The sequence below is a fragment of the Klebsiella sp. PL-2018 genome, assembly GCF_019048985.1.
GTDB lineage: Bacteria > Pseudomonadota > Gammaproteobacteria > Enterobacterales > Enterobacteriaceae > Klebsiella > Klebsiella michiganensis.
Map to the genome: position 1 here is coordinate 3,388,252 of NZ_CP077673.1, position 56,858 is coordinate 3,445,109.

The window sequence follows — 56,858 nt, forward strand, 5'->3', positions numbered from 1 at the left end:
AAATCTGCAGGCGCTGGTGCTGCCGCAGGGGCTGATTGGCGTTATGTCTTCAGGACAAGGCAGTTTGAGCAATAATACCGGCGGGCAGCGCGAGCTGTATCGCGGGAGCAAAGCCGCGCTGAATATTTTTATGCGCAGCTTTGCCGCCCGCCCTGCCAGCGTATCGCATCCGATGGTGGTCATGGCGCCGGGATGGATCCGCACGGCCCTTGGCGGCGAGAACGCCCCGCTCACCATGGCGGAGACCATCCCCTCGCTGGTGAACGTGCTGCTGAAAAAACAAAATCGTCCCGGATTAGAGTATCTGGATTATCGCGGATATCACGTGCCGTGGTGATAAGTCTATGCGTATTAATGGCCTGCAGACGGGTTCATGGCAGTCAATTTTCGCTTTTTACTGGGCAAAGCTGCCATCATCTAAATATAACCGACCGGGACATAATAATGCAGGGTATAAATGGGCCGGTCGTTTCCTAAAGCAATATTTTCCTGAGGGACAAAACGTTCGATATCATAACCTTCACGTCGATACAGCCCCAGTTCAGGAAGGTATTTCAGATACACATGATTCGAAAGAAAAATAAATTCTTCCCATGAGCCACTAAATTCAAGACCAAGGTATAGCCCACGTTTAGCGACCCGTATCTCACGAAAAGAAGCCACCCGCGAATTAAACGGTGTGCCGATGAATCCATTGATCGCTGTTTTATATATATTGTGCGCAGCGGGAGAACATGCAGAGAGAATGTAGATATCGCGGTCTGCGCCTGTCGCGCCGCCGGCAATTTTTCTCCGGGTGACCTCTTTTCGCGTAGCGATATCATCAGTCAGAGATAGCGTATAGTTGAATCCATATCCAGCAAACGACTGCTCTTCAAGAAAACAAAGGTAAGGTGCCGGTACGCCGCCGCCCTGCGGTGCCACTTTCTGATAAAGTAACGACATATCCCAACAGGTCGAATCCCGGTACGCTCCGGGACTAAGCCCAAAGGTTTTTTTAAACTCACGGGAAAAGGTTTGATGAGAATCAAAGTGCAGTAAACAGGCAATCGATGAAATTGATTGCTGAGTCAGCTTTAGCTTACCGGCGGCAAGCGTCATTCTGCGCATGCGAATATATTTCCCGACGGGAAGGCCGGCCTGCTCATGGAACAGGTTATAAACAAAACGCCGGGAATACCCAACCCCACAGGCGATATCATCAACGGACGGATTGATTGTCAGGCGGGATTCAATCCACTCCACCACCTCATTAAAAATTGCCCGTTTCATTGCTTTTAAGAATACCCTGATCAATTCATCCTCAGCCAAAATCTTACCAGTAAAGCAATACGGACACTAAGCTTTTCGTGCACGACAAAAATAAATAAAAACGATCTCAGTTAAAAAAACCAAAAAGGCTTATTATCTATTTGAAAGATAAGATTTTTCCTATGAAAAATATCTGAATTCTCATTTTCTATAGAAATATTGCTTTTTAAAAAACTCTACAATATCTTATTTGCAGTTTGTTAAACCACTCATTACCGTTAGACCTCTTAGTTTTACGTATGGCCATCATCAGGCCCTGACACTATTTTAATTCTGATTTATTTATTCATAAGCATGTGAATCTTTATTTATGATAACCATTTTAATCAATACCAAAAATATCTACACCCGATATGCCATCAAGCAGCTGATGCAGGAAAGCGTAGCCCACGAGGAAAACCTCATTTTTGTAGATAGCTACACCCCCGGTAACATCGCAGAGGCTCACATCATATTCACCGAAATGGCACCCGGAGAAATATTTTTATGTCATGATGAGTTGAAATATAAAACCACGAAAAGCTTACTATTTATTATTCAGGAAAGGGAAAATCAATGTTCGGAAAGTGAACTCCCCAACTGTACTAAAGATTGTTTGTTTTTATATAAAGGTGATTCGCTTCCGGCGATAAGAAATAAAATAAAACTTCATGTTTATGCATTCACCTGGACGGACAATGAAACAGGATATCGCCCGCAGACTAGCCGCTGCATTAACTTTCCCTGTAAATCGCTTACCCAGGCGCAGTCAAAGGTCGTCTATGCCCTGAGTCTTGGGCTTAACCAGCTGGAAATCGCAAATAAATTGAACATTAACTATAAAACAGTGTATTCTCACAAGAAAAATGTCATGCATGACTTTAAGATTGAAAGCAATACCGATCTTAATAAGTTTCTAAACGTGCTAGAGAAAAGAAAACAGTTTATGACCTAGCGTCACGATCGTCAGAAGTATAAAAGCAACGAAACACATTACGTCGTCTTCTGATCTCATTAAAATAAGCCACGCCATTGTATACGGAAATAACCAATAGCAAGATGGAGATAAATAAAAGAAGTAAATTACTCATAAAACACCCTGGATATAAAAGAAAAGACATTTACAGGCAGAGGCATCATAGAGCACGGCGTATTATTCCAACAAGCCATTTGCTTTTATTTCAGAATCGATGGTGTCGCGGCAAGAGTTTTCTCATTAAACGTGCAGCTCAAATAACATAGCATTAGAAACCAGATGTTTAATAACTCTCCAAACGGAACAACCGTACCAATAGCCTTAATAAAGGCCAGCGCATGTCGCACGAACATCCTTACTCCCCGATGGCGGGGCGTTACCCTCCCGTTGCGCATAGTGTGGGCTAGTCATACGTTTTTCCGGGCGTTCCTGAGCTAAAGCCAGGCAGGGGTGATATTATTCAAGCCAGAAAATACAGGCACAACGTCAACCGGGAGCGATTTATGCACGAGGAAGTACCACTGAAATATTACGACATTGCGGATGAGTATTCGACGGAGTCCGCCGAGCCCGTCAGCGAGTCAGAACGTGAGCCCCTGGCGCGCTATTTTCAACTGCTGATTACGCGGCTGATGAATAACGAAGAAATCAGCGAGGAGGCGCAGGGAGAGATGGCCATACAAGCGGGCATCGATCGGCAGCGCATCGATGATATCGCGGTATTCCTGAATAAATGGGGTAATGAGTAGCGGTTGACGCGGACGTTCCGCGGAGTGCTTACGGCAAATGACGCATCGGCAATCGCAGCTGCGGACTTCGCGTCGGGACGTGCAATAAAGCTGGTCATTGCGACCAGCTTTACCTGAGACTTTAGAACCGGTATCCGGCAGAGAACATAAACACCCACGGATCCAGACGGATGCTGTCGTGCTGCTGCGCGCCCGCCAGCTTATAGTTGGCGGTGGTGTCGATATCCATGTACCACACCGACATGTTAATCAGCCAGTCGCGGTTAATCAGATAGTCCATCCCCACCTGTCCCGCCGCCCCCCAGGAGTCTTTCAGGCTCAGATCGGATATGCCGGTCTTTTTACCCGTATCGTTCACGCTCTCATCGAAGAAGGTCGTGTAGTTGATACCCGCGCCAATGTATGGACGCAGCTTGCTGCTGGAGTCGCCAAAATACCACTGCGCCATTAGCGTCGGCGGTAAATGGTGAACGGTCGCAATATTGCCGGTTGCCGCGGTCCCGACTTTATGGCGGAACGGCGTGGCGGCTAGCAGTTCAACGCCGATGTTATCCGTTGCCATATAGGTGAACGTCAAACCCAGTTGCGTATTATTGCTGACGTTAAAGCCCCCCAGGCTGCCTAACGTGCCGCCCGCGCCTTCGGTCGGTCTGACCGTTGCCGAACCCGCGCGAATAAAAAATTCACCGGCTTCATGCGCCCAGACGCTGCTGCCGGAAAGACTGCTCAGAATAACAACCGCCGCTGCTAACTTTTTCATACCCACTTCCTCATTATGGTTATTCAGCGCCAGAATATACCTACATTGAAGTATGTTTGATCCAACATAGATCACATTAAGTGGGCAAATTTAACATTTATTGATCCAGATTAATTTTCACTTTCTCAATACAATCAGTGAGAAGCGTGTCGTATCAAATTTCTTGCTTTATGACACTCAAGGCAGCGCGTCGCTGATTTCCTCTTCTATTTACAAAGATATACTTAGCGTGCAGGAGCAGAGACTGCTACCCAGCCGCGATTTGCGGTACAATCGCCGGCTAGTTAACACCTGCAATACTCAAGGAGAATGCATGTCTATCACGGCGAAGTCCGTCTACCGTGACACCGGGAACTTTTTTCGCAATCAGTTCGTTACTATCCTGCTGATTGCGCTGCTATGCGCGTTCATTACGGTAGTACTTGGCCATGCCTTTTCACCCAGTGAAGAGCAGCTGTCAATACTGAGCCAGGGCGATAGCCTGGCGGGTAGCGGCGGGCTGTTTGAACTGGTCCAGAGCATGACGCCGGAGCAGCAGCAAATCCTGCTGCGCGCATCTGCGGCCTCTACCTTCTCAGGGCTGGTAGGTAACGCCATTCTTGCCGGCGGCGTTCTGCTCATGATTCAGATGGTCTCCGCCGGCCAGCGAGTCAGCGCCCTGCGCGCGATTGGCGCTTCTGCGCCGGTGCTGCCAAAGCTGCTGCTGCTGATCCTGCTGACGACGTTTATCGTGCAGATGGGAATGATGCTGGTGGTGGTGCCGGGCGTCCTGCTGGCTATCGTGCTCTCTTTCGCACCAGTTATGCTGGTGCAGGATAAAATGGGGATTTTCAGCGCCATGCGTAGCAGTATGCGTCTGGCCTGGGCCAACGTACGTCTGGTGGCGCCGGCCATTATCGGCTGGCTGCTGGCGAAAACGCTGCTGCTGCTGTTTGCCTCCAGCTTCGCGGTCCTGACGCCAAACGTTGGCGCGGTGGTAATAAATACCCTCAGCAATCTTATCTCCGCATTGTTGCTGATCTATTTATTTCGCTTGTATATGCTCATTCGTAACTAACCTAATCCGGGGCGGGTGCTCCCTGCCCCAACCTGAACGACGGAATCGATGTATGAAGCAGTTTCTGGATTTTTTACCGCTGGTAGTCTTCTTCGCATTCTACAAGCTTTATGATATCTACGCCGCGACGACCGCGCTGATTATCGCTACCGCCATCGTGCTGATTTACAGCTGGGTGCGCTATCGTAAAGTCGAGAAAATGGCGCTGATTACCTTTGTGCTGGTGGCCGTATTTGGCGGCTTAACCATCTTCTTCCATAACGATGAGTTTATTAAATGGAAGGTGACGGTTATCTACGTGCTGTTTGCCAGCGCGCTGCTGTTTAGCCAGTGGGTGATGAAGAAGCCGCTGATCCAGCGCATGCTGGGTAAAGAGCTGACGCTGCCGCAGCAGGTGTGGTCGCGTCTGAATCTGGCCTGGGCGGTGTTTTTCATCCTTTGCGGACTGGCGAATATCTATATCGCTTTCTGGCTGCCGCAGAATATCTGGGTCAACTTCAAGGTCTTTGGTTTAACCGCCCTGACGCTGGTATTCACCCTGCTGAGTGGCGTGTATATCTATCGCCATATGCCGCAGGACGACAACCACTAAGCTGGCTTTCCCACGGCACGCCGGACGGCGTGCCGCGTTCTTCGCTTTTCCCCTCTCCGCATAAATCGCTTCAGCTGAAACGATTCGTAATGTAAGCTATTTCTCACAGGAGATGGCATTCCTCCTTGAACCGCCATGTGGCTAATGATGCCTGCTTTTTATTCCCGGACCGGGAATGGGCAGGCATATCTGAATTGCAGGCACCGCGTCCGGGAAGGTTAATCTTCTAAGGAACTGACGATGCGTGCAAACCGCTTTTCATCACTCTCTCTGCTTTTCTTCCTCGGAAAATGGCTGCTCCTCGCCTTTATCATCGCGGTGCTGGCGGGTACGGCATCGGCGTTTTTTCTTTTCTCACTGCAGTGGGCCACGGCAACGCGTGAAGCTCACCTCTGGCTTATCGGGCTCCTGCCGTTGGCAGGTTTTGCCGTCAGCTGGATCTACCTGCGCTACGGCACCCGCGTGGAGGCCGGCAATAACCTGATTCTGGAAGAGATTCACGACCCTCAGCGCATCATTCCCTTGCGCATGGCGCCGCTGGTTTTTTTCGGCACCGTTGTTTCTCATCTGTTTGGCGCCTCCGTCGGGCGTGAAGGCACGGCGGTGCAGATGGGTGCCTCGATTGCCGACCGTTTTACGGCCCTTTTCCGCCTTAACGACGATGCCCGGCGAATGATACTGATGGCCGGGATCAGCGCCGGTTTCTCTTCGGTTTTCGGTACCCCGCTCGCCGGAGCGCTATTCGGGCTCGAGGTCCTGGCTATCGGACGGATGGACTACAGCGCCATTCTTCCCTGCCTGTTTGCCGCGATTATCGCCGATCGGGTCGGCATCATGTGGGGCGTGCAGCATACGCACTACTTTATTACCGGCTTTCCCACGCTGACGCTCTGGACGCTGCTGGCCGTCATTATCGCCGGCTGCTGCTTTGGCCTCGCGGCGCGCATTTTCGCCGACAGCGCGCATGCGGTCGGCGCCTTCATGAAAAAACGGATTCACTACGCGCCGCTGCGGCCGTTTATTGGCGGACTGGCGATTGCCGGCGCCGTCTGGCTGCTGCACGGAGAGCGCTATATTGGCCTGGGCATACCGGTGATAGTAGACGCTTTCCAGCATCCGCTGGCGCCGTGGGACTGCTTCGGCAAACTGATCTTCACCGTTGTCTCTTTAGGAAGCGGATTTAAAGGTGGCGAAGTCACCCCGCTGTTTTACGTCGGCGCGACGCTGGGCAATGCGCTGGCGCCGCTGCTGCATATGCCGCCAGGTTTTCTGGCCGGGATAGGTTTTGTCGCCGTCTTTGCCGGCGCGGCGAATACCCCCATCGCCTCGACGCTGATGGCGATTGAGCTATTTGGCGCGGAAATCGGTGTTTACGCGGCGCTGGCCTGCGTGGTGGCATGGCTGGTCTCGGGCTATACCGGTATTTATCGTTCCCAGCGCATAGCCTGCCTGAAACAAAGCTATGTCCCGACCGGCATCAGACTGGCTGAGCTCCCGGCGTGGTACCAATCGCAAACACGCCGTCAAAAAACCGACAACGAAACCCCCACCTCCTGACGAACGTGCCCGGAAACCGGAGGGTTCAGGCTCGCCGGTTTCTTCATGATATCTACCACATGCCGGAAAGTTGCGGCAATTGTGAGGATTTAATGGAGATTAGCGTCTCTTTATTGAAACGATAATGATTATCATTGATATTCTCGATCTCAATTTTTTCATGATTTGATATGGATATTTATAATGAGAACGCAGAAAAATCACATAGCAACGCCCCTGGCCCTGGCCATTGCAGGCTTACTCAGCCCAGGGGTCTTCGCCGAAGAGGTGGAACAGGATACGGAGACCATGGTGGTTCATGGCACCGCCGAAGAGGCGCTGAAGCAGCAGCCGGGCGTCTCGATCATCACTGCGGAAGATATTGCTAAAGATCCCCCGGTTAACGATCTCTCAGAAATCATCCGTAAAATGCCCGGCGTCAACCTGACCGGCAACAGCGCCAGCGGCAGCCGCGGCAACAACCGTCAGATCGACATTCGCGGAATGGGACCGGAAAACACGCTGATTCTTATCGACGGCGTGCCCGTCACCTCCCGCAATTCAGTGCGCTATAGCTGGCGCGGCGAGCGCGATACCCGCGGCGACAGCAACTGGGTACCGCCGGAAATGGTGGAACGCATTGAAGTTCTGCGCGGCCCTGCCGCAGCGCGCTACGGCTCAGGCGCCGCGGGCGGCGTTGTCAATATCATCACCAAACGCCCCACCAACGACTGGCACGGCTCGCTTTCGCTGTATACCAATCAGCCGGAAAATAATAAAGAAGGCGCCACCAACCGGGCTAACTTCAGCCTCAACGGACCGCTGGCGGGAGATGCCCTGACCATGCGTTTGTACGGCAACATCAACAAAACGGAGCCCGATGCCTGGGATATTAACCGCGCGCAAAATGGCTCTTACGCGGCGGGCCGCGAAGGGGTACGCAACAAAGATATTAACGCCCTGCTGTCGTGGAAAGTTACGCCGCAGCAGATCCTGGATTTTAGCTACGCCTATAGCCGCCAGGGCAATATTTATGCCGGCGATACGCAGTACAGCAACAGCAACATGAGCCCAAATGGCCTGGTGGATACGCTGTACGGTCAGGAAACCAACCGGCTATATCGGCAGACCTGGGGCCTGACCTACAACGGGATCTGGGACTGGGGCCAGTCGAAGGCGGGCGTCTACTACGAAAAAACCAACAATACCCGCCTGCAGGAGGGCACCACCGGCCGCGTTGAAGGGATGATCAATAGCGATGTCTATGACACCAGCCGCCTGGAGTCGTGGCGCTCAACCGCTGAGGTTAATATCCCCTTCAACTGGCTCGCTGAACAGACCCTGACTTTGGGCATGGAATGGAATCGCGATGAGCTAAACGATCCGGCATCCATGCAGGCCACCACCACCACGGATGCTCTCCCCGGGATTTCTGGCGATCCTTCACAACGCAGCCCTAAAAACAGCGCCACCCTGACCGGTATCTATCTGGAAGACAATATTGAAGCGATGCCGGGCACCAATATTATCCCGGGTCTACGCTTCGACTATCATAACGACTTCGGCAGCAACTGGAGCCCGAGCCTGAACCTGGCGCAGGATCTGGGGGATATGTTTAAGGTCAAAGCGGGCATCGCCCGGGTATTTAAAGCGCCGAACCTGTATCAGTCGAGCGAAGGCTATCTGCTTTCTACGCGGGGTAACGGCTGCCCGATAAGTATTGCCGATGGCAACTGCTATCTGTTGGGTAACCCGGACCTCGATCCGGAAATCAGCATCAACAAGGAGATCGGCCTTGAGTTTAACCTGAACGGTTACAACGCCGGCGTCACCTGGTTCCGCAACGACTACAAAAACAAGATCGTCTCCGGCACCGAGATTCTGGGTAATACCGCGACCGGAGCGAATATCCTGCAGTGGGAGAACGGCGGGAAAGCGGTCGTCGAAGGCCTTGAAGGCACGCTGCTGGTTCCGGTCATTGCCGATACGCTCAGCTGGCGCACCAACGCCACTTATATGATCAAATCGGAAAACAAAGATACCGGAAACCCGCTGTCCGTTATTCCGAAATACACCATCAATACCCTGCTCGACTGGCAGGTGACCAGCAAGTTTTCGGCGAACGTCAACTGGACTTTGTACGGTCGGCAGAAACCGCGGGAATATGCGGAAATTCGTACTGAAAACGGCGTACTGGCCACCAATGAAGTGGGCTCCTATTCCGTGGTTGGTATCGGCGGCAACTATCAGCTAATGAAAGACCTGCGCCTGAACGCCGGGATCAGTAACCTGTTCGATAAGCAAATTTATCGTGAAAACGAAGGGGCTTCGACCTATAACGAACCGGGTCGCGCCTATTACGCTGGCGTCACGATCTCCTTCTAACCCCTCACGCCCGCTATCGCGGGCGTATTCCCTATTCTCTCAGCGTCATTTTCATAGTAGCATCCGCCTGATCATCTTTGACTAGTACAGAGTATAGAATGACAACAACAGATCTTACGCCGAAGGGCGAATTGGTATTACGCACCCTGGCGATGCCGGCGGACACCAACGCTAACGGCGATATTTTCGGCGGCTGGCTGATGTCGCAGATGGATATTGGCGGGGCGATTATGGCCAAAGAGATTGCCCACGGTCGCGTCGTGACCGTGCGCGTCGACGGCATGACTTTTTTACGCCCGGTCGCGGTCGGCGACGTGGTGTGCTGCTACGCCAGCTGCGTGAAGCGCGGCAATACGTCGATAACCATCAATATGGAAGTGTGGGTCAAGAAGGTGTCGTCTGAACCCATCGGCCAGCGCTACAAAGCAACCGAAGCGCTGTTTATCTACGTTGCGGTAGATAATGAGGGTAAACCGCGCGCCCTTCCCACCCAGTGATTCTGCCGGCCCGGCGCTTCCGGGCCGGTATTTTACAGAAAGCCGAGTAAAGAGAAGAAGAAGTAGCCCAGCACAATAATAATTACCGGCAGGACGTATAGCGGAAAATACTGCACCAGGATGGTATGGCGCGGCACCACAACGCGTTCAGAGATTTGTTCGCGCGTCAGCCCTTCGGCCCCTTTCGCCTGCTCCAGAATCAGCTGATCCTCAACGCCCTCGCGCAGAAACTTCGCCTGGCGCCCCATCCGCGCTCCGGAGGCCTGTAGCGCCATGCCGACGAACACCAGAATATAGATAACCCAGAAGCCGATATTCATACCGTGCTTAAAGTCCGGCAGCGGCGAGTTGTACCAGAAGAAATTCAGGAACGGCGTATTGAAACGCATCATCTCAATCATCACATGAGCAAAGTCCATCATCACCGCGTCAATGCCCGGTTTTTTCTCACTGTGCTCGTACATAAACTTCAGCACGGAGATCAGCGTCGAGATAACCGCCGGGATAAATACCACCCACCCCAAAATACGTTTAAGTACTGCAACGCGTCCAGCTTGTTGATACGTCATGGGTTCCCCTTGTTAAGACGCCTGTCTACCCTAAGTCTACCTTCGTCGGCGAATTTCGCCCAATAATGCGCGGTATGATATACCATGAGTGCCGATTCGTTATCTACTTACGCTACAGGAGAGGGACTTATGTCAGCCAGGCGCCAGATTCACGCCGCGATTTTTGATATGGATGGTTTACTGATTGATTCTGAGCCGCTGTGGGATAAAGCGGAGCTGGAGGTGATGGCAAGCCTCGGGGTGGATATCAGCCGCCGCCATGAAATGCCCGATATCCTGGGGCTGCGCATCGATTTAGTCGTCGATCTGTGGTTTGCCCAGCAGCCGTGGAAAGGCCCGGATCGTGCCGAAGTCACCGCGCGGATCATCAACCGCGCCATCCAGCTGGTGGAAGAAGCGCGTCCGCTCCTCCCCGGTGCGCGGGAAGCGGTGGCGATGTGCAAAGCCCAGGGGTTGAAAATCGGCCTGGCGTCGGCTTCGCCGCTGCGGATGCTGGAAAAAGTCCTCACCATGTTTGAACTGCGCGATCAATTTGACGCCCTCGCTTCCGCCGAAGGGCTGCCGTTCAGCAAACCGCACCCGCAGGTCTATCTGGACTGCGCCGCCAGACTCGGCGTCAGCCCGATGCACTGCGTGGCGCTGGAAGACTCGGTTAACGGCATGATTGCCAGCAAAGCGGCCCGAATGCGATCTATCGTCGTACCGGAAGCGGAAAACAGCCGCGATCCGCGCTTCGTGCTGGCGGACGTGAAGCTTGCCACCCTTGAATCCCTCACCCTGAGCGACCTGCTCGGTTAATCCTGCCGCTGATGATGAGATAGCGGCACCGTCTCATCATCACAAAATTAAAACAGTGTTTCATTTTTATTTGTTTTTTCTTCTCCCGCCCTCTATGCTTGTCTCAACGGCGTTATTTAACGCGTGAAATCAGCATACAGAGGTGCATATGGTACTGAACGCCTTTGACCTTACGGGCAAGGTCGCTATCGTGACGGGTTGTGATACCGGGCTGGGCCAGGGAATGACGCTGGGCCTTGCGCAGGCCGGGTGCGATATCGTCGGCGTGAATCGCCGGATCCCCCATGAAACCGCAGAGAAGGTTCAGGCGCTGGGCCGACGCTTTACCGCTATTCAGGCCGATCTGAGCCGGCAGGATGAGATTGAAACCATTGTCGATCGGGCCGTGGCCGCCATGGGCCGGGTAGATATTCTGGTCAACAATGCGGGAACCATCCGCCGCGCCGATGCGCTCTCCTTTAGCGAAAAAGACTGGGACGAGGTGATTAACCTGAATCTGAAGTCGGTGTTCTTTCTTTCACAGGCGGTCGCCAGGCAGTTTATTCAGCAGGGTGACGGCGGGAAAATCGTTAACATTGCCTCAATGCTCTCCTTTCAGGGGGGGATTCGGGTACCCTCCTACACCGCGTCAAAAAGCGGCGTACTGGGCATTACCCGCCTGATGGCCAACGAATGGGCGGGGCATCGCATCAACGTTAACGCCATTGCCCCGGGATACATGGCTACCAACAATACTCAGCAGCTGCGTGAAGACGCCGAGCGCAGCAAAGCGATTCTCGATCGTATTCCGGCCGGGCGCTGGGGCGTGCCGGATGACCTGCAGGGGCCGGTCGTTTTTCTCGCCTCCCGGGCGGCGGATTACATTAGCGGCTTTACGCTGGCGGTAGATGGCGGCTGGCTGGCACGCTGATGTTTTTGTGACAAAGAGTTACACCGTCACCTCTTCCGCACACTGTATAAAAACCCTATACTGTATGAATTGACAGTTTAGGGTGTTTATCATGACGGCGGAAGGCCACCTCCTTTTCTCTATCGCCTGTGCGGTATTTGCGAAAAACGCGGAATTGACTCCCGTGCTGGCTCAGGGCGACTGGTGGCACATCGTTCCTTCCGCCATCCTGACCTGTCTGCTGCCGGATATCGATCACCCTAAGTCGTTTCTCGGTCAGCGATTAAGCTGGATATCAAAACCGATAGCGCGCGCCTTTGGCCATCGCGGCTTCACCCATAGCCTGCTGGTAGTCTTTGGCGCGGTCGCGATTTTCTCATTGAAAGTACCGGAAAGCTGGATAGTGCCGGCAGATGCGGTTCAGGGCCTGGTTCTTGGCTACCTTAGCCATATTCTCGCCGACATGCTCACCCCGGCAGGCGTTCCGCTGCTCTGGCCCTGCCGCTGGCGTTTTCGCCTGCCCCTCCTCGCACCGCGCAAGGGTAACCAGCTGGAGCGCGCGCTGTGTATGGCGCTGTTTATCTATGCCGTATGGATGCCGCAAAACGTTGCCGAAAACAGCGCCATTCGCTGGTCATCGGACATGATTAATTCTTTGCAAACCACCTTTAATCGCTTAATTAGCCACCAGGCTGGACGATAAACCAGCGAATTATTCAATTGGTTATAATCAATTCCATTTGAATATAAGTAACGAATAACGCCTTCTGCTACCCTTGCCGTCATAAGAGCTGGTTATTGACCAGCCCGGTAATAAAAGATATCAGGAGAACGGGGATGAACTTTCCATTAATAGCGAACGTAGTCGTGTTCGCGGTTTTACTGTTGGCGCTGGCCCAAACCCGCCATAAACAGTGGAGCCTCGCTAAAAAAGTGCTGGTCGGTCTGGCGATCGGCGTTGTCTTCGGCCTGGCGCTACAGCTTATCTATGGTTCCGACAGCCCGGTGCTGAAGGATTCTATCCAGTGGTTCAATATCGTCGGTAACGGCTATGTTCAACTGCTGCAAATGATCGTCATGCCGCTGGTTTTCGCCTCCATTCTGAGCGCGGTCGCCCGTCTGCATAATGCCTCGCAGCTGGGTAAAATCAGCTTCCTCAGTATTGGAACCCTGCTGTTCACCACGCTGATTGCGGCGCTGGTCGGGGTGCTGGTCACTAATATGTTTGGCCTGACCGCCGAAGGGCTGGTTCAGGGCAGCGCGGAGACCGCCCGCCTCAACGCCATTCAGAGCAATTACGCCGGTAAAGTCGCGGACCTGAGCGTCCCGCAGCTGATCCTCTCTTTCGTACCGAAAAACCCGTTTGCCGATCTGACCGGCGCGAACCCAACGTCGATTATCAGCGTGGTTATCTTCGCCGCGTTCCTCGGCGTCGCGGCGCTGAAGCTGCTGAAAGATGACGTCGCCAAAGGCCAGCGCGTACTCACCGCCATCGACACGCTGCAGAGCTGGGTAATGAAGCTGGTGCGCCTGGTGATGCAGTTAACGCCGTACGGCGTGCTGGCGCTGATGACCAAGGTGGTCGCGGGCTCTAACCTGCAGGACATCATCAAGCTCGGCAGCTTCGTTATCGCCTCCTATATTGGTCTGGGCATCATGTTCGTGGTGCACGGTCTGCTGCTGGCGGTCAACGGCGTGAGTCCTCTGAAGTACTTCCGTAAAGTCTGGCCGGTATTGACCTTCGCCTTTACCAGCCGCTCCAGCGCGGCGTCTATTCCGCTGAACGTGGAAGCGCAAACGCGTCGCCTGGGCGTGCCGGAGTCTATCGCCAGCTTCTCCGCATCGTTCGGCGCCACGATCGGGCAGAACGGCTGCGCGGGCCTCTATCCGGCGATGCTCGCCGTGATGGTCGCCCCTACCGTCGGTATTAACCCGCTCGATCCGCTGTGGATTGCGACGCTGGTGGGCATCGTGACCGTCAGTTCCGCCGGGGTCGCAGGCGTGGGCGGCGGCGCGACCTTTGCCGCCCTGATCGTCCTGCCGGCGATGGGCCTGCCGGTCACGCTGGTGGCGCTGCTGATCTCGGTTGAGCCGCTGATTGATATGGGCCGTACCGCGCTGAACGTAAGCGGTTCCATGACCGCCGGTACCCTGACCAGCCAGTGGCTGCGTCAAACCGATAAAGCTATTCTCGATAGCGAAGAGGACGCGGAGCTCGCGCACCGCTAAGCGGGCCCGCACTTCAGGTTATTAAAAACAAAAAGCCGCTGATTTTCAGCGGTTTTTTTATTGTGCCCGGCACATTCAGGCGTCGATTTCACCTTCCTGCCTCATTTGCGTCGCCCAGCGCTGCGCCGCTTCCGGCACGTTAAAGGGCGGGGAGCGACGAAAATGTTCGTCTATTAGCACAAAAGCAACGTATTTACCCCGCAAAACCCAAACGTCGCGAAAACCATCCATTTTGACGGCGTGTTCCGGCGGCGCAGGCTCGACTCGCGGCACGTAGCTAATGACCTGACGATTTTGTTGGCGAAGTGGTTTCATCACAAATAGATTCACTAAACACAGCGGGAAACAGAAACCCCTATCATAGCCGAAAAAGCCCCCTTTCGTCGCCCCCAGCTTGCGGCCCTTTAGTAGTAAAACTCTTATAAAAATATATTCTTGAAATGATGTTCTACAATTAGAAGGGTTTTGGTTTAGCAACGACCATTTTCAGCAATGAAAGCAGGAGCGAGCAATGTCTGATAAACACCATAACCCGCAACCCCATCAATCACCGGTTCACGACGACCGGGAAGCAAAACCAGGTCTGGATGCCTTAGCCCCCGAAGATCAGAACTGGCGGCCCACGCCGCATCCCACCGCCCCAGGTGAAGAGCCGACCGCCCCGGGCAGTATGAAAGCCCCGGATACGCACAGCGAAAAGCTCGATGCCCTTGAAAAACAGCGTAAAGGCGGCGAGGATTTTGCGCTCACCACCAATCAGGGCGTACGCATCGCAGACGACCAGAACTCGCTGCGCGCTGGCAAACGCGGCCCCACGCTGCTGGAAGATTTTATCCTGCGCGAAAAAATCACCCATTTTGACCACGAGCGCATTCCTGAGAGGATCGTCCATGCCCGCGGCTCCGCTGCGCACGGCTATTTCCAGGCGTACAGCGATTTAAGCGATATCACCAAAGCGGCTTTCCTCTGCGATCCGCAGAAAAAAACGCCGGTCTTCGTCCGGTTTTCCACCGTTCAGGGCGGCGCAGGCTCCGCCGATACGGTGCGCGACATCCGCGGCTTTGCCACCAAGTTTTATACCGACGAGGGCATCTTTGACCTGGTCGGCAACAACACGCCGATCTTTTTTATTCAGGACGCGATCAAGTTCCCTGATTTCGTCCACGCGGTCAAACCCGAGCCGCACTGGGCCGTCCCGCAGGGGCAAAGCGCGCACGACACGTTCTGGGATTACGTCTCACTGCAGCCCGAAACGCTGCATAACGTGATGTGGGCGATGTCCGACCGCGGATTGCCCCGCAGCTACCGCACGATGGAAGGGTTCGGCATCCACACCTTCCGCCTGATTAACGCGGAAGGTAAAGCCACCTTCGTACGTTTTCACTGGAAGCCGGTCGCGGGCAAAGCCTCCCTGGTATGGGACGAGTCGCAAAAGCTGACCGGTCGCGATCCCGATTTCCACCGCCGTGATTTATGGGAAGCGATTGAAGCCGGCGATTATCCTGAGTACGAGCTGGGCTTACAGCTGATCCCGGAAGAGGACGAGTTTGCTTTTGATTTCGATCTGCTGGATCCCACCAAGCTGATTCCGGAAGCGCTGGTCCCGGTGCAGCGCGTCGGTAAGATGGTCCTCAATCGCAACCCGGACAACTTCTTTGCCGAAAACGAACAGGCGGCCTTCCATCCAGGGCATATCGTTCCGGGGATAGACTTCAGCAACGATCCGCTGCTGCAGGGCCGACTTTTCTCCTATACCGATACGCAGATCAGCCGCCTCGGCGGGCCGAATTTCCATGAAATCCCGATCAATAAACCCACCTGCCCGTACCATAATTTCCAGCGCGACGGCATGCACCGGATGGATATTGATACCAACCCGGCAAACTATGAACCTAACTCCATCAACGATAACTGGCCGCGGGAGACGCCGCCGGCCGCTAAACGCGGCGGCTTTGAATCCTATGCCGAGCGGGTTGACGGGGAAAAAATTCGCCAGCGCAGTCCGTCGTTTGGCGAATATTACTCGCAGCCCCTGCTGTTCTGGCGTAGCCAGACGCCTATTGAGCAGCAGCATATTATCGACGGATTCAGCTTCGAGCTGAGCAAGGTCGTCAGGGAGTGGATCCGCGAGCGGGTGGTCGATCAGCTGGCGCATATCGACCTGCAGCTGGCTCAGGCGGTGGGTAAAAATCTGGGTATTGAGCTCACCGACGAACAGCGCAGCATCACGCCGCCGCCGGATGTTAACGGTCTGAAAAAGGATCCGACGTTAAGCCTGTACGCCATTCCCAGCGGTGACGTAAAAGGCCGTGTGGTAGCGGTACTGCTTAACGATCGTCCGGTCGCCAAAGAGCTCCTGACGCTGCTCAAGGCGCTCAAAGCGCACGGGGTGCATGCCAAATTACTCTATTCCCGAATGGGGAAAGTGCAGGCCGATGACGGCACCGAGCTGCCGGTGGCCGGGACCTTTGCCGGGTCGCCATCGCTTACCGTGGACGCGGTCATTGTTCCCGGCGGCGATCTGCAAAGCCTGAGCAACAACGGTGATTTCCATTACTACCTGCTGGAAGCCTATAAACACCTGAAGCCGATTCTACTGGCAGGCGATGCCCGGCAGTGCAAAGCGCCGCTGCAGGTTGCCAGTCAGGGGGAAGAAGGCATCGTTGAGACGGACGCCATCGATAATGCGTCGGTGGATGCGCTGATTACCCTGATGGCGGCGCATCGGGTGTGGTCGAGAAGCGCCAAAATCTCCGCGATCCCGGCGTAAAAAAAGCCCGGCATTTCTGCCGGGCTTCTCACTTCTCTTTACTTACACATCGCGATAGGTGCCGAGCCGGTAGCCGCGCTCGGCAATCGCATACTTCAGCGACTCGGCGGTGAGCACGTCCAGTTCGGTCAGGCGCGGGTAGCAATAGGCGCTACCCATAATCGTGTTATCAACGAACGCCGGGTGGCACATCACCTCCAGCGATCGCTCATCACGCTGGATAGAGGCATCCAGGGTTTGCAGAAACAGCGCTTCCGAAACCCCTTCCCCGTAAAACTCGCTGGTAAACCCGTCGCTGCTGCGCGCCGCATCCTGCGCTAAACCTGACAGCGTCGCCAGCTGCCGATCGATCCGCAGCGCCATCCCCTTCTCGCGCACAAAGGCCGCGACGATGGGGTAAATCTGCGCAATCATATGCACATGGTGATGGCTGTCGATATGCGTCGGCTCATGGCCAAACAGCTCGACGAAGCGCCGGTACTGGCACTCCAGCTCGTGCGCGATCTCATCCAGCGGCAGGCTATCCTCTTCCGCCATCTGCCAAATCCACTTACCGAGACGACCTTCGCGGGTTAAGCCCGGCATCGCCGACAGCGGTTCGCCCAGCGTCAGGACAAAGTGCATCCCAACCGCCAGCTCAGGGACGCAGCGGCTAAGCTGGGCAGCGTGGCCGATCGCCGCGCCGTTGACCAGCGCCGTCGTGGAGGTGACCAGACCGTTCTTGCAGGCTTCGATAATGCCGTAGTTTTGCCCTTTGCTTAGGCCAAAGTCATCGGCATTGACGATTAACACGCGTTCCATAAGCCGCTCCCGTTACTGTTTCAGTTTTTCGATAGTCGCCGCAAAGTTTGGCAGCCACTGCTCGTGCGCAAGGATCATCTCACGCGCCAGCTGTTCGGCGTCACGATCGGAGTGGATCAGCGGGCTCAGGTTAAGCGCCAGCAGCACGTCATCCAGTTTACCGCTGATTGCCGCTTCGCTGGCCGCGACTTCAAAGCCTTTAATGGTGTAAATCAGTCCCAGCACTTTTTCGTCGAAATGCGTGATGCGCGGCGTCGGTTTCGCACCGTCGCGACCCAGCGTACAGGTCATCTCGACCGCCCAGTCGGCCGGGATGTTATCCACGTGGCCATGGTGCGGCACGTTCACGTAATGTTCGGCCTGCTTATCATTGTAAATGGCGTTAATCACTTCACAGGCCGCGTCGGAGTAATACGCCCCGCCGCGCTGTTCCAGCTCTTTTGGTTTAACGTTCAGATCCGGATCTTTGTACAGCTCAAACAGCTGTTTCTCAACCTTCTGCACCACCTGCGCGCGGGCGCCGCCTTTGTAGTACTCGCCCATTTCAATCGCCAGCATCTCTTTTGGCTTAAAGTAGTAGAGCAGATAGGAACAAGGGATCAGGCGCAGCGAACGGAGCAGCCCTTCGCTAAACGGCAAATCAAAGATATTTTTCACCGAGTTTGCGCTCAATCGACCCGACGCCACGCCGTCAAGCAGCTCGTCAAAGCGCGAAACGCCGTTGACCAGCACATCCCGCACGAACACCAGATGGTTCAGACCAAACAGATCGATATTGAGCTCATCGCTCGGGCTCAGCTTCAGCACATCGGTGATAAACATCTTCATGCCGATAGGAATATTGCACACGCCGATAAAGCGCTTAAAGCCGGTATGACGATAAACCGCCTCGGTCACCATGCCCGCCGGGTTGGTAAAGTTAATCACCCAGGCGTTCGGACAGACTTCCTGCACATCTTTCACAATGTCAAAAATGACCGGAATGGTGCGCAGACCTTTAAACAGTCCGCCCGCGCCGTTGGTTTCCTGGCCTAAATAGCCGTGGCTCAGCGGAATACGCTCGTCCTTTTCGCGCGCCTTAAGCTGGCCGACGCGCAGCTGGGTGGTGACGAAATCTGCGCCTTCCAGCGCCGCGCGGCGATCGAGGGTCTTGTAGACTTTCATCGGGACGCCGGCTTTTTCCACCATGCGCTGGCACAGCGCGTGGATAATATCGAGCTTTTCCTGCCCTTCCGCGACGTCCACCAGCCACAGTTCGCTAATCGGCAGTTCATGATAACGCTTCAGGAATCCTTCCAGTAATTCCGGGGTATAGCTGCTGCCGCCGCCGATAGTCACTACCTTCAATTTCTGGCTCATCTTTTTCTCCCTTGCGGATAGCGCGTATGCGGCACCCGCTCTCCGTTTAAATACGGACAGTTAATTTGAATATTTAGACCGCGCGGACTATTCCGCGCCCGGTTAATTAATACTGGTGAGGTGTTTCCGATAGCTGCTGGGGGTAAAGGAAGTCAGCTTCTTGAATGTTTTAATAAACAGACTTGGGCTACTGTACCCCGACTCATAGGCGATATCGGTCACCGAGTAGTTAGTTATCTCCAGCTGTTTTTTGGCGAAGTTGATGCGAATATCGTTAATCATCTGCATCGGCGTTTTGGCGTAATAACGCTGGGTCGCCCGGGTTAAGTATTCCTGAGTTTTCCCGGAAAGCTCGACCATATTTTCCAGCGCCCCCTCGCCAAATTTAAGCTTATCGTGCATACCCTCAACGGTATTTTTTAACCATTGCGGAATAACGTCTTCCGTAGGTTCTTCACGATAATGCCGCAAACGATTCAGGGTGTAAAAAGACACCAGCTCGATAAATTCGTCGAATTCAGTTTCGCGAAAATTCAGTGATGCAATAACCGACTCAATATAACTGAGAAAAGTACTTTTAACGGCATAGACCTGTGAGGCGACCAGACCAAACGGCAGCAGCGGCAGATAGTGTTTCTCAAAGAAGCTTTTGCTGATGCCAACGTTAAGAATGCGCGTCGCACCAAATTCATAAAAACTCTGGTGATGCGACCCCATTGGGATGAAGACAAAATCCCCGCGCTCCAGCAGCACCCGCTTGCCATTAATAACCTGATAATAGCGCCCGGTTAAAACGATGGTGTACTCGTAGTAATCATGCTGGTGAAGCCCGCTTACGCTCTCCGTTTTGTTATAGATGACCACATGAAAGTTCTTGCCGTTAAAGAGTTGTTGCTCCCGGGCGGTACTGATTTCAGTGATCATCATCTTTGGCTGCCTCATCGTGTCGATGACCTATTGTACCTTCTCGTGCAGCTCAATCAATTCGGCAACCAGCTCACGAGCCAGCATTGAGGTCATCAGATGATCCTGCGCATGAACCAGCACCAGGCTCACCTTCATTTTGCCTTCACCCTCATCGCTCTCAATCAGCTGCGTCTGCACAAGGTGCGCTTCGCTCAGCGCCATGCGCGACTGTTCCATCATCGTTTTCGCCGCCTCGAAATCTCCCTGCTTAGCCTGCTTCAGCGCGGCATAAGCCAGGCTGCGCGCTTGACCGGAGTTGATAATCAGCCCCATCACCACCTCTTCGAGGTCGTTTACCGCGGTCTCTTCTGCTGCGATGTTATCCAGATCAAACATAATGACTCCCTTATTTCCAGGACGGTACGGGAAACCTCCCGTACCGCTCAATGTTAGAATTTCAGTGCGTTAGCGATATCTTCTTCGCTCTCTTCCTGCTCAATGACGCCCTGCGCTTTGTTGGAAATCACCACAAACGGCAGGTAGACCAGGGTGGACACGGCAAGGTTGAACAGGGCCAGCAGCAGAGCGGCTACGCTACCGTTGGTGTTAAAGAAGGCGCCTAAACCGGTCGGCATGGTCCACGGCGCGATATTGGTAATCGGCGGGATGATGCCCAGGGTATAAGCCGTCATGGTGATAGCCGCCAGCAGAGGCTGAATCAGAATGAAGGGGATAAACATCACCGGGTTCATAATGATCGGCAGACCGAACAGAATTGGCTCGTTAATCTGGAAGATGCCTGACGGCAGCGCCAGTTTCGCCACCTGACGATGATCCTCGCGACGTGAAGCGATAAAGATGGCGATGATTAAGCCCAGAGTCGCGCCGGTACCGCCAAGGAAGATGTAGGAATCCAGCATCGGCTTGGCCCACATATGGAAGCTCTTACCCGCGGCCAGCGCGGCCTCGACGGAACCGTACTGCTGGTAGGTTGCAATGTTTTCCAGCGCCCACGGCGTCATGATTCCGCTATCCAGCGCTGACAGCGCCAGCGACCCGTGTACGCCGAAGAACCACAGCAGCGAGGTGAAAATGACGTATGCCCAGCCTACGACGGCGCCCATTGAAGCCAGCGGCGTGGAGATGGTGTCCATGATGATCTGGTGGAAGTTAGTCCCCCAGTGGGTCAACGCCCAGGAGATAATCCCCATAATCGAGAGGATAATAAAGGCCGGGATAACCGCAGAGAATGAACGGGAAACCGAAGCCGGCACGCTGGATGGCAGCGTAATCACCCAGTTGCGATGCACGATAAAGGTGAACATCTCGGCAACGACCAGACCGATGACAATACCAGAAATGATATTGGCGCCGCCTAACCAGTTCGCACCCACGGCATAGGCTTCACCGACGCTATAAGGCGTGACGGTCATAAATGCCGCAACGGCCAGTAAACCGGCGGCCATCGGGTCTACTCTCCGCTCCTCAGCTAAAGCAGAGCCAATAAAGAAAGGCGCCATGAGCGACATAATGCCAAGCGTACCGTTATAAACGTTACCGCCGATAGCTTTAAAACCGTTAAGCGTTTCTATTGTAGACGCATCCAGACGGATGCCCATTGAATAAAAGAATGAGCCGTCGCCAAAGCTCAAAAATACGTTGTTAATTAAAACAAACATCGCCCCGGCTAGCGTCAATGGCATTAACTTAATAAAGCCGTTTTTAATTGCATTGACGTGGGGCTGCCTTCCTATTTTGACGGCAAAAGGCAGGAGTACCTTTTCAAGCGAGTCAATCACTTTACTCATAATAAATACCCTTTAAGGCCGCAATATAATCATTGCGGCAATGATAGATGAAATTACTCTTTGACGGGAAAATAAACTCTGGGTATTTCGGACAGCGAGCAGCTAAAACACACCCTCACGAAATTCTAACCGCTGCTATCCGAAATATGTCGAGTTTTAAAATAAAATTATTGTGCAGCAGCTTTCTTAATGACCGCAACGGCCGCTTTCAGAACACCTAAACCATCGATCTTACCGTACAGAACAGAATCAATGACTTCTACGGGTTTATTTGGCAGTAAACGCTGAATGTCCGGCAGCATATAGGAAATTTGTGGGCCTAATAATACGACATCCGCATCAGGTCCTTTTTCACCGGCTAAGGTCTCCGGAAATGCTTCAATAATCACCGGCACTTCATACTTCTCGGCCTGGGCACGCATTTTCGATACCAGCAGTGATGTCGACATCCCAGCAGAACAGAACAGGTAGATATGTTTCTTTTCCATGAACGCTTCCTCAATTTGTGTGACCCGGTCCTCTCTGCATCATTGATGCCTGAGAGGCGGTAAGAGATGTTTCTTTGAATTAGTATTGTTTATGCATTGAGTATACGGCATCGATCGACAGCAGGATAATTCCTCCTTGAACAGAATTGTCTCTCATTGACCTCGCGTTTTGACTGCCTTCACATTTCCCTCAAATAATTCGCGCAATTAAATAAGCATCAGAACTCATAAAAAAACCCGACCACTGGTCGGGCTTTCGTAGGAATCAGCACTATGGCGGGGCGTTACTTACTGTTGCGTGGGTCGGTATCGTACTCGGCGCAGGTCTGATAACCAGAATTCATTACGCGGCCGGTTTCATCCAGCGCAACGAAGTAGGTTTCAATTTTACCATCGCGTTGACCCAGGATATATGTCTGGCAGGTACCGCGCGCGTGGATCATGGTGACTTCTGATGAAGGTTTACCGGCAATTTGCGCAACCTGCGCGCGGGTCATGCCTTTCTTAACGTCTTTTACCACGGGTTGAGTAAACTGATCTTTCGTACGGTCGTAGGCCGTACACCCTGCCAGCAGGGTCAATACTGCTGCTGCGCCCAGAAATCCTGCAAAATGCTTGTTCATATACCATCCTCTTATTTTTGGCGTGTTAATAAGCCTGGAATAAATATCGTTATTTTTCAAGCCGAAGGTGGAAATGAAGCGAAATTAAGAGCTTTCCAATAATAAATCCCCTCTTGTTGAGGTTGCCTGCTTTTGCTTCACTCAAAATTGTGATCCTTGTCGTTTTACCGGCAAAGAGGTAGGTTAAACCACTGCTGATTGGCAAACAGATTCACTTCCCGGAGGGCGCAATGACGCTACAACAAGAGATTATTCAGGCGCTGGGCGCAAAACCCCAGATCGATGTCGAAGCCGAGATACGCCGCAGCGTAGACTTTTTGAAGGCCTATCTTCAGAGATACCCTTTTATTAAATCACTGGTCCTCGGCATCAGCGGCGGCCAGGACTCAACGCTAACCGGTAAATTGTGTCAGTTAGCCATCAACGAACTGCGTGCCGAAACCGGTGACAGCAGCCTGCAGTTTATTGCCGTGCGCCTGCCCTACGGCGTGCAGGCGGATGAGCAGGACTGCCAGGACGCTATCGCTTTTATTCAGCCGGATCGCGTATTAACGGTCAATATCAAAGGCGCCGTGCTGGCCAGCGAACAGGCGCTGCGCGAGGCCGGGATTGAACTTAGCGACTTTGTTCGCGGTAACGAAAAAGCCCGCGAACGCATGAAGGCGCAGTACAGCATCGCCGGAATGACCCACGGCGTCGTGGTGGGTACCGACCATGCGGCGGAAGCCATTACCGGATTCTTCACCAAATACGGTGATGGCGGTACGGATATTAACCCTATTTTTCGCCTTAACAAACGCCAGGGCAAACAGCTGCTGGCCCAGCTAGGCTGCCCGGAGCATCTGTATAAAAAACTGCCGACCGCCGATCTTGAGGACGACCGCCCCTCCCTGCCGGACGAAGTGGCGCTGGGCGTGACCTACGAAAATATCGATGATTATCTGGAAGGCAAAGCGCTGGATGAGAAAATTGCGAAAACGATTGAAGGCTGGTATTTGAAAACCGAGCATAAACGCCGACCGCCGATTACGGTCTTCGACGACTTCTGGAAAAAGTAATTCGCCTCTCCCCCCTCCGCCCCGACCCGGTTCGGGGCGATTTTTTATCCTTTTCGCCTCTTCCTTCGGCTGCTATACTGGATAAATAACCAGCACCAGGAGCAAAAGTGGCAAGAAGGCAATCCGCCCCGCGTCTCGAATTTGAAGCGGCGGCAATTTATGAGTATCCCGAACATCTGCGCCCGTGGCTTGAGGCTTTGCCCAGGCAGCCGGGGGTGTATCTGTTCCACGGCGAAAGCGATACCCTACCGCTCTATATCGGGAAAAGCGTGAATATCCGCAGCCGGGTGTTGTCACATCTGCGCACGCCCGACGAAGCGGCGATGCTGCGCCAGTCCCGGCGCATTACCTGGCAACGAACGGCGGGAGAGCTGGGCGCACTCTTATTAGAGGCACAGCTCATTAAAGAACAGCAGCCGCTATTCAATAAGCGTCTGCGGCAAAACCGACAGCTATGTTCATTACGCCTGGCTGACGCCCGTCCGCAGGTGGTGTACGCCAGCGAGCTGGATTTTTCCCTGCAAAGCGATCTCTATGGTCTTTTTGCCAACCGCCGCGCGGCGCTGCAGGCGCTGCAAAAAATTGCCGACGAGCATCGCCTGTGCTACGGATTAATGGGCCTCGAGCCGCTCAACCGCGGGCGGGCCTGCTTTCGTTCGGCGCTCGGCCGCTGCGCGGGCGCCTGTTGCGGAAAAGAGAGCGTTGAAACACACCAGCAGCGTCTGGTCGATAATATGCAAAAGATGCAGCTGGTATGCTGGCCCTGGGCCGGGGCGATCGCGCTGGAAGAGAGCAGCGAGGATATGACCCAATACCACATTATTCAAAACTGGCTTTGGCTTGGCGCGGTAGAGTCTCTGTCGCAGGCGTCATCACTCACGCGCCTGTCGGCCAAATTTGACCATGACGGTTATAAAATATTGTGTAAGCCGCTGCTCAGCGGCCGCTATAAGCTCCATCCTCTGTGAGGCGAATGTCAGCCCCGATACTCTATCGGGGCAATTACCAGCCGCCCCCGCCGCCGCCGCCCGAGCCGCCTCCGGATGAACCGCCTCCGGAGGAACCGGAGCCGCTGTAACCGGAACCTGATGATGAACCGCTATCCGGCGTTGACATAGAGGCGGTTCGGCAGGCTTCGCTGAAGTGGTGGACGCTTCCCCAGTCGGCGCCGGCAAACGCATGCGACACGGCGCCTGTACTACTCAGGTAGTGGGCAAAGGTATTTGCCCATGTTTTCCCTACGCCAAGCGCCAGGGCAACCGGCAGCAGCGCTTCAAAATGGGAAATCATCTGCTCGGGCGGATAGATAATCTGATAACGATGCTTTTCGGCGGTGCCCAGATAGCGCATCAATCCTTTCGCGATAGCCAGTTCATCAAGCCCGCGCTGCGTATAGCGAGGCGTTTTCCAGGCAACGAAAACGCACAGCACCAGCGCGGCCATAAGCGCGCCAATGTATCCTGACGGAAGCTGGGTGATGGGCAGTATACCAAAGAGAAAAATCCCGCCTCCCAGCGTCGCGAAGGGGCCGAAGATCGCCCAAAAAAAGAGCGGCACCGGCCCCCAGGCACGCCACATTTCCCGCGGGCGGCATATAAAGCGCAGCAAACAGGCGAGCATCGCTCCGCCAATCAGCATAAAAACCGCGGCCGGTATCGTCAGCAGCGCGGCCTCCGTATTAACCCAAAGACCGCAGGCCACCGGCACCAACAGCGCAATGTAGATGCAGCGCCGCAGCGGCTGCCCCCATTTGCGAAATAATTTATCCCGCTGCGCTTCACAACGCTTTTCCTGCTCTGCACGCGCTGTCTGCATCGATCGCTGATGGGCCTTGCTGAGATCGATATTTTTTTGTTTACCTTTAAAGAGCGTACTTAATAGCTGCCTGTCATCATAGTTTAATTGCCGGTTTCCCTCGACGGGCAAACGGGTCAGCCGCTGTTTTACGCCGGCGTTCGCAAGCCACGGGTTAGGGGTGTGTTGACTGTCCCCGCTGACCGCCATTCCGCGTTTAGCCACCAGCGCTAATAAATCGCTACTAAAAGCCACATCATCATATTTACGCCGGGTGATAAAACGCAGGTAGCCCGGAGACATGCCGGGAGGCGGCGAATAAAGCGCAACGACCGGCGGCATTTTTAGCCCGGCTTTGGTGACGTTTTTTCGCCACCACATCAGGTAATAAGCGGCCATCAGCAGCAGAGGTAGCCAGACCACACCGGTTTTTAGGGTGGGGATAAGGAGATGCACCAGCGGCAAAGCGGCCTCCGGCGCCGGAGCGTCGGCAAGGATCGACCGAGGCCAGGTATAGACTACGGTCAGCCCCTCCCCCCGCGCCAGAGGCCGCAGGGTGCGGACGCTACCGTCAGGAAGCACCTGCGCGTTGTGTTCTTTCGCCCCTGCGACGCCGGTATAAACATCAAGCGATCGCACTCTGGCGTCCTTAGCGTCGGCGTTGAGATTTCCGGCGGCGTCCGGCAGTTCAAGACGAAAGCTGGCCTTGCTGATAGGCCACGCCCAGTCATTGCCCGTCACGTTCCAGTAAAGCTCATCCCATTCGGGAAAGCGGCTGAAATGGTTGCTGATTTGATAGCGAATCTCGTAGTTATAGATCCCTGGTTTCAGGACCCGTTCGCCGCTGCCAATGCGTACCGTCAGGTTTTTTTCTGCTTCATCAAGGCTAAACGGCTCAGGCACGCCATTGCGCAACACCGACTCGATCGCGTAATACACGCGAAAGATCTTGCCGTCCTGGCGGTTCCAGGTCAGGGGCAGCGTACGGAAAATCCCCCGCCGAATCTGTCTGCCCAGAGAAAGTACTTTGATATTTTCCCGCATCTCCATGCTACCGTCCGGGTTAAAGCGCGCCCGGGCATCGAAAGAGAGGATATGTTCATACGCTGGAATAGCGCCAGCGGGAAGCTGAGAAGCATCCTTAATGATGATCATGTCGCCGGCGGCAAAAGCCGCGCTGATGTTCAGAAGCAGCAGCAGGACGAGGGTACGCAGCCCCCGAACAAGTAAATTCGCCATTTAATCACGCCATCCGCGGCGATTTAGCTTCTTCTGGTGAGTCCAGCTCGAAGAAAACTTCCGTTTGAAAATTAAACAGTCGCGCCAGCAGCAGGCTGGGGAAAGACTCGACCAGGATATTGAAATCGCGCACCGTACCGTTGAAGTAGCGGCGAGCCATCTGCAGCTGCTCTTCTATTTCGCTGAGAGATTGCTGTAAGGCAAGGTAGTTTTCGCTGGCTTTAAGTTCCGGGTACGCTTCGCCGAGCGCGAAAACGCGCCCTAGCGTACCAGAGTACTGGCGTTCGCTGTCGGCGATCTGTCGGGTGCTGCCGACCAGTTCGCCGCGCTGGCGGGAGATCTCTTCCAGCAGTTCTTTTTCATGCTGCGCATAGCGTTTCACCAGGCTCAGCAGATTCGGCGCCAGGTCGTGGCGGCGCTTAAGCTGTACGGCAATGCCGCTCCAGGCTTCGTCTTTGAAACGTCGCAGGGAGATAAAGCGGTTATAGGTCATCACGACCCAGATGAGGACGACAACGAGGACGGCGAGGCCGATATACATTTCCATATGCAAGATCCATGAGCAGAGTAGGCTTTAGACCAGGACACCAGAGTCCGTGGCGATGGCACTCATACTGGCACATTCGTCCCTGCCGGGTAAATCAGCTTGTCGCTACAGATAAAGAAAAACCGCCGGTCCTGCCCAAAGCCTGTTGGCGTTATTGGGCAAGACCGGCGGTCTTAAGTCAGCGCGCTGAGTTATTCAGCAGGTGCAGGCATTTTACCTTCCGGCGCTTTACGATCTGTCAGATGCTTCTCAAAATTGGCATTGAACTGCTTTTTCTGTTCCGGCGTCAGAATGTTGTAAATCTTGTTCTGGGTTTCCAGACGAGCCAGCGCCATCTCTTTATGCTGGGCTTCCATCTTATCAATCTGCGCTTCCGCTTTTGCCTTATCGAAGGTATCGCTGGCTACCAGCTCATGCATCGCGCGGCGCTCATCCAGGGACGGACGCTTCATGTTGTCGCGCTGGCTCTTCATAATGTCGCGGATTTGCGTTTTCTGCGCATCGGTCAGGTTCAGCCCTTTAAACATCATTTCATGTGGGCCCGCAGGTCCGCGCTTATGATGCATCATCGGCGCGTTATCGGTTGGGGTTGCAGTAGCGTCAGCCGCGTGGGCCAGGTTAGCCGCGCCCAGAGCCAGAGTAGAGGCAACAAACAGTGCAGTAATCTTCTTCATAGTTCAATCCTTACTTTGCGTTATTCTTACGGCGCGTTGCCGTGTTGACGAGATTAACTTTACGACGTTTATCGTCAATTAATCAGAGCAAGCGTAAAACATTGAAAGTGTAAAAAACATTTTCTCGCCAATTATGGAGAAAATAAGGAAAATGAGGGGATAAATGCAATAAAAAATAAATAAGCAACTGTTTTAGTGGGAAATTATGAGGATTATAAATCAGCAGAGATTAAAAACAAAGCATTTAACCAGGAATAATCTGCAATCAATGGACAGAGCACGAAAAAATAAGATGACTGCGGAAAAATAAACGCTGAAATAAATGCCGCCGCCCGGACGGGCGACGGATTCACCGGAAGCGCTCCAGCATGAGCCCGGCGCGCTGGCCGAAGGCGACGCTGGGGTTGGGAAACAAAACGTACTCTTGCTCCCTTTCCACTACGTAGCGGGTATCGCCATCCTCAGCAAGCAGCGTCCCGGCGGCAAACGGCGTAAAGTTCAGCGTCTGCGCCGACATATGCAGCCAGAAACTGTCGCTGCTGCGGGTAATTTGCTGTACCACCCTGTAGCGCAGCGGCGCGTGCGCCTCTTCCGCCGCCACTTCTCCCGCCAGCAGCAGCGACAGCGCGCGTTGAGTCGCCGCGAACAAGCGCAGATCGTTTTCGCCAAAAGGTAGCGCCTTGCCGAGCTCCAGCGTGCAGGAGCGCGCGCCGAAGCGTTCGCAGCTGAAATGGGTAAAAGTTCCGCCAGGCTGCTGATGAAACACCAGCGCCTCCAGCCCTGCCGCCCCTAACCAGCGCAAAAACGCTTCATCCCACGGCGTATCCCGCGCCGGCAGGACACCAAAGCGGGTATGCAGCGAACCGCGTATGGCGGTATGTAAATCCAGGTGCCAACGCTCGCCGGGCATCCCGGCATAAAATCGCGCCAGCGCATGCTCCAGCTGCCGGGCGCGAACGGTTTCATCGCTGGCGCTAAAAGCGCGCCATCGCTCGCCGAACATCCGGTTGATATCGCTGTGCATATAGCGCTTGTTGGCCCGCAGCGCCGGAGGGTTACCAAAGATCGCCAGCAGCCGCCAGCGGAGCGGTATTTCCCCACGAAACAGCTGCCGCAGCAGTAAATCGGTGATTTCGACCGGTGCGGTTTCATTGCCGTGAAGCCCGGATGACAAAACCAGCGACCGATCGCAGGGTTCATGGGGAATGAGCTGCAGAATACCGCAGTCAATCCAGTGCCAGCGGAAATGCGCGGTTTGACCATGGAAATGGTGGGGCAGACGCCCCGCCAGAGTAAGTGCCAGAAAGTCGTCCACGACGCCTCCTTATTGCTGAAACGGATACACTGAGCCCAGGCGCAGGATTTGCGTTAAGCGGTCGAGCGCCTCGCGGCCTTCGCGCAGCAGCTGCGGGTCCGCGAGATCGACCTGGGTCAGGCGATCGCGATAGTAGCGGTCTACCCAGTCATTAAGGGTGGCGAACAGCGTATCGTTCATCATGACCGCCGGATTCACCGCCTGTCGCTCGTCCTCCGTCAGCACCACCCGCAGCCTCAGGCAGGCCGGGCCGCCGCCGTTGGCCATGCTTTCGCGCAGATCGTAAACCTGTAGCTCATCGATGGGGTTATCGCCCTCCACCAGCCGGTTCAGGTAGCGCCAGACGCCCGGGTGTTCCTGCGCTTCCAGCGGCAAAATCAGCTGCATCCCGCCTTCTTCTTTGCTCAGCAGCTGGCTGTTGAACAGATAGGTCGCCACCGCCTCTTCCACCGAAACCTGACTCGCCGGCACCACCAGTGGCGTAAAGCCGGAGACCTGCTGCGCCAGCTGCTGCAAGAGCTGCGGCTGGTCAACAAACGCCTGTTCGTGGCAAAACAGCACCTGCTGATTGCTTACCGCAATCACATCGTTATGAAACACGCCCTTATCAATCACCGCCGGATTTTGTCGGGCGAAAATCACCTGCCGGGGATTGACCTGATTCAGGCGGGCGACGACCTGGCTGGCCTCGAGCGTCTGCCGCGCAGGGTAGCGCAGCGGATTATCTTCGCCCCCCTGCTGGCGGCCGTAAATAAACAGCTGCACGCCGGGCGCGCCGTAGTCGCCGCCGAGGCGGTTATGGTTTGCCGCCCCTTCATCGCCGAACAGCGATACCTGGGGCAGCGCGCCGTGTACGGCAAACCGCTGCTCATCGGGGAAAATCGCCCGTAGCAGCGCTTCGGTGGTCGGCGCTTCGCTGGCGCGATGGAATTTATCGTTCAGGTTGGCGACGGTCAGATGCACCCGGCCATCCAGCGAATCGGCCGAGGGCGAGACCGTGGCGGCGTTAGCCACCCACATTGATGACGCGGAGCTGACCGCCGAGAGCAGTTCCGGCGCCTGGCGCGCCGCTTTTTCCAGCACCTGCTCATCGCTACCGCTAAAACCGATCTGCCGCAACAGCGGAATGTTTGGCCGCTCCTGCGGCGGGATCAGCGCCTGCGGATAGCCCGCATCCGCCAGCGCTTTCATTTTTTTCAGCCCCTGCTTTGCCGCCAGCTGCGGGTTCGACACCCGATAGCGGTGCTTCGTCGAGGCTTCGTTGCCGAAAGATAAACCCGCATAGTGGTGGGTCAGGCCCGGCAGCCCGTCAAAGTTCACTTCCCGGGCTTTCATTGTGATGTCTCCTTACGGAAATTCAGCCCGGGGCTGAGGGTTGCCGGCAGCGCCAGCTCCGGTGATTCGAGACTGGCCATCGGCCAGGCGCAATAGTCTGCGGCGTACCACGCCCCCGGCCGGTGGTTACCGGAAGCGCCGGTACCGCCGAACGGCGCGGTGCTGGCGGCGCCGGTTAAGGGTTTGTTCCAGTTAACGATCCCGGCCCGCGCCTCCAGCAGCAGCTGGTCGAATTTGTCGCGTTCGGCGGAGATCAGCCCGCAGGAAAGCCCGAAACGGGTCGCGTTAGCGAGGGCAATCGCCTCATCGAAATGGTCATAGCGCCAGACGCAGAGCAGCGGCCCGAAGACCTCTTCGTCGGCCACCTGCGCCACCGCGCTCATCTCGATAATACCCGGCGTCAGCAGCGAGGTTCCGGCCTGCAGCAGGCGCGGCTCCAGCAGGGTTTTTCCGCCGCTGGCCACGTGGGCCAGCCAGGCCTGATGTACCTTTTGCGCGGCCTGCGCTGAAATTAACCCGCCGAGGAACGGCTGAGGTTCAGCGTCCCACGCGTCGGGAATCAGCGTTTGTGACACCGTCACAAGCCGCTGAAGAAACGCATCGCCGGCCTCGCCGCGTTTAACCAGCAGCCGCCGCGCGCAGGTACAGCGCTGTCCGGCAGTAATAAACGCCGACTGAATGGTCAGATGGACCGCGGCGTCGATATCCTGTGGGTCATCGACGATCAGCGGGTTGTTGCCGCCCATCTCAAGAGCGAGAATTTTTTCCGGCTGCCCGGCAAGCTGGCGATGAAGTTGAAAACCCGTCGCAGAGCTGCCGGTAAATAGCAGGCCGTCGATGTCAGACTGGCCGCTCAGCGCTTCGCCGGTTTCCCGCCCGCCCTGGAGCAGGTTAAGCACGCCCGGCGGCAGGCCGGCTTCGGCCCATAGCTTCACCACCGCCTCACCGCTTTGAGGCGTCAGCTCGCTGGGTTTGAATACCACGGTATTTCCCGCCAGCAGCGCCGGAACGATATGCCCGTTAGGCAAATGTCCGGGAAAATTGTAGGGGCCAAAGACCGCCAGTACGCCGTGCGGCCGATGGCGCAGCGTCGCCTCTCCGTCCGCCATCGCGGTCTGCGCTTCCCCCGTACGGCTATGGTACGCGTTCACCGAAATGGCGATTTTGTTGATCATCGCGGTAATTTCCGTTGCCGCTTCCCAGCGCGGTTTGCCGGTCTCCTGGGCGATAATCCGGGTTAATTCGCCTTTGTTCGCTTCCAGTAACGAAGCAAACTTTTCCGCTATCGCTTTCCGGGCGGCAAACGGCTGACGCGCCCACGCGGGAAACGCCGCGCGCGCCGCGGTGACCGCCAGCGCCACCTGCCCGGCATCGGCATCGTTGCCCTGCCACAGCAGCGCCTGGCTTACCGGGTTATGTTTACTACGGGCCGGGCCGCGACCGCTTTGCCAGTCGCCGTTAATCCATAAACTCATGATTTTTTCTCCTCAGGGCACAGACGAACCAGGCGAATATGGTCGCCGGGGTGGCATTTCAGGGCATCCAGCTCGCGCGCGCTTAGCACCAGGCGGTCGCTCTCCGGGTCGGCGTGAACGAGCATGGCGCGAAACTGCTGGTACTGCTCATTAGCAACCAGACAGGCCGGCCACTCGCCCGGCGCGGGCTGGCCTTCGACGACGGTGACCAGCCGGCTTTTGCGAATGGCCCGCACCCGGTCAATTTCGCACTCCAGCGTCGGGCCGCCGTCGAAGATATCGACGTAGTTGAGATAGCGAAATCCCTCTTTCTCCAGCACCGCGCGTGCCGGCGCGGTTTGCGGATGGACCTCGCCGATGACCGCTCGCGCTTCGTCGCTTAAAAAGTCGATATACAGCGGGTGCTTCGGCATCAGCGCGGCGATAAACGCCTTCTGCCCGGTGCCGCACAGGTAGTCTGCGCGGGAGAACTCCATTGCGAAGAAGCGTTTCCCGAGACTCTCCCAGAACGGCGAGTAGCCGTGTTCGTCAATGACGCCGCGCATTTCCGCCACGACCTTATCGTTGAAACGTTCGCGAAAGGCGGCCATAAACAGAAAACGCGATTTCGACAGCAGATAGCCGTTGCCCTCTTTACGCCATTTTGGGTCCAGGAACAGCGTACACAGTTCGCTGCTGCCGGTATGGTCGTTACTGAGAAACAGCGTCGGCAGGGCGTTGTAGACGTTAAGCTCTTTCGATGCGTGCACCTGGGTACCGACGCGATAGTTGTACCAGGGGTCATTAAGCCCGACGGCCACCTCAATGGCGCAAATTCCCGCTACCGCGCCGCTGGCGCAGTCCTCAAGAACGAACACATAACCCTGCTCGCTTTTCGGCAGCTCGCCGCGCCAGGTCATCTGCGAACGTTCAATGCGCGCGGCCAGCGTGGCTTCATCGGCCGGCAGCGACGTCAGGCCGCCGCCGGTCTCGCCCGCCAGGGTCATTAGCCCCGGCAGATCGCCTTTTTCTACAGGACGGATCACCATCATGATGAGACCCCCGCGAGAAAGCGTTTGCAGGCCAGTTCGAAGCGATCCAGCCCGGCGTTGATCTCTTCTTCGCTGATAATCAGCGCCGGAGCGAAACGCACCACGTTGGCGCCGGCGATCAGCATCATCAGCCCCTCTTCCGCCGCCTCATTACTGATGGTCTTCGCCTTGCCGGCATATTCATCCTTCAGCACGCAGCCGATAAGCAGCCCCAGGCCGCGAATCTCTTTAAACAGGCCGTAACGCGATTGATGGCGCTGCTTAACGCCGCTGAGCACTTCGCGGGTGTTGACGATGGCAAACACTTCTCCCGCCACCGCGCAGGCCAGCGGGTTGCCGCCGTAGGTCGTGCCGTGGGTGCCGACGGTCATCACGCTGGCGCAGCGCTCCGATGCCAGCAGCGCGCCGATCGGGAAACCGCCGCCCAGCGCTTTCGCGGTGGAAAGCACGTCCGGCGTCACGCCGTAGTGCATATAGGCGTACAGCTCCCCGGTACGGCCGACGCCGGTCTGGACTTCGTCGAAAATCAGCAGCGCGTTGTGCGCATCGCACAGCTCACGCAGGCCGCGCAGGAAGTCCGCATTCGCAGGCACTACGCCGCCTTCACCCTGCATCGGTTCAACGATCACCGCGCAGGTATTGTCGTCGATCAGCGCCTTTGCCGAATCGAGGTCGTTATAGATGGCGTGCTGAATCTGCGGCGGCAGCGGCGCAAAATCCTGCGAATAGGCCGGCTGGCCGCCAGCGGAAACGGTAAACAGCGTACGGCCGTGGAAGGCATTCTTGAACGCCACGATGCCGCTTTTCTCGCTGCCGAAACGATCGTGGGCATATTTGCGCGCCAGTTTTAGCGCCGCTTCGTTGGCTTCGGCCCCGGAGTTACAGAAAAAGACCCGGTCGGCAAAAGTGGCATCAATCAGCTGCTTAGCCAGACGCAATACCGGCTCATTGGTATAGCCGTTACCGGTATGCCAGAACTTTTCCGCCTGTCCGGTCAGCGCTTTAACCAGCCGAGGATGAGCGTGACCGAGGGCGTTCACCGCAATGCCGCCGGCAAAATCGATATACTCTTTTCCCTGCTGATCCCACAGGTGTGACCCCTCGCCGCGTACCGGAATAAAAGCCGCTGGCGCGTATACAGGCATCATCCATTCATCAAAGTTGCTACGCGTTATTGACTGAGACATATCGACCTCTTCCGGTAAATAAAAAGTTTAAATAATGTTAATGAATATGGTTATTACGCTGTAAATGTAGATTGCACGGTTCGTGCCAGCCAGAGGTAAAAATGCATAAATCGAGGTCGCCAACGAAATATCAATAAGTTACGAAAGACCGTTATTCACATAAAATGCATAAAAAGTGAATAAAAATACTAAAAGAGGCTTTTGCAGTGGAATAAAAAGAAAGATTATGCAGGGGTAAGATATAATTCTGTAATTGTGATCCTTGACGAAATTTATCGGCAATAATCGCCCTTTTTTGGCGCAGCGCGTCCCAGAATGGTGCACAGTTTGTGCAAACAGGCTACCAACCGCTGCAATCGGCAGAATAAAGCGCCTTTGCGCAGCCAGCCCGGCGAATTTCTGCTACCATCCCTGCACTATTCACCTTGCACAGTGGCAGCGACTATGAAATTTGTCTCTTTTAATATCAACGGCCTGCGTGCCCGCCCGCATCAGCTGGCCGCCATCATCGATAAACACCAGCCCGACGTCATCGGCCTACAGGAAACCAAAGTTCACGACGATATGTTTCCTCTCGAAGAGGTGGCAAAGCTGGGATATAACGTCTTTTATCACGGGCAGAAAGGCCATTACGGCGTCGCGCTGCTGACCAAAGAGACGCCAATCTCCGTGCGTCGCGGTTTCCCAAACGATGGTGAAGAGGCCCAGCGCCGCATCATCATGGCGGAAATCCCTTCCCCGTTTGGCAACGTGACGGTGATTAACGGCTATTTCCCGCAGGGCGAAAGTCGCGATCATGAAACCAAATTCCCGGCGAAGGCGGCGTTTTATCAGAACCTGCAAAACTACCTTGATACCGAACTGAATAAAGAGAATCCGGTACTGATCATGGGCGACATGAATATCAGCCCGACCGATCTCGATATCGGCATCGGTGAAGAGAACCGTAAGCGCTGGCTGCGTACCGGCAAGTGTTCCTTCCTGCCGGAAGAGCGCGAATGGATGGAGCGCCTGCTGGGCTGGGGCCTGGTGGATACTTACCGCCATGCGAATCCGCAGGACAACGAACACTTCTCGTGGTTCGACTATCGCTCTAAGGGCTTTGACGATAACCGCGGGCTGCGTATCGATCTGCTGCTGGCAAGCACCCCGCTGGCGCAGCGCTGCATCGAAACCGGCATCGACTACGAAATTCGCGCAATGGAAAAGCCGTCCGACCACGCGCCGGTATGGGCGACCTTTAAAGTCTAAATATTCCCTCCGTCAGGCTCTCCCGTCCGGAGAGCCTGAGCCATATCAAAAAAAGCCGCCGTCAGAGATTGTGAACGGCGGCAAACTATTATACTGTCGCGCGCACTTCAGACCGCCGGCGCCATACAGGAGAACCCAATGCAAAAGAAGCCGTCATAAAGCAGAATATAAGCTGCTTTTTGTTGTGGTGATATTGAGCATTGTCGCCTGTCTTATTCAGCAGTCGGGTTTTGCCGGGCTGGTTACCCATTTTGATCGTCTGCGCGAAATGATCCGCCAGAGCGGCGCCTTCGGCTATACGCTCTATATTCTGCTGTTTATCGTCGCCACCCTGTTTTTGATTCCGGGCACTCTTTTAGTGATTGCCGGCGGGGTGATTTTCGGCCCGCTGGCGGGAACCTTGCTATCGCTGCTGGCGGCGACGCTCGCCTCCTCCGCGTCGTTTCTGTTCGCCCGCTGGCTGGGCCGCGAGCTGCTGCTTAAATACGTCGGGCAGACGGCGATTTTTCAGGCCATTGAAAAAGGTATCGCCCGTAGCGGCACCGATTTTTTAATTCTGACCCGGCTCATCCCGCTGTTTCCCTATAATGTTCAGAACTACGCCTATGGCCTGACGGCGATTCCGTTCTGGACGTTTACCTTTATTTCCGCCCTCACCACCTTGCCCGGCATATTTATCTATACGCTGATGGCCAGCGAGCTTATCCGCGAGGGTATCACCCCCCTGTTTATACTGAAGCTGACCCTCGCGGGGCTGGCCTTATTTGTCCTGATTCAGGCGGCGAAAAGATATGCCCGCTATCGGCGAATCGAGACATCACGGATACAGGCTCACGATGAAAAATAGCAACGCGCGCTACCGGATAGCCATCGGCATGACGCTGTTTGCGCTTCTGCTGGCATGGTGGCTGATACCCGGCGTCAATGAGTTTATGCAGCGCAGCCTCGCCGCTTTTGCCACGCTCGATCAGCAGGCTATTGAACGCTTTATCGACTCCTGGGGCCCGCAGGAGGCGCTGGTCTCCTTCGCCCTGATGATTTTGCAGGCGATTATCGCCCCGCTTCCCGCCTTCCTGATCACCTTCGCTAACGCTTCCCTGTTCGGCGCCTTCTGGGGCGGCGCGCTGTCGTGGGTGAGCGCGATGGCCGGCGCGGCGCTGTGCTTTTTTATCGCCAGAGCGCTCGGCCGCGACGCGGTGGAAAAGCTCACCGGCAAGAGCGTACTGCAGAGTACGGATGGCTTTTTTACCCGCTACGGCAAACACACCATATTAATCTGCCGTCTGCTCCCTTTCGTTCCCTTCGACCCGGTGAGCTACGCCGCCGGGCTGACGTCAATGCGCTTTCGCCACTTTATGCTGGCCACCGGTCTCGGCCAGCTGCCCGCGACGATAGTCTATTCGTGGACCGGCAGCCTGCTGACCGGCGGCACATTCTGGCTGGTGACCGGTTTATCGATCCTGTTTGCGCTGGCGATTGTGGTGGTGGTCGCGAAAGCGCTCTATCTTGAACAACAAAAGAGGCGTTCACGATGAGCTTACCCCCTCTGAAGTCCATTCCGCTGATTCTTCGCCCGCAGGCCTGGCTGCATCGTCGCCACTACGGCGAGGTGCTCAGCCCTATCCGCTGGTGGGGCCGTATTCCGCTGGTGTTTTACCTGGTGTCGATGTTCGTCGGCTATCTGGAACGCAAGCGTTCGCCCCTCGATCCGGTGCTGAGATCGCTGGTCAGCGCCCGCGTCGCGCAGCTGTGCCTGTGCGAGTTTTGCATTGATATCACCAATATGAAGCTGGCGGAACGCAGCGGCGGCAGCGCTAAGCTGCTGGCGGTCGCCGAATGGCGGGACAGCGCGCTATTCAGCGACCGCGAGCGGCTGGCGCTGGAGTATGCCGAGGCGGCCAGCATGACGCCGCCGGTGGTCGACGATGCGATGCGCGACAGGCTGGCAGGCCAGTTTGACGCCCGCACGCTCACCGAACTCACGGCGCTGATCGGTTTACAAAACCTGTCGGCGCGCTTTAATTCGGCCATGGCGATCCCCGCCCAGGGATTGTGCCGGATCCCAACTGATTCAAAACCATAAGGAGTGGTTATGCGCAGTGTGCTGGTCTTCGCTTTGCTGTTGCTCTCCCCGCTGGCCGCCAGCGCTGGCTGGCAATCCCTACAACAAGAAGCCCGCGGCCAGACGGTGTGGTTTAACGCCTGGGGCGGCGATCCGGCGGTGAACCGCTATCTCGACTGGGTCAGCGGTGAGGTGAAGCGCGACTACGCTATCGACCTGCGCATCGTGCATATTGCCGATGCCGCCGATGCGGTCAAGCGTATCCAGACCGAAGCCCGCGCCGGACGCAGTAAAGGCGGTTCCATCGATCTGCTGTGGGTCAACGGCGAAAACTTCCGCACCCTGAAAAACGCCAGGCTGCTGCAAACCCGGTGGGCGGAAACCCTGCCCAACTGGCGCTTTGTCGATACGCAAAAGCCGGTGCGCGAGGATTTCTCCATCCCCACCGACGGCGCCGAGTCACCGTGGGGCGGCGCGCAGCTCACTTTTATCGCCCGCCGCTCACAAACGCCCGACGGGCCCACCTCTCCGCAGGCGCTGCTGGCTTTCGCCGCCGCGCATCCCGGCAGCGTCACCTACCCGCGTCCGCCGGATTTTACCGGTACCGCGTTTCTTGAACAGCTGCTGCTGACGCTGACTCCGCGGCCCGACGCGCTACGCCAGCCGCCTGAGGAGGCCACCTTCGCCGCCGTGACCGCGCCGCTGTGGCACTATCTTGATCGGCTCCACCCTCTGCTGTGGCGCCAGGGCCGCGACTTCCCGGCTTCGCCCGCCCGCATGGATGCCATGCTTAAAAATGGGACCCTCAGGCTGTCCATCACCTTTAACCCGCTGCACGCGCAGCAAAAAGCGGTCAGCGGCGAGCTGCCGAAAGACAGCTACGGTTTCGGCTTCCGCGAGGGGATGCTTGGCAACGTCCACTTTGTGGCGATCCCGGCCAATGCCCGGGCGACGGCGGGGGCGAAAGTGGTCGCGAATTTCCTGCTCTCGCCGCAGGCCCAGCTGCGCAAGGCCGACCCGACGGTGTGGGGCGACCCCAGCGTGCTGGATCCGGCGAAATTAACCGAGACTGAGCGGCAGGCCTTTAACGCCGTTGTGCCGCAGAATATGCCGCCGATGCTGGGTGAACCGCACGCGGCCTGGGTTGACGCGCTGGAGCAGGAATGGCTGCGCCGCTACGGCACGTACTAAGGCTGCTGACCTGGGCCGCCGTCGCGCTGATCTATCTGCCGCTGCTGCCGGCCGCTGCGCTGATGGCGCTTCCGGCGCTCCGCCGCGCGCGCTGGCTGTCGCTGTTTGCCGACCCGCAATTCAGCCAGGCGCTGGCGGCGACTCTCGTCTCAACCCTGCTATCGGTTGGCGGCGCGCTGATCATCACGCTCACCGTCGTGGCCGCACTCTGGCCGTCGGGCGGCTGGCGGCGGCTGGCCGCAAGGCTCCCTCTGCTGCTGGCGGTGCCTCACGTGGCCTTCGCCACCGCCGCCCTGCTGCTCTTCGCCGATGGCGGCTGGCTCTCGCGCCTGTTGCCCTTTTTTACCCCGCTAGTTGACCGCTACGGCATTGGACTGGGCCTGACGATGGCGCTCAAAGAGAGCGCGTTCCTGCTGTGGGTGGTTTATAGCCTGTTAGGCGAGAATCGCCTGGCCGGACAGGCAACGGTATTAAAGAGCCTCGGCTACGGACGCTGGCAGTGCCTGAAATGGTTAGTCTTGCCCACGCTGCTTCCGTCGCTGTCGATAGCGCTGCTGGCCACCGCCGCCTGGAGCCTTTCGGCGGTCGACGTCGCGCTGGTGATTGGCCCGGGTAACCCGCCGACGCTGGCGGTGCTGGCCTGGCAATGGTTAAGCCAGGGCGATGAGATCCAGCAGGCAAAAGGCGCCCTCGCCAGCCTGGTACTGCTGCTGACGCTCGCCATCATGGCGCTGGCGGCGTGGGGAGTCTGGCGTCTCTGGCGACGGCGGATCCCGCAGGTGCAGGGGATCCGCCACCCACAGCCGCGGGCGCTCGCCGGGAAAAGCTTCGCCCTTCTTCTACCGCTGTGCGGCGTGGCCTGCGCCCTGCTGCTTGCCGCGGCGGCGCAGAATAGCCAGCCGGTCAGCGATAGCGTCGGCAACAGCCTGTGGCTTGGACTCTGCTCAGCGTCGCTCGGCGCGGTTATCTGCCTGCTGTGGCTGGCGTCTGGCCCTTCCCGTTTCGACGGATGGATCTGGCTGCCGCTGATTTTACCGGCTCTGCCGCTGGTAGACGGCCAATATCAGCTGGCGCTGTATACGTGGCTGGACGGCGAGTGGATCGCCGTTTTATGGGGGCACCTGCTGTGGGTCGTGCCGTGGATGCTGTTTATTCTGCGTCCCGCGTGGCGCGCTCGCGACCCGCGCATGGAGCTGCTCGCCCGCACCCTCGGCTGGCAACGAGGCCGCATCTTCTGGCTGGTTACCTTACCCGCCCTGACGCGTCCTCTGCTGACCGCGCTGGCGGTGGGCTTTTCGGTAAGCATCGCGCAATATCTGCCGACGTTATGGCTGGGGGGCGGACGGTTCCCGACGCTCACCAGCGAAGCCGTCGCGCTGAGCAGCGGCGGCGAGACGTCCACTCTGGCCGCGCAGGCGCTATGGCAGCTACTGCTGCCGGCGCTGTTTTTTGCCGCCACCGCGCTGCTGGCCTGGCTGACCGGCCGCTATCGACAAGGATTACGCTAATGTTGATCGTCAAAAACCTGGCTCTCAGCCTCAACGGAGAGCCGCTGCTGCGCAACGTCGACTTTTCCGTTGCTCCCGGCGAGATACTGACCCTGATGGGCCCCTCGGGCAGCGGTAAATCAACCCTGTTCGCCTGGATGGTCGGCGCGCTGGCGGAGAATTTTCGCGCCGCCGGCGAGCTGTGGCTGGATAACCAGCGCTGCGACAGTTTACCCACCGAGCGACGGCGCATCGGCATCCTGTTCCAGGACGCGCTGCTGTTCGACCACTTCAGCGTCGGGCAAAATTTACTGCTGGCGCTTGCCGCTGACGTCCGCGGCCCCCAGCGCAAAGCCCAGGTCGAACAGGCGCTGGAGCGCGCCGGTCTGGCGGGGTTTTATACGCGCGATCCGGCCACCCTTTCCGGCGGCCAGCGGGCGCGGGTCAGCCTGCTGCGCGCCCTGCTGGCCCGACCGCGGGCGTTGCTGCTGGATGAGCCATTTAACCGCCTCGACGTTGCGCTGCGCGCCGATTTTCGCCGCTGGGTGTTCAACGAACTGGCGCGGCAGGCGATCCCCGCGGTGCTGGTCACGCATGATGACCAGGATACGCCCGCCGGCGGGCGCTGTTTGCATATGGGGCTCTGGCAATGAAAGCCTGCGCTATCGCAAAGAATTCTCCGCGTTGTTCGCGGAGAATTGCCGCTCAATTTTCTACTGCCGGGCATTTCGATGAAACGTGTTTCTCAATTGACCGCACTCGCCCTGCTGATGGGGCTTGCTGCTGCTTCCACCTCCGCCGCTGACACCATGCCAACGCTAATGCTTTCCACGCTGCAACAGCACAACGGCGTCGCTATTGATACGCGCCTTAGCGCTTTCTATAACGGTTGGCCGCAAGGCGCCAACGGCCCTCAGGGCCATGAACCGCAGGCGCTCAACCTCGCCGCCAGCTGGCTTGGCTCGCTAAACGATGAACAGCTGAGCGCCTGGGCTAAGCTGCACAATCTGCAGGCCTCTACGCCGATTGCGCTGTACGGCAACGCCGACGACAACGCAAAAGTCGCGGCACGTCTTAAGGCGGCAGGTTTCACTCACCTCAGCTCGCTCGGCGACGCCCTGAGCCAGGCGGATCGCCTGCAGAAGCTGCCGCATTTTGAACAGCTGGTGTATCCGCAGTGGCTGCACGACCTCCAGCAGGGTAAACAGGTCACCGCCGCGCCTGCCGGGCACTGGAAGGTGTTCGAGGCCGCCTGGGGCGCGCCGAAGTTTTATCTGCTGAGCCATATTCCGGGCGCCGGGTATATCGATACCAACGAGGTGGAGAGCGAGCCGCTATGGAATAAAGTCTCCGACGCGCAGCTTAAATCGATGCTGGCAAAACACGGTATTCGCCATGACACCACGGTGATTTTGTACGGTCGCGACGTGTATGCCGCCGCCCGCGTGGCGCAGATCATGCTCTACGCCGGGGTGAAGGATGTGCGCCTGCTCGACGGCGGCTGGAAAACCTGGTCCGACGCCGGGCTGCCGGTCGAGCGCGGAACGCCGCCGAAGCAGAAGCCCGAGCCGGAGTTCGGCGCGCCGATCCCGGGTCAGCCGCAGCTGATGCTCAATACCGAGCAGGCTCGCGCCCTGCTGCACCGTCAGGACGCCTCGCTGGTGAGCATTCGTTCCTGGCCGGAGTTTATCGGCACCACCAGCGGCTACAGCTATATCAAGCCGATGGGGGAGATTGCCGGGGCCCGCTGGGGCCATGCCGGAAGCGACTCCACCCATATGGAGGATTTCCATAATCCGGACGGCACCATGCGTAGCGCAGATGATATCGCCGCGATGTGGAAATCATGGAATATTCTGCCGAACCAGCAGGTCTCTTTTTACTGCGGTACCGGCTGGCGCGCCTCAGAAACCTTTATGTACGCCCGGGCGATGGGCTGGAACAACGTCTCGGTCTACGACGGCGGCTGGTACGAGTGGAGCAGCAACCCGAAAAACCCGGTCTCGCGCGGGGAACGCGGCCCGGAAAGCAGTATGTAATTCGCCTGTTGGCCATATGAACCGCCGGGAAGCCTCCTTCCCGGCGCATTTCCCGAAGACGGCGCTGACGCACCGGACCGCTGACGACTGTGGCCCCGTAGCCCGGCTAAGCGCAGCGCGAGCCGGGAAAAACCCGCCCATCAATCTCTTACCTGCTTCAGGGTAAGGTATCCGCTCCACACCCGCGTAAAGGTCGTCAGCCAGCACAGCGCGCCAAACATCCACGCCAGCCACGCAAACCACGCCGGAAACAGGCAGCTCAGCACAAATAGCGCGATAGTTTCCGTCCCTTCCGTCAGCCCGCCGAGATAATAAAACGATTTGTGGGCGTAGCCCGGATTATCGATTTGATGCTTAGCCGCCAGCGCGGCAAAGGCGAGAAAGCTGCTGCCGGTACCGATAAACGCGAACAGCAGCCAGCCGCCCGCCAGCGCGTTGTGCGCCGGATCGGCAAGAATAAAGCCAAACGGCACCAGGGCGTAAAACAGGAAATCGAGCGAAATATCGAGAAAACCGCCCGCATCGGTTAATCCGCGTCGCCGGGCCAGCGCGCCGTCCAGGCCATCCAGCAGTCGGTTGAGCACGATCGCCGCCAGCGCCGCCGGATACCAGCCCAGGGCTAAAAACGGCAGCGCCAGCACGCCAATCGCAAAGCCAAAGAGCGTCAGGCCATCGGGAGAGATAGCCGGACGATCCAGCAGGGCGGCGGCGGCGTTGAGGACAGGTTTCAGGCGGGGATGCAAATGACGGTCAAGCACAAAGTCTCTCCAGCGAATTCAGGGTTGTTTGACGGGGACAAGGACGGTGATAATAGGCCATTATCCCGTACAGAACGATGATTCACATGCTAAAAACCCTTGATGTTGTTGCCGCCATTATCGAACGCAACGGGCAAATTCTGCTGGCGCAGCGGCCGCCCCACGCGGATCAGCCGGGAATGTGGGAGCTGGCCGGCGGTAAAGTCGAACCCGGCGAAACCCAGGCCCAGGCGCTGGCGCGTGAGCTCCAGGAGGAGCTGGCGATCGACGCCCGGCCGGAATGCTACATCGCCAGCCACCAGCGCGAAGTGTCCGCCCGCCTGATACATCTTCACGCCTGGTGGGTTCCGCATTTTAACGGCGAACCTATCGCCCGCTACCACAGCCAGCTGCGCTGGTGTTCACCGCAGGAGGCGTTAACCTTCCCTCTTGCGCCAGCCGATATTCCCCTGCTCGAAGCCTTTATCGCCCAGCGCGCCGCTCTCCATTCCCGCTAATTTTATCGGGTGGTTGTCATCGTTTTTGATTATGACCACCGCCTGATTATAAATTTTGCTTTCTGAACAATTTTTCCTTGCTTAACTAACGATTTCCGATGGTATAGTCGGAAAATCGGCTTTTTCAAGGGCCGAATCATAATAAATAGACGCAACCACAACCATAAGGGGAACTTATATCTATGGATCAGACGTGCACTCTGGAAGGTTTTCTCGCCCGCGTTCAACAGCGCGATCCAAATCAAACTGAATTTGCTCAGGCGGTCCGCGAGGTGATGACCACCCTGTGGCCATTCCTTGAGGAAAATCCGCGCTATCGTCAGATGAATTTGCTGGAACGTCTGGTTGAACCGGAGCGTGCTATCCAGTTCCGCGTCGTTTGGGTTGATGACCGCAATCAGGTTCAGGTTAACCGCGCCTGGCGCGTGCAGTTCAACTCCGCCATCGGCCCGTATAAGGGCGGTATGCGTTTTCATCCCTCTGTAAACCTGTCGATTCTGAAATTCCTCGGCTTTGAACAAACCTTCAAAAACGCCCTGACCACCCTGCCTATGGGCGGCGGTAAAGGCGGCAGCGACTTCGATCCTAAAGGAAAAAGCGATGGCGAAGTGATGCGTTTCTGCCAGTCGCTGATGACTGAGCTGTATCGCCACCTCGGTCCGGATACCGACGTGCCGGCCGGTGATATCGGCGTGGGCGGTCGTGAAGTGGGCTTTATGGCCGGAATGATGCGTAAGCTCTCCAACAACAGCGCCTGCGTCTTCACCGGTAAAGGCCTCTCCTTCGGCGGCAGCCTGATTCGTCCGGAAGCCACCGGTTACGGACTGATTTACTTCACCGAAGCGATGCTTAAGCGCCACGGTTTGGGCTTTGAAGGGGCTCGCGTCGCGGTGTCCGGGTCGGGCAACGTGGCGCAGTACGCGATTGAGAAAGCCATGGAGCTCGGGGCGCGGGTGATTACGGCTTCCGACTCCAACGGTACCGTGGTTGACGAATCTGGCTTCACCAAAGAAAAACTGGCGCGCCTGATCGACATTAAAGAGCGCTGCCACGGCCGCGTGGCGGATTACGCGCGCGAGTTCGGCCTGACCTACCTTGAAGGCAAGCAGCCGTGGTCCGTGCCGGTGGATATCGCTCTGCCGTGCGCCACGCAGAACGAGCTGGACGTCGACGCTGCCCGCCAGCTGATTGCCAACGGCGTGAAGGCCGTCGCGGAAGGCGCCAACATGCCAACCACTATCGCGGCGACCGATCTGTTCCTCGAAGCGGGCGTGCTGTTCGCGCCGGGTAAAGCGGCCAACGCCGGCGGCGTCGCCACTTCAGGACTGGAAATGGCGCAGAACGCCGCGCGCATGGGCTGGAAAGCGGAGAAAGTGGATGCCCGTCTGCACCATATCATGCTGGATATCCACCACGCCTGCGTTGAATACGGCGGTGAAGCGAAGCAGACCAACTACGTACGCGGCGCGAATATCGCCGGTTTCGTGAAGGTTGCTGACGCTATGCTGGCGCAGGGTGTTATTTAAGTCCATTCGCTGAATGAACCCCTGTATATGGGTTCGGAGCATAATTGAAAAACCCCGGTTTCCCGGGGTTTTTTATTGCGGGCTTTCCGCCGCAGGGCCGGCGGCGCTTTTTTTATCTTTCGCTTTGGCTCTGCCTTTTCCCTTGCTAAAGCTCTTCTTGCCGTCGCCCGGGGCCACAATTCCGCGGAAGCGGCGTACCGGCGTGCTCCTGGCCTGGTCGATAAGCTGGAACAGGGTACCGACCAGCGGCTGCATAAAGTCCTGATAGCGGCACTGTTTCTCGCTGATTTGCGTCAGAATCGATTCCCAGTGGGCGGTCATATCCGGGCGCGTCGCCATTTCAGGCAAAGAGTGGAACAGCGCCTTCCCGGCGTCGGTGGAGTGGATATAGCGCCCTTTCTTGGTTAAGAAGCCGCGTTTGAACAACAGTTCGATAATCCCGGCGCGGGTTGCCTCCGTACCGAGGCCGTCCGTTGCGCGCAGGATTTTCTTCAGGTCTTTATCCTGCACAAAGCGGGCAATACCGGTCATCGCCGATAGCAGCGTCGCATCGGTAAAATGACGCGGCGGCTGGGTCTGACGCTCCACCACTTCGCCTTTTTCGCACAGCAGCTCGTCATCCTTTGCCACCACCGGCAGCGGCATGCCGTCGTTCTCTTCATCGCGCTCTTTATTGCCCAGCAGGGTTCGCCAGCCCGCTTCTGCCAGAAAACGCGCTTTGGCAACGAACTTGCCGTTGGCGATATCGAGATCGATCTGGCATTTGCGGAACACCGCATCCGGGCAGAACTGCATCAGATACTGGCGGGCAACCAGGCCGTAAACCTTTTCTTCGTTGTCGCTGAGTTTAACCTGCGAACTGCGGGCGGTCGGAATAATCGCGTGGTGGGCATCGACCTTTTTATCGTCCCAGCAGCGGTTACGGATCTCCGGATCCACCACCGGCTGCGGCAGCAGATCCGCCGCGTGCACGCCGATCGCGTTCAGCACCGCATGGCGCCCGGCAAAATGCTCCTCCGGCAGGTAGCGGCTATCCGAACGCGGATAGGTAATCAGCTTATGGGTTTCGTACAGCTTCTGGCAGATATCAAGCACGTTCTGCGCGCTAAAGCCGAAGCGCTTCGCGGCTTCAATCTGCAGCGCAGAGAGGGAGAACGGCAGCGGCGCTGGCTCAGAGTCCCGCTTATCGTTATAAGCGGTGACCGTCGCCGGCTGCCCCTCAATGCGCTTGACGACGTGCTCGGCAAGCGAGCGATGCAGCAGTCGTCCCTCTTCATCCTGGTACGGTTCGCAGGCCTCGCTGGGCACCCAGGTAGCGACAAAACGCTCATCCTTGGGGGTAACAATATGCGCCTTGACGTCGAAGAAGTCTTTAGCGACGAAGTTTTCAATCTCTTCATCGCGGCGTACCACCAGGCCAAGCACCGGCGTTTGCACGCGCCCGACCGAGAGTACCCCCTGGTAACCCGCGTTACGGCCAAGGATGGTGTACGCGCGGGTCATATTGATCCCGTATAGCCAGTCGGCGCGGGCGCGGGCCAGCGCGGAGACGCACAGCGGAACAAATTCGCTGTTGGCGCGCAGGCGGTTAATCGCCCGCTCCACCGCCTGCGGGTTAAGATCGTTAATCAGGCAGCGCTGCACCTGCTGACGCTTTTCCGGCGCCAGCTGCAGGTAGTCAAGTACCTCATCCACCAGCAGCTGCCCCTCTCTGTCCGGGTCACCCGCATGAATGACTTCCTGCGCATCGCCGAGCAGACGCTTAATCACGTTAAGCTGTTTGGTCACCGACGGTTTAGGCTGGAGCTGCCACTTTTCCGGCACGATAGGCAAGTCGAGCAGGTTCCAGCGCGCATAGCGCGCATCGTAGACGTCGGGCTGGGCCTGCTCCAGCAGGTGGCCAATGCACCACGTGACCACCTGCCCGTTACCGCACTCAATGTAGCCGTCGCCTTTGCGATGCGGTTTTGGCAGCACATCGGCGATGGCGCGACCGAGACTCGGTTTTTCTGCAATAAACAGCCGCATGAAATCAACGGATCTCGATCATGGGGCGTCCGCCGCGGGCGGTAACCAGCTCGCCGATAGCGGTAAGCGTGATACCAAACTCAGCGGCCGCAGCCTGCACCTCAGCCTCGGCCTCCGGCGTTACCGCCAGCAGCAGACCGCCGGAGGTTTGCGGATCGCACAGCAGATCGCGCCACGCTGGCGGCATGTCGCCCATCAAATGGCCGTAGCTGGCAAAGTTACGCCCGGTACCGCCCGGCACCGCGCCCGCCGCGATGTAGGCTTCGACGCCGGGCAATTTCGGGATATCCGCATAGGTAAGCTGCGCCTGTACGCCCGCGCCGCGGCACACTTCGCTCAGGTGGCCCAGAAGCCCGAAGCCGGTGACGTCGGTCATCGCTTTCACGCCGTCGATATTAGCAAACGCCGAGCCAACGAGATTCATCTGACACATGGTTTCCGTCGCCAGCCCCTGGTGCTCAGGCTTCAGCAGCGACTTTTTCTCCGCGGTGGTCAGCACGCCAATACCCAGCGGTTTAGTGAGATACAGCTTGCAGCCGGCCTGCGCGGTGCTGTTTTTCTTCACCCGCTCGGTCGGGACGACGCCGGTCACGGCAAGCCCGAAGATGGGTTCCGGAGCGTCAATGGAGTGGCCGCCGGCAAGCGCGATCCCCGCCTGCTGGCAGGCAAAGCGCCCGCCCTCAACCACCTGACGGGCAATTTCCGGCGCCAGGGTATTGATGGGCCAGCCGAGAATAGCGATCGCCATAATCGGCTTACCGCCCATGGCGAAAATATCGCTGATGGCGTTGGTCGCCGCAATGCGCCCAAAGTCGAACGGGTTGTCGACGATCGGCATAAAAAAATCGGTAGTACTGACGATCGACGTGCCGTTACCGAGATCGTAGACCGCGGCATCATCGCTGGTTTCGTTGCCCACCAGCAGATTCGGGTCGATAAATTTAGCCTGGTCGCTTTGCAGGATAGTTTCCAGCACCTTAGGGGAAATTTTACACCCGCAACCGGCTCCGTGGCTGTATTGCGTTAAACGAATGGCTTGCTCGCTCATGGACATCTCCTGTCATTGCAATCCCGATATGGTAGCGCCCAAATGGCGGAGTGGTAAGTGCGACAGTCCGAAATCGCGTATGGTTGCTCATTAAGCAGACAAAAAACCGATTTTGCGATGCGGCCCCGCTTTTTCAACGTGATTTTACCCTTTACTAAAAAATGACAGAAATATGACAAGCATAAATTCTGTTTTCTCTGGACATATAACAACGTAAGGAAGTTTTCATGAAAAAGCGTGTTCTCGCCGTTTGCCTGGCCAGTCTCTTCTCCCTTAACGCTTTCGCCCTGGTTCCCGCCGGTAACGACGTCACCACAAAACCCGATCTCTACTACCTGACCAACGCCCAGGCCATCGACAGCCTGACGCTGCTGCCGCCGCCGCCGGAAGTGGGCAGTATCGCGTTTTTAAACGATGAGGCGATGTATGAGAAAGGCCGTCTGCTGCGCGGCACCGAGCGCGGTAAGCTGGCGGTTGAAGACGCCAACCTGAGCGGCGGCGGCGTCGCCAACGCCTTCTCCGGCGCCTTCGGCTCGCCCATTACCGCCAAAGATGCGCCGGAGCTGCACAAGCTGCTCACCAACATGATTGAAGATGCCGGCGACCTGGCGACGCGAGGAGCGAAGGAGAAGTACATGCGCATTCGCCCATTTGCGTTTTATGGCGTCGCCACCTGTAACACCAAGGAACAGGATACGCTGTCGAAAAACGGCTCCTACCCCTCCGGCCACACCTCTATCGGCTGGGCCACCGCGCTGGTACTGGCTGAGATTAATCCCCAGCGGCAAAATGAAATCCTTAAGCGCGGCTTTGAGCTCGGCGAGAGCCGGGTGATCTGCGGCTATCACTGGCAGAGCGACGTAGACGCGGCGCGTATCGTCGGTTCGGCGGTCGTCGCCACGCTGCATACCAATCCGGCCTTCCAGCAGCAGCTTCAGAAAGCGAAAGACGAATTCGCGAAGCGACAGAAGTAACATCGTCGCCGTTGAATGCCCCGAGGCGGCGTCTGAAACGCCTTGTCTGGGCGAAGGGTTCCCAGCCGTCCGCGGTTTGATAGCCCGGACAGGTGCGCCAGCACCGCCTCCGGGAAAGGTGTCAAGTCTGATAGACTGCCCCTGCTTCCACCCGGCTCGCGCTGCGCTTAGCCGGGCTACTCCCCCGGAGGAGCCGGTGAGCCGGGCCCGCCCGGCATAACGAGAACGGACTCAGAAGCGCGTCACGAACGGCGCGGTATCCGGCAAAGCGATGGTGGTTGACGCTTTGAGCTGCGGGGTCCCCAGATAGAGAAAGCCCACGATCTTATCCTGCTCGCGGCAGGCAAACCCTTCGCGTACAACCGGGCTTTCGGTTAACGCGCCGCTGCGCCAGATGCCGTTAAACCCCTGCGCCACGGCCGCCATCTGCATGGCCATCACCGCACAGCCCGCCGACATCTCTTGCTCCCACTTTGGCACCTTCGGATGATCTTCACAGCGCGCCACCACCGCAATGATCAGCGGCGCGCGAAACGGCGCGCTGCGCGCTTTTTCAATCGCTTTTTCATCTCCCCCTGCCGCTACCGCGCCTTTTTCCAGCAGCTGGCTGAAGCGCTCGCGCCCTTCATCGGCAATAATGAAGAAGCGCCACGGCTGCAGCGTCCCGTGGTCCGGCGCGCGCAGGCCAGCGCGAAGGATGTTTTCCAGCTGTTCGCCCGCCGGAGCCGGGTCGGTCAGACGTGAAGCGCTGCGGCGATTAACCAGTAGTTCGAGAGCATCCATCTGTATAACTCCTGTGATGTGATTTTTCATAAAATTAACATGCGCAAGGATTTTGTTACAGCCCAACGGGTGATTCCTGCTGACAACCGACGGCACTCTCATTAGGATAGCCAGACGCGGCAGCCCCTGCGGCTCGCCCATTTTTGATTATGGTTAGGGAGAATACATGCGAACTCTTTGGCGACTGCTCGCCGGATTTTTTAAATGGACATGGCGCGTGCTCAATTTCATTCGCCAGCTCGCACTGAACGTGGTTTTCCTGGTGCTGGTGCTGGCCTGCGTCGGCATCTGGGCCCAGTTCAGCAGTACAACGACAGAGCACGCTACCCGCGGCGCGCTGCTGCTGGATATCACCGGCGTGGTGGTCGATAAACCCTCGGCCAGCAGCAAGCTTGGCGTGATTGGCCGCCAGCTGTTTGGCGCCAGTTCCGATCGCCTGCAGGAAAACTCGCTGTTCGACATTGTGCAGACAATTCGCCAGGCGAAAGACGACCGCAATATCACCGGTATCGTGCTGGATCTGAAGGACTTTGCCGGCGGCGATCAGCCGTCGATGCAGTATATCGGTAAAGCGCTGCGCGAATTCCGCGATAGCGGCAAGCCGGTATATGCCATCGGCAGCAGCTACAGCCAGGGTCAGTACTATCTGGCCAGCTTCGCCAATAAGATCTGGCTCTCGCCGCAGGGCGAAGTGGACCTGCACGGCTTCGCGACCAACGGCCTGTACTACAAATCGCTGCTCGACAAGCTCAAAGTGTCGACCCACGTTTTCCGCGTCGGCACCTACAAGTCAGCGGTAGAGCCGTTTATCCGCGATGATATGTCCCCGGCGGCGCGCGAGGCGGACAGCCGCTGGATTGGCGAGCTGTGGCAAAACTACCTCAATACCATTGCCGCCAACCGCCAGATCACCGCTCAGCAGCTGTTCCCCGGCGCTCAGGGCGTGATTGACGGCCTGCGTAAAGTCGATGGCGATACGGCACAATACGCGCTGGATAACAAGCTGGTTGATGCGCTGGGCACCTCTACCGAGGTGGAAAAAGCGCTGACTAAACAGTTTGGCTGGAGTAAAGAGGACAACAACTACAGCGCAATCAGCTACTACGATTACACGCTGAAAACGCCTGCCGACCTGGGTTCCGCAATAGCGGTTATCTTTGCTAACGGCGCGATTATGGATGGCGAAGAAACGCCGGGTAACGTCGGCGGCGACACTACCGCCGCGCAGATCCGCGACGCGCGCCTCGATCCGAAAGTGAAAGCGATCGTGCTGCGGGTTAACAGCCCGGGCGGCAGCGTCAGCGCCTCCGAGATGATTCGCGAAGAGCTGGCTGCGGCAAAAGCGGCCGGTAAACCGGTGGTGGTCTCAATGGGCGGCATGGCAGCCTCCGGCGGCTACTGGATCTCCACCCCGGCGGATTATATCGTCGCCAACCCCAGCACCCTTACCGGCTCTATCGGTATCTTTGGGGTGATCAATACCGTCGAAGATACCCTCGGCTCAATTGGCGTCCATACCGACGGCGTGGCCACCTCGCCGCTGGCTGATGTCTCAACCACCAAAGCGCTGCCTCCGGAAGTGCAACAGCTGATGCAGCTCAGCATCGAAAACGGCTACAAGCGTTTTATCACCCTGGTGGCGAACGCGCGTAAGAGCACGCCGGAGAAAATTGACCAAATCGCTCAGGGCCACGTCTGGACCGGTGAAGATGCAAAAGCGAACGGCCTGGTCGATAGCCTTGGCGACTTTGACGACGCGGTGGCAAAAGCCGCCGAGCTGGCGAAGCTGAAACAGTGGCATATCAACTACTATCAGGAAGAACCGACCTTCTTTTCGATGGTGGTGGATAGCCTGACGGGTTCCGTTCGCGCGGCGCTGCCGGCAGCGGTCCAGGCGTATCTGCCCGCACCGGTCGCCGCGGCGGCCAATGCGGTGAAAACCGAGAGCGATAAGCTGGCGGCATTCAACGATCCGCAGAACCGCTACGCGTTCTGCTTAACCTGCGCCAATATTCGTTAATCCTCTGCCGCCCCATCCCGTGGGGCGGCATTTACTTTATTTTTTCTTCCGCCCCTCTATACTGCGCCTGTCTACGTTTAACCTAAGCGATGCTATGCAGAAGAAATCTATTTACGTTGCCTATACCGGCGGCACCATTGGTATGCAGCGTTCTGAACACGGCTATATCCCCGTTTCCGGCCATTTACAGCGCCAGCTGGCGTTGATGCCCGAGTTTCACCGCCCGGAGATGCCGGACTTCACCATTCATGAATACGCCCCGTTAATGGACTCTTCCGATATGACGCCGGAAGACTGGCAGCATATCGCCGACGATATTCGCGACCATTATGACCAGTACGATGGTTTCGTGATCCTCCACGGCACGGACACCATGGCGTTTACCGCCTCGGCGCTCTCCTTCATGCTGGAGAATCTGGGAAAACCGGTCATTGTGACAGGGTCACAAATCCCGCTTGCCGAACTGCGCTCTGATGGCCAGATTAACCTGCTCAACGCGCTGTACGTCGCCGCCAACTATCCGATTAACGAAGTGTCGCTGTTCTTCAATAATCGCCTCTACCGCGGCAACCGCACGACGAAGGCCCATGCCGACGGCTTTAACGCCTTCGCCTCGCCCAACCTGGCGCCGCTGCTGGAAGCCGGTATCCATATTCGCCGGCTCGGCACGCCTCCCGCGCCGCACGGCAGCGGCGAGCTGGTGGTTCACCCTATCACGCCGCAGCCGATTGGCGTGGTGACGATTTATCCCGGCATTTCCGCCGACGTGGTGCGCAACTTCCTGCGCCAGCCGGTCAAAGCGCTGATCCTGCGCTCCTATGGCGTCGGTAACGCGCCGCAGAACGGCGAGTTTATTCAGGTCCTGGCCGAAGCCAGCCAGCGCGGTATCGTGGTGATTAATTTGACCCAGTGTATGTCCGGCAAGGTCAACATGGGCGGCTACGCCACCGGCAACGCGCTGGCGCAGGCTGGCGTGATTAGCGGATTTGATATGACCGTCGAGGCCACGCTGACCAAGCTACACTATTTGCTGAGCCAGGATCTGGGCGTGGCGGCTATCCGTCACGCCATGCAGGAGAATCTGCGCGGCGAACTGACACCCGATGAGTAAGGAGAAGCACATGACCCAGCGCGCGCTGCTACTGGTCGATTTACAAAATGATTTCTGCGCCGGCGGCGCGCTAGCCGTCCCGCAGGGCGACAGCACGGTGGACGTCGCCAACCAGCTTATCGCCTGGAGCACGGCGCGGGGCGAAACGGTGGTTGCCAGCCAGGACTGGCACCCGGCGAACCACGGCAGCTTTGCCAGTCAGCATCAGGTCGAACCCTATACCCAGGGCGAGCTTGATGGCCTGGCGCAGACGTTCTGGCCGGATCACTGCGTGCAGAATAGCGAAGGCGCGGCGCTGCATCCGCTGCTCAAACAGCAGGCTATTGCCGCCGTGTTCCACAAAGGGGAAAATCCGGCCATTGACAGCTACAGCGCCTTTTTCGACAACGGCCACCGGCAGAAAACGCAGCTCGATGCATGGCTGCGCGAGCGCGGCATCAGCGAGCTAACGGTGCTGGGGCTCGCCACCGACTACTGCGTCAAGTTTACCGTGCTTGACGCCCTCAATCTGGGCTACACCGTCAACGTGATTACCGACGGCTGCCGCGGGGTGAATATTCAGCCGCAGGATAGCAATCTGGCGTTTATGGAGATGGCCGCCGCGGGCGCAACTCTCTATACCCTTGACGACTGGCTGGAAACCCACGCATAAAATACGCCGACAGGCATTGTCCTGTCGGCGTGTTATCTCAGGCCAGAGCGGAAATCTCTTCCAGCGACGCGTTGCGCGTTTCGATGCCAAAACAAAACAGAATCAGCGCGCAAAGCGCCGCATCACGCCTGGATGATAAAGCCCCTAATCGGGTCATTGTTAGTCTCATTTTGCGTCATGGTCTGCATCCTGGCGTTTACTCCGAAGTGAACCTCATCGCACTACCGCTTCGCTAATGCAGCCGTGAACCGCTTCGCATTTTTGCGCAGCGGAAGATGCTAGGCTGCACGAGCTGTTTTTTTCGCCACGCCATTTCCGTGGCGTGTTTGCTTTTCAATGTCACTTTTAAGTCAAAGAGGATCCGCTATGAAACTTTTGCCTTTACTGGCAGCTTTACCCCTGCTCTGCGCAAGCGTTGTTTCCGCTAACTCACTGATGTCCGTCGGCTACTTTAACGGCGGCGGCGACGTCACTGCCGGTCCAGGCGGCGATATTGATAAACTGGACGTACGCCAGATTACCCATCTCAACTACTCGTTTGGTCTGGTTTACAACGATGAAAAAGACGAAACCAACGCCGCCCTGAAAGATCCAGGCAAGCTGCATCAAATTTGGCTGTCGCCGAAAGTGCAGGCTGATTTACAGAAAATCCCCAGCTTGCGCCAGCAGAACCCGAACCTGAAAGTCTTGCTTTCCGTAGGCGGCTGGGGAGCGCGCGGATTCTCCGGCGCGGCGGCGACGAAGGAAACCCGGGCGGTGTTTATTCAGTCGGCGCAGGCGATTATTGAAAAATACGGTCTCGATGGGATCGATCTGGACTGGGAGTATCCGGTCAACGGCGCGTGGGGGCTGGTCGCCAGCCAACCGGCCGATCGCGATAATTTTACCGCCCTGCTGAAAGAGCTGCGCGCGGCGGTCGGTAATAAAAAACTGGTGACCATCGCCGTAGGCGCCAACGCGGAGAGCCCAAAAAGCTGGGTGGACGTCAAAGCCATTGCGCCATCGCTCGACTACATCAACCTGATGACCTACGACCTGGCCTACGGTACCCAATACTTCAATTCCAACCTGTATGATTCAACCCGCTGGCCGACGGTCGCCGAAGCGGATAAGTACAGCGCGGACTTTATAGTGAACAACTACCTTGCCGCCGGTCTAAAGCCGAGCCAGATGAACCTGGGGATTGGTTTCTATGGCCGGATACCCAAACGCGCCGTCGAGCCGGGTATTGACTGGAGCAAGCCGGACGCGCAGAAAAACCCGGCCACCCGCCCCTACTTTGCGGCTCAACAGATTGAGCTGTTCGAATCGCTGGGCGTCGATCTGACCAAAGATACCTATGTGAAATATAACGATATCGTGGCGAAGTTAATCAACGATCCGCAGAAGCGCTTTACTCAGCATTGGGATGATGAAGCGAAGGTACCGTGGCTGTCGGTGCAGTCCGCCGACGGTCAAGCCCTCTTTGCGCTTTCGTATGAGAACCCGCGCTCGGTGGCCATCAAGGCTGACTACATCAAGAGCAAGGGGCTGGGTGGCGCGATGTTCTGGGAGTACGGCGCCGATGACCAGAATCAGTTAGCGAAACAGCTGGCCGAGTCATTGGGGATCAAACGCTGATCTGCGCGGTGTCAGCGCCAGCACAATAGGTTATGATAACCCCATTCCGCTGCGCCGGCTCCGGCGCAGCTTTTCATTTGCAACAAAAGGCATGGGTATTATGGCTTATATCCCGAAAAACTACGCCCGTCTGGAAGTCGGTTACCGCGAAAAAGCGCTGAAGCTCTTCCCCTGGGTCTGCGGACGCTGCTCGCGAGAGTTTGTCTATTCAAACCTGCGTGAACTGACGGTACACCATATTGACCACGACCACTCCAATAACCCGGAAGATGGTAGCAACTGGGAGATGCTGTGCCTGTACTGTCACGATCATGAGCACTCAAAATACACCGAAGCCGATCTGTATGGCTCGACGGTGGTCGCTGGCGAAGATGCGCAGAAAAGCGTCGGCGAAGCGAAATATAACCCCTTCGCCGATCTTAAAGCGATGATGAACAAGAAGTAACGTTGTGATGCCTCAGAGCCCGGCGCGCAGTTAGCCGGGCTGACGCAGGCCTTTTCAGTCTCAGGATTTAAAGGTCGCGATAGGCTGCGGCGTAATGCCGAAGTCAACTTTCAGCTGCTGTTTACTCTTCATCACCATCTGCCCGTTGGTATCGATGGTCATATGCTGCGCGTCAACGTTGTATCGCGCCTGCCAGAGCATCACCAGCTGCAGACAGTTCTCTTTCTGTTCGTCAGTCAACGCCACGCCGTCCGGCCATTTACCCAGCTCAACCGCCGTCGCCAGGCGCTGATAAACTTCCGGCGTCATACCGTCAATAATCCGCTCAATTTCCATCTTCCGCCAACCCCGTTTGGAATAATTTGCTGAATCGTTTTTTCAACCCTTAATTTGCTCACCGTTTTCATCATTGGTGAAGCTTAATGAGGCCGAATTAACACAAAAACGCTCTCCGGTGGGCTGTGGACCATCCGGGAATACGTGCCCAAGGTGAGCATCGCAGTTTCCGCAGCGAATTTCCGTGCGCTGCATACCGTGGGAGTAATCATTAAGGTAGCGGATAGCGTCATCGCTGACGGGCTCATAAAAGCTTGGCCAGCCGCAGCCGGAATCATACTTGGTTTGCGAGT

The 56,858-nt window shown here is 56.9% G+C and carries 55 protein-coding genes, 2 pseudogenes and 1 riboswitch (2 of these 58 only partly in view); of the genes and pseudogenes, 31 read left to right on the forward strand and 26 right to left on the reverse strand.

All coding sequences use genetic code 11. The annotated features are described in order from the left end of the window. Positions 1-337, forward strand: partial view of an SDR family NAD(P)-dependent oxidoreductase gene (locus tag MKleb_RS15750; RefSeq protein WP_025106979.1) — the 3' end only. Its footprint begins 368 nt before the window's first position; 337 of the gene's 705 nt are visible here — the last part of the coding sequence; its start codon lies off the left edge, out of view; it ends in the stop codon at positions 335-337. 80 nt (positions 338-417) lie between these two features. On the opposite strand, the gene MKleb_RS15755 is transcribed toward MKleb_RS15750, so the two are convergent. Next, the gene (locus MKleb_RS15755; protein ID WP_224225757.1) at positions 418-1,311 is read right to left on the reverse strand and encodes a helix-turn-helix domain-containing protein; all 894 of its coding nucleotides are present in this window, start codon (positions 1,309-1,311) and stop codon (positions 418-420) included. Between the two features lie 310 nt (positions 1,312-1,621). Between MKleb_RS15755 and MKleb_RS15760 the strand changes: the two genes are divergently transcribed. Continuing rightward, on the forward strand, positions 1,622-2,245 hold the full coding sequence (locus MKleb_RS15760) for a helix-turn-helix transcriptional regulator (protein ID WP_217075989.1): 624 nt from the start codon (positions 1,622-1,624) through the stop codon (positions 2,243-2,245). A gap of 524 nt (positions 2,246-2,769) precedes the next feature. Beyond that, positions 2,770-3,015: a YmjA family protein gene (locus tag MKleb_RS15765; protein WP_014228996.1), complete on the forward strand. Its 246-nt coding sequence runs from the start codon at positions 2,770-2,772 to the stop codon at positions 3,013-3,015. Positions 3,016-3,136: 121 nt separating this feature from the next. Here MKleb_RS15765 and ompW read toward each other — a convergent pair whose 3' ends face one another. Next, positions 3,137-3,775 (reverse strand): outer membrane protein OmpW, encoded by a 639-nt coding sequence (gene ompW, locus MKleb_RS15770; protein ID WP_004121296.1) that lies wholly within the window; start codon positions 3,773-3,775, stop codon positions 3,137-3,139. A gap of 313 nt (positions 3,776-4,088) precedes the next feature. Here ompW and MKleb_RS15775 point away from each other — a divergent pair, with 313 nt between their 5' ends. The 5 genes from MKleb_RS15775 (at position 4,089) to yciA (ending at position 9,842) form a co-directional block, all read left to right on the forward strand. Then, a complete protein-coding gene (locus MKleb_RS15775; protein ID WP_004850117.1) occupies positions 4,089-4,832 on the forward strand; it encodes a YciC family protein in 744 nt (247 codons plus the stop codon). A 52-nt stretch (positions 4,833-4,884) separates the two neighbouring features. After that, positions 4,885-5,424: a septation protein A gene (locus MKleb_RS15780; protein WP_004101360.1), complete on the forward strand. Its 540-nt coding sequence runs from the start codon at positions 4,885-4,887 to the stop codon at positions 5,422-5,424. 99 nt (positions 5,425-5,523) lie between these two features. After that, positions 5,524-5,585: riboswitch (Fluoride riboswitch) on the forward strand. A gap of 79 nt (positions 5,586-5,664) precedes the next feature. Next, complete coding sequence (locus MKleb_RS15785) at positions 5,665-6,981, forward strand: voltage-gated chloride channel family protein (RefSeq protein WP_025106976.1); 1,317 nt, start codon at positions 5,665-5,667, stop codon at positions 6,979-6,981. A gap of 183 nt (positions 6,982-7,164) precedes the next feature. Beyond that, positions 7,165-9,345 carry a TonB-dependent siderophore receptor gene (locus MKleb_RS15790; RefSeq protein WP_029946915.1) on the forward strand — a complete coding sequence of 727 codons (2,181 nt, stop codon included), beginning with the start codon at positions 7,165-7,167 and terminating at the stop codon, positions 9,343-9,345. Between the two features lie 98 nt (positions 9,346-9,443). After that, complete coding sequence (gene yciA / locus MKleb_RS15795; protein WP_025106975.1) at positions 9,444-9,842, forward strand: acyl-CoA thioester hydrolase YciA; 399 nt, start codon at positions 9,444-9,446, stop codon at positions 9,840-9,842. 32 nt (positions 9,843-9,874) lie between these two features. Here the strand turns inward: yciA and MKleb_RS15800 are convergent, their stop codons facing one another. Beyond that, positions 9,875-10,411 (reverse strand): YniB family protein, encoded by a 537-nt coding sequence (locus MKleb_RS15800; RefSeq protein WP_009653426.1) that lies wholly within the window; start codon positions 10,409-10,411, stop codon positions 9,875-9,877. A 129-nt stretch (positions 10,412-10,540) separates the two neighbouring features. On the opposite strand from MKleb_RS15800, the gene hxpB reads away from it, so the two are divergent. From hxpB to MKleb_RS15820, 4 genes are all read left to right on the forward strand, one after another. Further along, entirely contained in the window at positions 10,541-11,209 is a 669-nt protein-coding gene (gene hxpB / locus MKleb_RS15805; protein ID WP_025106974.1) for a hexitol phosphatase HxpB, read from the forward strand. 148 nt (positions 11,210-11,357) lie between these two features. After that, a complete protein-coding gene (gene kduD / locus MKleb_RS15810; RefSeq protein WP_014228989.1) occupies positions 11,358-12,119 on the forward strand; it encodes a 2-dehydro-3-deoxy-D-gluconate 5-dehydrogenase KduD in 762 nt (253 codons plus the stop codon). Between the two features lie 91 nt (positions 12,120-12,210). After that, on the forward strand, positions 12,211-12,801 hold the full coding sequence (locus MKleb_RS15815) for a metal-dependent hydrolase (RefSeq protein ID WP_004850102.1): 591 nt from the start codon (positions 12,211-12,213) through the stop codon (positions 12,799-12,801). 134 nt (positions 12,802-12,935) lie between these two features. Next, on the forward strand, positions 12,936-14,327 hold the full coding sequence (locus MKleb_RS15820) for an L-cystine transporter (RefSeq protein WP_014228987.1): 1,392 nt from the start codon (positions 12,936-12,938) through the stop codon (positions 14,325-14,327). Positions 14,328-14,402: 75 nt separating this feature from the next. On the opposite strand, the gene cedA is transcribed toward MKleb_RS15820, so the two are convergent. Further along, positions 14,403-14,657: a cell division activator CedA gene (cedA, locus tag MKleb_RS15825; protein WP_071532283.1), complete on the reverse strand. Its 255-nt coding sequence runs from the start codon at positions 14,655-14,657 to the stop codon at positions 14,403-14,405. Positions 14,658-14,838: 181 nt separating this feature from the next. Here cedA and katE point away from each other — a divergent pair, with 181 nt between their 5' ends. Continuing rightward, positions 14,839-17,097 carry a catalase HPII gene (gene katE / locus MKleb_RS15830; protein WP_025106972.1) on the forward strand — a complete coding sequence of 753 codons (2,259 nt, stop codon included), beginning with the start codon at positions 14,839-14,841 and terminating at the stop codon, positions 17,095-17,097. A gap of 42 nt (positions 17,098-17,139) precedes the next feature. Here the strand turns inward: katE and chbG are convergent, their stop codons facing one another. From chbG to osmE, 7 genes are all read right to left on the reverse strand, one after another. Further along, positions 17,140-17,898 (reverse strand): chitin disaccharide deacetylase, encoded by a 759-nt coding sequence (gene chbG, locus MKleb_RS15835; protein ID WP_163586077.1) that lies wholly within the window; start codon positions 17,896-17,898, stop codon positions 17,140-17,142. A 12-nt stretch (positions 17,899-17,910) separates the two neighbouring features. After that, positions 17,911-19,257, reverse strand: coding sequence for a 6-phospho-beta-glucosidase (locus MKleb_RS15840; protein WP_009653470.1), 1,347 nt, complete (start codon positions 19,255-19,257; stop codon positions 17,911-17,913). A gap of 102 nt (positions 19,258-19,359) precedes the next feature. Continuing rightward, positions 19,360-20,184 carry a transcriptional regulator ChbR gene (chbR, locus tag MKleb_RS15845; RefSeq protein WP_163586078.1) on the reverse strand — a complete coding sequence of 275 codons (825 nt, stop codon included), beginning with the start codon at positions 20,182-20,184 and terminating at the stop codon, positions 19,360-19,362. Positions 20,185-20,211: 27 nt separating this feature from the next. After that, on the reverse strand, positions 20,212-20,559 hold the full coding sequence (chbA, locus tag MKleb_RS15850; RefSeq protein WP_004850090.1) for a PTS N,N'-diacetylchitobiose transporter subunit IIA: 348 nt from the start codon (positions 20,557-20,559) through the stop codon (positions 20,212-20,214). Positions 20,560-20,612: 53 nt separating this feature from the next. After that, the gene (gene chbC / locus MKleb_RS15855; protein WP_004850089.1) at positions 20,613-21,971 is read right to left on the reverse strand and encodes a PTS N,N'-diacetylchitobiose transporter subunit IIC; all 1,359 of its coding nucleotides are present in this window, start codon (positions 21,969-21,971) and stop codon (positions 20,613-20,615) included. 167 nt (positions 21,972-22,138) lie between these two features. Next, the gene (locus MKleb_RS15860) at positions 22,139-22,459 is read right to left on the reverse strand and encodes a PTS sugar transporter subunit IIB (RefSeq protein ID WP_217075990.1); all 321 of its coding nucleotides are present in this window, start codon (positions 22,457-22,459) and stop codon (positions 22,139-22,141) included. A gap of 284 nt (positions 22,460-22,743) precedes the next feature. Then, positions 22,744-23,082 (reverse strand): osmotically-inducible lipoprotein OsmE, encoded by a 339-nt coding sequence (osmE, locus tag MKleb_RS15865; RefSeq protein ID WP_004850085.1) that lies wholly within the window; start codon positions 23,080-23,082, stop codon positions 22,744-22,746. A gap of 230 nt (positions 23,083-23,312) precedes the next feature. Between osmE and nadE the strand changes: the two genes are divergently transcribed. Both nadE and cho read left to right on the forward strand, forming a co-directional pair. Next, entirely contained in the window at positions 23,313-24,140 is an 828-nt protein-coding gene (gene nadE / locus MKleb_RS15870) for an ammonia-dependent NAD(+) synthetase (protein WP_004850083.1), read from the forward strand. A gap of 107 nt (positions 24,141-24,247) precedes the next feature. Beyond that, entirely contained in the window at positions 24,248-25,108 is an 861-nt protein-coding gene (gene cho, locus MKleb_RS15875) for an excinuclease Cho (protein WP_032749480.1), read from the forward strand. A gap of 34 nt (positions 25,109-25,142) precedes the next feature. Here cho and MKleb_RS15880 read toward each other — a convergent pair whose 3' ends face one another. The 8 genes from MKleb_RS15880 to MKleb_RS15915 all read right to left on the reverse strand — a co-directional run bounded on the left by MKleb_RS15880 (position 25,143) and on the right by MKleb_RS15915 (position 34,737). Further along, positions 25,143-27,173 (reverse strand): DUF2207 domain-containing protein, encoded by a 2,031-nt coding sequence (locus MKleb_RS15880; RefSeq protein ID WP_163586079.1) that lies wholly within the window; start codon positions 27,171-27,173, stop codon positions 25,143-25,145. A gap of 4 nt (positions 27,174-27,177) precedes the next feature. After that, the gene (locus tag MKleb_RS15885; protein WP_014228982.1) at positions 27,178-27,720 is read right to left on the reverse strand and encodes a LemA family protein; all 543 of its coding nucleotides are present in this window, start codon (positions 27,718-27,720) and stop codon (positions 27,178-27,180) included. Positions 27,721-27,911: 191 nt separating this feature from the next. Then, positions 27,912-28,394, reverse strand: a complete 483-nt coding sequence (spy, locus tag MKleb_RS15890) for an ATP-independent periplasmic protein-refolding chaperone Spy (RefSeq protein WP_014228981.1) — start codon at positions 28,392-28,394, stop codon at positions 27,912-27,914. A gap of 349 nt (positions 28,395-28,743) precedes the next feature. After that, on the reverse strand, positions 28,744-29,709 hold the full coding sequence (gene astE, locus MKleb_RS15895) for a succinylglutamate desuccinylase (RefSeq protein WP_163586080.1): 966 nt from the start codon (positions 29,707-29,709) through the stop codon (positions 28,744-28,746). 9 nt (positions 29,710-29,718) lie between these two features. Beyond that, positions 29,719-31,044 carry an N-succinylarginine dihydrolase gene (gene astB, locus MKleb_RS15900; protein ID WP_217075991.1) on the reverse strand — a complete coding sequence of 442 codons (1,326 nt, stop codon included), beginning with the start codon at positions 31,042-31,044 and terminating at the stop codon, positions 29,719-29,721. Then, complete coding sequence (gene astD / locus MKleb_RS15905) at positions 31,041-32,519, reverse strand: succinylglutamate-semialdehyde dehydrogenase (protein WP_163586082.1); 1,479 nt, start codon at positions 32,517-32,519, stop codon at positions 31,041-31,043. Before astD ends, astB begins: the two co-directional genes overlap by 4 nt. Then, positions 32,516-33,550, reverse strand: coding sequence for an arginine N-succinyltransferase (astA, locus tag MKleb_RS15910; protein WP_163586083.1), 1,035 nt, complete (start codon positions 33,548-33,550; stop codon positions 32,516-32,518). The genes astD and astA overlap by 4 nt, the downstream gene beginning before the upstream one ends. Continuing rightward, complete coding sequence (locus MKleb_RS15915) at positions 33,547-34,737, reverse strand: aspartate aminotransferase family protein (protein WP_217075992.1); 1,191 nt, start codon at positions 34,735-34,737, stop codon at positions 33,547-33,549. The genes astA and MKleb_RS15915 overlap by 4 nt, the downstream gene beginning before the upstream one ends. A gap of 444 nt (positions 34,738-35,181) precedes the next feature. On the opposite strand from MKleb_RS15915, the gene xthA reads away from it, so the two are divergent. The 8 genes from xthA to MKleb_RS15955 all read left to right on the forward strand — a co-directional run bounded on the left by xthA (position 35,182) and on the right by MKleb_RS15955 (position 42,767). Further along, on the forward strand, positions 35,182-35,988 hold the full coding sequence (gene xthA, locus MKleb_RS15920) for an exodeoxyribonuclease III (protein WP_004850068.1): 807 nt from the start codon (positions 35,182-35,184) through the stop codon (positions 35,986-35,988). Positions 35,989-36,202: 214 nt separating this feature from the next. Beyond that, entirely contained in the window at positions 36,203-36,835 is a 633-nt protein-coding gene (locus tag MKleb_RS15925) for a TVP38/TMEM64 family protein (protein WP_406944018.1), read from the forward strand. Then, entirely contained in the window at positions 36,825-37,523 is a 699-nt protein-coding gene (locus MKleb_RS15930; RefSeq protein WP_163586086.1) for a TVP38/TMEM64 family protein, read from the forward strand. The genes MKleb_RS15925 and MKleb_RS15930 overlap by 11 nt, the downstream gene beginning before the upstream one ends. After that, positions 37,520-38,071, forward strand: coding sequence for a carboxymuconolactone decarboxylase family protein (locus MKleb_RS15935; protein WP_163586087.1), 552 nt, complete (start codon positions 37,520-37,522; stop codon positions 38,069-38,071). Before MKleb_RS15930 ends, MKleb_RS15935 begins: the two co-directional genes overlap by 4 nt. 9 nt (positions 38,072-38,080) lie before the next feature. Continuing rightward, positions 38,081-39,241, forward strand: a complete 1,161-nt coding sequence (locus MKleb_RS15940) for an ABC transporter substrate-binding protein (RefSeq protein WP_217075993.1) — start codon at positions 38,081-38,083, stop codon at positions 39,239-39,241. Beyond that, positions 39,214-40,749 carry an ABC transporter permease subunit gene (locus MKleb_RS15945; protein WP_217075995.1) on the forward strand — a complete coding sequence of 512 codons (1,536 nt, stop codon included), beginning with the start codon at positions 39,214-39,216 and terminating at the stop codon, positions 40,747-40,749. Before MKleb_RS15940 ends, MKleb_RS15945 begins: the two co-directional genes overlap by 28 nt. Next, the gene (locus tag MKleb_RS15950) at positions 40,749-41,381 is read left to right on the forward strand and encodes an ATP-binding cassette domain-containing protein (RefSeq protein WP_163586089.1); all 633 of its coding nucleotides are present in this window, start codon (positions 40,749-40,751) and stop codon (positions 41,379-41,381) included. Before MKleb_RS15945 ends, MKleb_RS15950 begins: the two co-directional genes overlap by 1 nt. A 78-nt stretch (positions 41,382-41,459) precedes the next feature. Then, positions 41,460-42,767: a rhodanese-like domain-containing protein gene (locus MKleb_RS15955; RefSeq protein ID WP_163586090.1), complete on the forward strand. Its 1,308-nt coding sequence runs from the start codon at positions 41,460-41,462 to the stop codon at positions 42,765-42,767. Positions 42,768-42,907: 140 nt separating this feature from the next. On the opposite strand, the gene MKleb_RS15960 is transcribed toward MKleb_RS15955, so the two are convergent. Further along, on the reverse strand, positions 42,908-43,525 hold the full coding sequence (locus tag MKleb_RS15960) for a CDP-alcohol phosphatidyltransferase family protein (RefSeq protein ID WP_014228968.1): 618 nt from the start codon (positions 43,523-43,525) through the stop codon (positions 42,908-42,910). An 86-nt stretch (positions 43,526-43,611) separates the two neighbouring features. On the opposite strand from MKleb_RS15960, the gene MKleb_RS15965 reads away from it, so the two are divergent. Next, positions 43,612-44,022: a pyrimidine (deoxy)nucleoside triphosphate diphosphatase gene (locus tag MKleb_RS15965; protein ID WP_009653472.1), complete on the forward strand. Its 411-nt coding sequence runs from the start codon at positions 43,612-43,614 to the stop codon at positions 44,020-44,022. A gap of 182 nt (positions 44,023-44,204) precedes the next feature. After that, positions 44,205-45,548, forward strand: a complete 1,344-nt coding sequence (gene gdhA, locus MKleb_RS15970; protein ID WP_004850048.1) for an NADP-specific glutamate dehydrogenase — start codon at positions 44,205-44,207, stop codon at positions 45,546-45,548. A gap of 95 nt (positions 45,549-45,643) precedes the next feature. On the opposite strand, the pseudogene MKleb_RS15975 reads toward gdhA, so the two are convergent. Together MKleb_RS15975 and selD are read right to left on the reverse strand one after the other, a co-directional pair. Further along, positions 45,644-47,576: pseudogene (locus MKleb_RS15975) on the reverse strand (DNA topoisomerase III); the annotation flags it as partial. Positions 47,577-47,580: 4 nt separating this feature from the next. Further along, positions 47,581-48,624 carry a selenide, water dikinase SelD gene (selD, locus tag MKleb_RS15980; protein ID WP_014228965.1) on the reverse strand — a complete coding sequence of 348 codons (1,044 nt, stop codon included), beginning with the start codon at positions 48,622-48,624 and terminating at the stop codon, positions 47,581-47,583. A 227-nt stretch (positions 48,625-48,851) separates the two neighbouring features. Between selD and phoC the strand changes: the two genes are divergently transcribed. Next, the gene (gene phoC, locus MKleb_RS15985; RefSeq protein ID WP_163586092.1) at positions 48,852-49,598 is read left to right on the forward strand and encodes an acid phosphatase PhoC; all 747 of its coding nucleotides are present in this window, start codon (positions 48,852-48,854) and stop codon (positions 49,596-49,598) included. 231 nt (positions 49,599-49,829) lie between these two features. On the opposite strand, the gene MKleb_RS15990 is transcribed toward phoC, so the two are convergent. Then, a complete protein-coding gene (locus tag MKleb_RS15990) occupies positions 49,830-50,381 on the reverse strand; it encodes an NAD(P)H nitroreductase (protein ID WP_004121410.1) in 552 nt (183 codons plus the stop codon). Positions 50,382-50,547: 166 nt separating this feature from the next. Here MKleb_RS15990 and sppA point away from each other — a divergent pair, with 166 nt between their 5' ends. The 3 genes from sppA (at position 50,548) to pncA (ending at position 54,164) form a co-directional block, all read left to right on the forward strand. Further along, the gene (sppA, locus tag MKleb_RS15995) at positions 50,548-52,401 is read left to right on the forward strand and encodes a signal peptide peptidase SppA (RefSeq protein ID WP_163586093.1); all 1,854 of its coding nucleotides are present in this window, start codon (positions 50,548-50,550) and stop codon (positions 52,399-52,401) included. Between the two features lie 94 nt (positions 52,402-52,495). Further along, a complete protein-coding gene (ansA, locus tag MKleb_RS16000; RefSeq protein WP_163586094.1) occupies positions 52,496-53,512 on the forward strand; it encodes an asparaginase in 1,017 nt (338 codons plus the stop codon). A 10-nt stretch (positions 53,513-53,522) separates the two neighbouring features. Further along, entirely contained in the window at positions 53,523-54,164 is a 642-nt protein-coding gene (pncA, locus tag MKleb_RS16005) for a bifunctional nicotinamidase/pyrazinamidase (RefSeq protein ID WP_025106953.1), read from the forward strand. A gap of 37 nt (positions 54,165-54,201) precedes the next feature. On the opposite strand, the pseudogene MKleb_RS29940 reads toward pncA, so the two are convergent. Beyond that, positions 54,202-54,279, reverse strand: a pseudogene (locus MKleb_RS29940) (hypothetical protein); the annotation flags it as partial. 251 nt (positions 54,280-54,530) lie between these two features. Between MKleb_RS29940 and MKleb_RS16010 the strand changes: the two are divergent. Together MKleb_RS16010 and yajD are read left to right on the forward strand one after the other, a co-directional pair. After that, a complete protein-coding gene (locus MKleb_RS16010) occupies positions 54,531-55,784 on the forward strand; it encodes a chitinase ChiD (RefSeq protein WP_163586095.1) in 1,254 nt (417 codons plus the stop codon). Between the two features lie 100 nt (positions 55,785-55,884). Continuing rightward, positions 55,885-56,229 (forward strand): HNH nuclease YajD, encoded by a 345-nt coding sequence (gene yajD, locus MKleb_RS16015; RefSeq protein ID WP_004138290.1) that lies wholly within the window; start codon positions 55,885-55,887, stop codon positions 56,227-56,229. Between the two features lie 60 nt (positions 56,230-56,289). Here the strand turns inward: yajD and MKleb_RS16020 are convergent, their stop codons facing one another. Continuing rightward, positions 56,290-56,565, reverse strand: a complete 276-nt coding sequence (locus MKleb_RS16020; protein WP_004850031.1) for a YeaC family protein — start codon at positions 56,563-56,565, stop codon at positions 56,290-56,292. 42 nt (positions 56,566-56,607) lie between these two features. Next, a protein-coding gene (gene msrB, locus MKleb_RS16025; RefSeq protein WP_004121465.1) for a peptide-methionine (R)-S-oxide reductase MsrB crosses the window boundary here: on the reverse strand, positions 56,608-56,858 show its 3' portion. The gene runs 163 nt beyond the window's last position; only the last 251 of its 414 coding nucleotides appear in the window; the start codon falls outside the window, past its right edge — the gene reads right to left on this strand; its stop codon occupies positions 56,608-56,610.

Coding starts and splice junctions, on each gene's coding strand:
- MKleb_RS15760 (WP_217075989.1), top strand. CDS start 1,622: ATGATAACCATTTTAATCAATACCAAAAATATCTACACCCGATATGCC.
- MKleb_RS15765 (WP_014228996.1), top strand. CDS start 2,770: ATGCACGAGGAAGTACCACTGAAATATTACGACATTGCGGATGAGTAT.
- ompW (WP_004121296.1), bottom strand. CDS start 3,775: ATGAAAAAGTTAGCAGCGGCGGTTGTTATTCTGAGCAGTCTTTCCGGC.
- MKleb_RS15775 (WP_004850117.1), top strand. CDS start 4,089: ATGTCTATCACGGCGAAGTCCGTCTACCGTGACACCGGGAACTTTTTT.
- MKleb_RS15780 (WP_004101360.1), top strand. CDS start 4,885: ATGAAGCAGTTTCTGGATTTTTTACCGCTGGTAGTCTTCTTCGCATTC.
- MKleb_RS15785 (WP_025106976.1), top strand. CDS start 5,665: ATGCGTGCAAACCGCTTTTCATCACTCTCTCTGCTTTTCTTCCTCGGA.
- MKleb_RS15790 (WP_029946915.1), top strand. CDS start 7,165: ATGAGAACGCAGAAAAATCACATAGCAACGCCCCTGGCCCTGGCCATT.
- yciA (WP_025106975.1), top strand. CDS start 9,444: ATGACAACAACAGATCTTACGCCGAAGGGCGAATTGGTATTACGCACC.
- MKleb_RS15800 (WP_009653426.1), bottom strand. CDS start 10,411: ATGACGTATCAACAAGCTGGACGCGTTGCAGTACTTAAACGTATTTTG.
- hxpB (WP_025106974.1), top strand. CDS start 10,541: ATGTCAGCCAGGCGCCAGATTCACGCCGCGATTTTTGATATGGATGGT.
- kduD (WP_014228989.1), top strand. CDS start 11,358: ATGGTACTGAACGCCTTTGACCTTACGGGCAAGGTCGCTATCGTGACG.
- MKleb_RS15815 (WP_004850102.1), top strand. CDS start 12,211: ATGACGGCGGAAGGCCACCTCCTTTTCTCTATCGCCTGTGCGGTATTT.
- MKleb_RS15820 (WP_014228987.1), top strand. CDS start 12,936: ATGAACTTTCCATTAATAGCGAACGTAGTCGTGTTCGCGGTTTTACTG.
- katE (WP_025106972.1), top strand. CDS start 14,839: ATGTCTGATAAACACCATAACCCGCAACCCCATCAATCACCGGTTCAC.
- chbG (WP_163586077.1), bottom strand. CDS start 17,898: ATGGAACGCGTGTTAATCGTCAATGCCGATGACTTTGGCCTAAGCAAA.
- MKleb_RS15840 (WP_009653470.1), bottom strand. CDS start 19,257: ATGAGCCAGAAATTGAAGGTAGTGACTATCGGCGGCGGCAGCAGCTAT.
- chbR (WP_163586078.1), bottom strand. CDS start 20,184: ATGATGATCACTGAAATCAGTACCGCCCGGGAGCAACAACTCTTTAAC.
- chbA (WP_004850090.1), bottom strand. CDS start 20,559: ATGTTTGATCTGGATAACATCGCAGCAGAAGAGACCGCGGTAAACGAC.
- chbC (WP_004850089.1), bottom strand. CDS start 21,971: ATGAGTAAAGTGATTGACTCGCTTGAAAAGGTACTCCTGCCTTTTGCC.
- MKleb_RS15860 (WP_217075990.1), bottom strand. CDS start 22,459: ATGGAAAAGAAACATATCTACCTGTTCTGTTCTGCTGGGATGTCGACA.
- osmE (WP_004850085.1), bottom strand. CDS start 23,082: ATGAACAAGCATTTTGCAGGATTTCTGGGCGCAGCAGCAGTATTGACC.
- nadE (WP_004850083.1), top strand. CDS start 23,313: ATGACGCTACAACAAGAGATTATTCAGGCGCTGGGCGCAAAACCCCAG.
- MKleb_RS15880 (WP_163586079.1), bottom strand. CDS start 27,173: ATGGCGAATTTACTTGTTCGGGGGCTGCGTACCCTCGTCCTGCTGCTG.
- MKleb_RS15885 (WP_014228982.1), bottom strand. CDS start 27,720: ATGGAAATGTATATCGGCCTCGCCGTCCTCGTTGTCGTCCTCATCTGG.
- spy (WP_014228981.1), bottom strand. CDS start 28,394: ATGAAGAAGATTACTGCACTGTTTGTTGCCTCTACTCTGGCTCTGGGC.
- astB (WP_217075991.1), bottom strand. CDS start 31,044: ATGAAAGCCCGGGAAGTGAACTTTGACGGGCTGCCGGGCCTGACCCAC.
- astD (WP_163586082.1), bottom strand. CDS start 32,519: ATGAGTTTATGGATTAACGGCGACTGGCAAAGCGGTCGCGGCCCGGCC.
- astA (WP_163586083.1), bottom strand. CDS start 33,550: ATGATGGTGATCCGTCCTGTAGAAAAAGGCGATCTGCCGGGGCTAATG.
- MKleb_RS15915 (WP_217075992.1), bottom strand. CDS start 34,737: ATGTCTCAGTCAATAACGCGTAGCAACTTTGATGAATGGATGATGCCT.
- xthA (WP_004850068.1), top strand. CDS start 35,182: ATGAAATTTGTCTCTTTTAATATCAACGGCCTGCGTGCCCGCCCGCAT.
- MKleb_RS15930 (WP_163586086.1), top strand. CDS start 36,825: ATGAAAAATAGCAACGCGCGCTACCGGATAGCCATCGGCATGACGCTG.
- MKleb_RS15935 (WP_163586087.1), top strand. CDS start 37,520: ATGAGCTTACCCCCTCTGAAGTCCATTCCGCTGATTCTTCGCCCGCAG.
- MKleb_RS15940 (WP_217075993.1), top strand. CDS start 38,081: ATGCGCAGTGTGCTGGTCTTCGCTTTGCTGTTGCTCTCCCCGCTGGCC.
- MKleb_RS15945 (WP_217075995.1), top strand. CDS start 39,214: ATGGCTGCGCCGCTACGGCACGTACTAAGGCTGCTGACCTGGGCCGCC.
- MKleb_RS15950 (WP_163586089.1), top strand. CDS start 40,749: ATGTTGATCGTCAAAAACCTGGCTCTCAGCCTCAACGGAGAGCCGCTG.
- MKleb_RS15955 (WP_163586090.1), top strand. CDS start 41,460: ATGAAACGTGTTTCTCAATTGACCGCACTCGCCCTGCTGATGGGGCTT.
- MKleb_RS15965 (WP_009653472.1), top strand. CDS start 43,612: ATGCTAAAAACCCTTGATGTTGTTGCCGCCATTATCGAACGCAACGGG.
- gdhA (WP_004850048.1), top strand. CDS start 44,205: ATGGATCAGACGTGCACTCTGGAAGGTTTTCTCGCCCGCGTTCAACAG.
- selD (WP_014228965.1), bottom strand. CDS start 48,624: ATGAGCGAGCAAGCCATTCGTTTAACGCAATACAGCCACGGAGCCGGT.
- phoC (WP_163586092.1), top strand. CDS start 48,852: ATGAAAAAGCGTGTTCTCGCCGTTTGCCTGGCCAGTCTCTTCTCCCTT.
- MKleb_RS15990 (WP_004121410.1), bottom strand. CDS start 50,381: ATGGATGCTCTCGAACTACTGGTTAATCGCCGCAGCGCTTCACGTCTG.
- sppA (WP_163586093.1), top strand. CDS start 50,548: ATGCGAACTCTTTGGCGACTGCTCGCCGGATTTTTTAAATGGACATGG.
- ansA (WP_163586094.1), top strand. CDS start 52,496: ATGCAGAAGAAATCTATTTACGTTGCCTATACCGGCGGCACCATTGGT.
- pncA (WP_025106953.1), top strand. CDS start 53,523: ATGACCCAGCGCGCGCTGCTACTGGTCGATTTACAAAATGATTTCTGC.
- MKleb_RS16010 (WP_163586095.1), top strand. CDS start 54,531: ATGAAACTTTTGCCTTTACTGGCAGCTTTACCCCTGCTCTGCGCAAGC.
- yajD (WP_004138290.1), top strand. CDS start 55,885: ATGGCTTATATCCCGAAAAACTACGCCCGTCTGGAAGTCGGTTACCGC.
- MKleb_RS16020 (WP_004850031.1), bottom strand. CDS start 56,565: ATGGAAATTGAGCGGATTATTGACGGTATGACGCCGGAAGTTTATCAG.